The following is a 50630-nucleotide window of genomic DNA, read 5'->3' as shown; positions in this document are numbered from 1 at the left end:
GTGCCACCTGATCGAGGCAATACACCCTCTCCACCAGTAGAAAGAAGGTCACGTTTACCTAGGGACGTGCCAGTCGTGGCCTTGGCCTCCACGACGACAAACCCGCCGTCTTTGCGGCGCCAAACCTGATCAAAGCGAAAGTTACCGTTTGCCGGCCCGTGCAAGGTCTCCTTAGTGGAGTTCGGGTACAGCTCAGGAATTACCTGATGCTCGGCGATCGCCTCGCCGTAGGCCTCGGCAGCTTTCGTTCGCTCGTTCATTGCGACCGAGTATTCGTTGCTAGCGTCCAGCAATTCGAATTCGTCTGAATACTTCATAGACACCATTCAGCGCATGCGTATGCGGGGTCGAAAAATCCCCAGTGAGTCAAAACTTGCTAATGAGTTGATGCGTGCCCTTAAACAAGGGAAGGTGGATTACATACTCGTGAAGGGCAAGGTCGATGGATCCAGGTACGATGGCTACGAGGTACACAAGTTCGACATCGGTTAATGGGGGCATTCAGTGGCAGTGAGGGTGACTCGACACGGCAGCTCCGGGCCCGATGACGAAGGGTACGCACTGGTCCTTGCCGAGGGCCTCGCCGACACCATCTCAACTTTGGAACGCTTGCCCCGCATGTTCGACGGTGCGCTCGGTCAGGCGATGGACCACCTGTGCGCACGCTTGGCATCCAACCCGGACGCGTCAGACCTCCGGACCTGGGAGGCCACCGTGACAGCGATGCAGGTGAGCGCCGCAGCTTTTGGGGCGGCGAACCGCACCGGTGGGACCATTGAGTGCCGCATCGCTGACCAGTTGCGAGCAATTCCGGCGACCGGTCCGCAGTACTACATCAACGCGGGCAACTGGCTCACCGCGTTCTGGCTGTCCATCGTCTGCCGGGAGCAAGCCCGCATGACCCAACTGTGCGAGATCCCGCTCGACTTGCTCCGTCAGTCCGGTAAGGAGTACGACGAGTACGTCTATTACTGGATTGATTCCCTGCAGACGTACTGGCTGGAGCGGCCGGGGCTCGGAGAGAAGCTGATGGCAGCAATTCAGTTTTCCTCTCCGGACGTTGCGCGAATCGCTGACCGGGATCTCTTGGACAAGATCCTCTACCAGCCGATCAACCTGTTCCACATGTTCCTTCGCAAGGACCGCGAGGGTTTCAATCGGGCGCTCGTCGAGGCGCTGGAACTCCACAAGGACTTCTGGACTGCCACAGAGGAACGGGAAGAGAGCGTTGAGGGCTACCTCGCACTTGGCCCGCTCGCTGTAACCTGCCTGGCCTACGACGCGGGATTCCCGATCGAAGTCGAATCCGATTACATCCCCAGTGAGTTGCTCAACCGTGCCTGGCTCGGCGAGTTCCCCACGTGACCGCCCACGACTACGACAACCAACTCCTCGAATCCGTCTCCGTCCGCCGACGCCGTCTCCGTGATGCCCTCCTCTTCGGGGCCCAGCGTCAGCGGAGGTCGCTCGATGAGCGGTTGGGGAAGGTGTTCGCGGGAGTGGTGGTCGCCGCGATCGTGTGTGCCGGATGTGTCGGGTGGTCGTTCGTGGAGAACAGGGTCATCGGGAAGAGCCCGTACGGGGCGTCCGTGCCCTCCTCCGGGCACGGAACCGGTGTCGGTGCCCGGTGATAGGTTCGAACGCGTGAATTCCACGGGGGCCTTGAGTACGCCGACGGCGCGCAGCCGTACCGCGCTCAGCCGGGTCACTCTCGTCGGTGAGCGGCGCCGGGTGGACCTCGTGCTGCCGTCCCAGGAGCCCGTGGGCGTGCTGTTGCCGGAGGTCATGCGGCTGCTCGACGACCGGGTCGGAGCGCGGCCCGAGCTGCGGCACCTCGTCACCGCCGACGGCTCCGCGCTCGCGCACGACAGCACCCTGGAGTCGGCCGGTATATCCGACGGCGCCGTGCTGCGGCTGGTGCGCGCCGAGGACGCCCCCTCCGCGCCCGTCGTACACGACGTCACCGATGAAGTCGCCGACGACCTCGACCTCCGGGCGTGGCGATGGAGCCCCTCGTCTCGGCGGATTGTCGCCGGTGCCGCCACCGTGCTGTGGGCCGTGGCCGCCGCGCTCCTCGCCCGAAGCCACTTTGAACTCGCCACAGTGGGGACTGCGCTTCTCTCCGCAACCCCCCTCTCCGCCCTCGCCGGTGTTCTCCTCGGCCGCGCCCGGCGCCACGCCCTCGCCGCCACCTTCCTCTCCACCGCCGCCGCCCTGTCCGTGCTCGCCGCCTGGACCTGCGCCGACGCCTACGACTGGGGCGCGCCCGCGCGGCTGGCCGGTGTGGCGGGGGCCGCGACCCTCAGCATGCTGCTCGTTGGGTGGTTTACCCCCGTCGGGCGCGGGGCGCTGATCGGGGGCGCGACACTCGGCGGATTCCTTGTCCTCTGGGAAGCCGGGTTCGCCCTGCAAGGCGGGGTCGAGACGAGCGCGCAGCAGGTCAGGGCCGGGTCCCTGCTCGCTGTCGTCGCCGTCGTCGGCCTTGGGCTGCTTCCCCGGCTCGCCCTCATGGCCTCCGGTCTGACAGGGCTCGACGACCGCCGCACCGGGGGCGCTTCGGTCAGCCGGTACCAGGTCGGCACCGCCCTCGCGGCCACCCACCGAGGACTGGCCCTCGCCACCGTCGTCCTGGCGGCCTCCGCCGCGGCCTCGGGCGTACTCGTGCTGCGCGACCCCTCCGCGTGGACCGTCTCACTGGCCGCCGTCATCGCCCTCACCCTCGCCCTGCGCGCCCGCGCCTTCCCGCTCACCGCCGAGGTCGTCGTGCTGCTGCTCGCCGCCTCGGCCGTCGCCGTACGGCTGGTGGTCGTTTGGGCGGAGCGTGCCGTGGACGCCACCGGGCCTGTCGCCGTGCTCGGCCTCCTTGCCGCCCTTCCGGTCGTCGCGCTCACCTTTGAACCGGCCGAGCATGTGCGGGTGCGGCTGCGACGGGCCGGCGACCTGCTGGAGTCGTTGGCCGTGATCGCCCTGTTCCCGCTGGTCATCGGTGTGTTCGGGGTGTACGGGCGGCTGCTGGGCACCTTCGCGTAGAAGGGGAGGGCGGCATGACCGGGGGAGGGAACGACTGGCAGGGCGACGTGCTGCGCCAGCTGACCGGCGGGGCGCCGGCACCCGCCGTTCCAGAGCCCGCCGTCCAGGTGCCCGCGACCCCGGCGCCCGCCGCTCCGGAACCCACCCCGGCGCCCGCCAAGGCACCCGCCGTCCCGGAATCCGCCACCCCGGAGCCCCACACGGCCCCCGCCCAGGCACAGGCCCCGTCCCCAACCCCCACCCCCCGCCCCACCCCCGACCCCCGCATCCCCACCTCGGTCCCGGCCCCGGCGCCAGCCCCAGCCCCCGCCCCCGAATCCACCCCCACCATTGACCCCCGCATAGCCATAGCCCTCGGCCGCCCCCAGCACGGTGACTCCGTCACCCGCCGGGCCGGTGGCTCGCTGCGTCGGCTCACCGCCTCCGCCTCCCAGGAGGTCGCCCAGCAGACGCGCCTCGCCCAGGAGGTGCAGCAGCCCGTCACCACCGGCCGGGTCATCGCCGTCACCTCGATCCGCGGCGGCGTCGGCAAGTCCACGGTCGCCGCGCTGCTCGGCCGTACCTTCAACCACTACCGGCACGACCCGGTGCTCACCCTGGAGGCGGACGCGGCGCTCGGCACGCTGCCGGTGCGGATGGGCGCCGAGAGCGTGCGCTGGTCCTGCGCGGATCTCGCCCGAATGCTCACGCCCTCCATGCAACTCACGGACTTGACCGGTTACTTGGTGCCCGTCGCCGACGGCGGTTGGCTGCTCCCCGCGAGCAACGGCCGGGTCGGCCCGCCCCTGGACGTACGCACCTACCGCACCGTGACCCTCGCCCTGCGCCGCTACTTCGCGGTGACGGTCGTGGACTGCGAGACCCTGCCCGGCGACGTGGCGCGGACCGCGATGGACACCGCGCACGCCCGTGTCGTGGTCGCCCCCATGACCGCCGAGGGCGTGGCGGGTACCCGCCAAGTACTGGACTGGCTCGCTCAGTTGCCGCACTCCGCCCTCGCCGCCACTGTGGTCGCCCTCAGCGCCGCCACCCCGGACACCACCCTCGACCCGAAGGCCGCCGCCGCGTATCTGCGCGAGCCCGGCGTCCCGGTCGTCCCGATCCCCTACGACCGCCATCTCGCCCAAGGAGGGCCCATCCACACCGCGATGCTGGGCCGGAGCACCCGTGAGGCGGCCGTGAGTCTGGCCGCCGAAACGATGCGGCGAGCGGTGAGCGCCCGGTGACGCAGCAGATCGTCCACCGGCCCGCGCGCTCCACCCTGCCCCTCGCCCCCGCCGCTCCCCGCACCGTCGAGGCTCCGCCCAACCTCCCCGAGGGCAAGGTCGGCAACGCCGCCACCGCGCTGCTGCCCATGGCCGGTGTCGTCAGTTCCGTCGTACTGATGACCGTGATCCGCAACAGCCGGTTCGCCGCGATCGGCGCCATGGTGCTGGTCGTCGCGCTGCTCGGCGCCGTGGCCCTGTTCCTCTCCCAGCGCGGCAAGGCTCAGCGCATGCGGCGCGTCCAGCGGGAGCGCTATCTGGAGTACCTGGAGGAGCTGCGCGAAGAGCTCGGCGAGGCCGAGCGGGCGCGGCGCAAGGAGTCCCGGCTGCTCAACCCGCCCCCGGAGGCCCTCTACGACATCCTGCGGGACCCCGCGCGGCTGTGGGAGCGGCGCCGTACCGACGCCGACTTCCTGCGGGTGCGGGCCGGCACCGGAGACGTGCCCGCGCAGGAGCTGACCATCGCCCACAACGGCACGGGCGGCGTCCTCACCCCGCCCGACCCGTTCATGCTCAACGAGGCCCGCGCCCTGCAGAGCCGCTTCGGCACGGCCACCGACTTCCCGCTCACCGTCCCCCTGGACCGGGCCGGGAACGTCAGCATCATCGGCGAACGCCAGGACGTCCTGCGCGTCGCCCGCGCCCTGCTCGTCCAGACCGCCGTCACGCACGCCCCGGACGACGTCGCCCTCGCCCTCGCCACCGGTGACGAGCCGGAGTGGGCCTGGGCGAAGTGGCTGCCCCACGTCCTCGATCCCCGGACCTTCGACGGACCGGTAGCCGCCCGCCGGATCGCCCCGGACCTGTCCGGCCTGGCCCGGCTCTGCTCCGCCGAGCTGCGCCAGCGCGCCGGATACGCCGCCGAGGTGCGCCGGGGACTCACCGGACGCGGCGCGGACGCCCTGCGACTGACCTCCCGCATGCTCGTCGTCAGCGACACCCACGGGGACACCGCGGCCGAACTCCCGCTGCCGGACTCGGCGGTGGCCATGGCCGACATGGGTGTGACCGTGCTGCACCTGCTGGAGCGCCAGGTTCACGAGCCCGACCAGGTGAGCGTGCGCATCACCGTCGACGGCGACCGGATCGTCGTGGACGACCTGCGCGGTCCCGCCGCCACGGGCACGGTCGACCCCGTGAGCACCGCCACGGGCAAGGCCGCCCCAGGGAGCGCCGCCACGGGGACCGTCGACCGGGTGAGCGCCGCGACCGCCGAGGGCCTCGCCCGGATGCTCGCCCCGCTGCGGCTGTCCGCAGAGTCCGCCGCCGAGGGCACACCGGTCTCCGGGCCGGTCGACTTCCCGGCGCTGCTCGGTATCGAGGACCCGGCCGAACTCGATCTCCACAGGCTGTGGGCGCCGCGCGACGAACGCGACTTCCTGCGCGTCCCCATCGGCGTCACCGACCGGCACGAGCCGGTGCTGCTCGACCTGAAGGAGTCCGCACAGCTCGGCATGGGCCCGCACGGGCTGTGCGTCGGCGCCACCGGCTCCGGCAAGAGCGAACTGCTGCGCACCCTCGTGCTCGCGCTCGCCGCCACCCACTCTCCCGAGGACCTGTCCCTCGTCCTGGTCGACTACAAGGGCGGCGCCACCTTCGCCCCCTTCACCGAACTCCCGCACGTGGCCGGGGTGATCACCAACCTGGAGAACCAGGCCGGGCTCGTCGAGCGCGTCCACACCAGCCTGGCCGGCGAGGTCACCCGACGGCAACAGGTGCTCAAGGACGCCGGGAACATCGCCGACATCGGCCACTACGCCGAACTGCGCGCCACGAAACGGCCGGACCTCGAACCGCTCCCGCACCTGTTCGTCGTCATCGACGAGTTCGGTGAACTCATCACCGCCAAGCCGGACTTCATCGACCTCTTCCTGTCCATCGGCCGTATCGGCCGCTCCATCGGCGTGCACCTGCTGCTCTCCAGCCAGCGCATCGAGGGCGGCAAGCTCAAGGGCCTGGACACCTATCTGTCGTACCGCCTGGGCCTGCGCACGTTCAGCGCCGACGAGTCGCGCACCGTCCTCGACACCACCGACGCCTTCCACCTGCCGCCGCTGCCCGGCTTCGGCTACCTCAAGGTCGACACCTCGACCTACGAGCGGTTCAAGGCCGGATATGTCTCCGGCGCCCACCACCGGCCTACCGCCTCACGTCCGGACGAACCGCTCGTCCGCCCCTACCCGGCCTACCACACCCCGAAGCGGGAAGCCGCCCCCGCGCAGGAGCCCGCCCGGCGGGAGACCGGACCCACCGTCCTGTCGGACATGGTCCGCCAGCTCGCCACCGCCGCACCCCCGGTGCGCCGGATCTGGCTGCCCCCGCTGCCCGCCGAGGTCACCCTGGACACGGCCGCCGGTCCGCTCACCGCCGACCAGCGCGGACTCCGCCTCGCGCACCGTGGCGGCCCGCTGCGGATACCCCTCGGCACCCTCGACGACCCCGCCCGCCAGCGCCAGCAGCCCTGGGAGCTTGACCTGACCCTCGCCGGTGGCCATCTGGCGGTGATCGGCGGACCGCAGTCCGGCAAGACCACCTTGCTGCGCACCCTCGCCCTGTCCCTGGCGCTCACCCACACCCCGTACGACGTGGCCGTGTACGGCCTCGACCTGGTCGGCGGCGGCCTCGCCGCACTCGCCGGACTGCCGCACGTCGGCGGTATCGCCGGGCGCGCCGACCACGAGCGGGCGGCCCGCACGGTCGCCGAGGTGCGCGCCATGCTCGCCCAGCGCGAGGAACTGTGCCGCGCGCACGGCATCGACTCCGTCGACCGGCTGCGCCGACTGCGCGCCGAAGGGCGGCTGCCCGAACTGGGCGCCACCGACATCGTGTTGCTCGTGGACGGATTCGGCGCCCTGCGTGACGAGTTCGCCGAACTCGACGACGCCGTGTCCGACCTGCTCAAGCGGGGCGCCGGGTACGGCATCCATGTCGTCGCGGGCATGCTGCGCTGGAACGAGGTGCGGATCGCCGCCCAGTCGATGTTCGGCACCCGGATCGAACTGCGCCTGAACGACCCCGCGGACTCCTCCGTCGACCGCAAGCTCTCCGAGACGCTCACCCCGGACGTGCCCGGCCGGGCGCTGACCGACGGCAAGCTGTTCGCGCAGGTCGCCCTGCCCCGTATCGACAGCCGGCCGGCCAAGGACGACCTCGGCGCGGCCCTCGAAGCCACCGTCCGTACGGTCCGGGCCGCCTGGCACGGGGACGTCGCCCCGCCCGTACGGGTGCTCCCCGCCCGCCTGCCGGTCACCGCGCTCGCCGAGCACGACGACCCGGCCCGTATCCCCCTGGGCGTCGACCAGGACGCCCTCGCGCCGGTGCTCCTCGACCTCACCGGCGCCGACCAGCACCTGCTGGTCCTCGGGGACAACGAGTGCGGCAAGACCAACCTGCTGAAGCTGATCACCCGCCGACTCGTCGCGCGGCACACGGACAAGGAGCTGGTCTTCGGCGTCTACGACCCCCGCCGCGGCCTGCGCGGAGTCGTCCCCGAGCCCTACCGCGGCGGCTACGCGCACAACACCAAGCTTGCCGCCGCGCTGTCCTCCGGCATCGCGGCCGAGCTGGAGAAGCGCCTGCCCGAGACCGCCGACCCGGACGCACCGGGGACGGGTGAACCGTCCTTCACCGGACCGCGGATCGTCATCCTCGTCGACGACTACGAGATCCTCACCTCGGCCGGCCAGCAGCCGCTCGCGCCCTTCCTGCCGTACCTGTCCTCCGCCCAGGACATCGGCCTGCACTTCGTCGTCGCACGGCGTATGTCCGGCGCCGCGCGGGCGCTGTTCGAACCCTTCCTGACCAGCCTGCGGGAGACCGGAGCCACGACCCTCGTGATGACCGGGGAACGCAGCGAGGGCCAGCTCTTCCCCGGCCTGTACGCCTCCCGGCAGCCACCGGGGCGGGGCACCCTGGTCCGCCGGGGCCGCCCCCATCAGCTCATCCAGACCGCCGTAGTGGACGAAGAGAACCCGTGACCAAGGACGTCATCGCCCTCACTCCGAAGATGCCGGACCTGCCCACGCTGCTCGCGGGCCTGTACGCGGGTGGTCCCGACATCGGGGTACGGACCCTCGCCGACGGCGCCGTTGTGCAGTTGTGCGCGCCCGGCGGACGCCCGCTGGTCTCGGTCGAGGCGCCCGTCCTGGTCCAGGTCCCCGGCGAGACGGCACGGCTGCTGGATCATCCCGTGGCGGACGGGCCGGTGTGGTGGACCGAGGCCCGCGCCTCCACGGCGGCGCCCGAGGCGGGACGGCTCGCCGGTTCCTTCGCCGGACGCCTGGCCACCGTCCTGGGCGGCACGGTCTGGCCCCCGGAAGCGGCCACCACCGACGTCGTCCCGATCGCCCCCGACGTCTCCGCGGTGCCCGCCTCCGCCACCCCGGCCGTGGACGTCCTCACCGAGCGTGCGGCCGTGGTGATGCAGGACCGCCCTATCGTCCCGCTGACCAGTTGGCTGTCGGACGCCCTGCGCACCGCCGCCGAGGGCGAACTCGCCCTCCAGATCGTCACCCCGCCCACCACCCGCCTCTCCCTGCCCACCCGCACTGCCCTGCGGGGCCTGCCCAACCGCTGGGTCGTGCAGGACCCCGAGCACGGTTTCTACGACGGCCTGTCGGGCGCCCGGCTCCACTGGAAGGACGGTGCCTTCACGCCCACCGGCGCGGCAGCGCAGTCGGCGCCCTTCATCGATACCGGCGACCGCCAGCTCCTGCTGACCCTGCGCACCCGGCATCCGGCCGAGGCGGACCTCGTGCTCGGGCGGTCCCTGGAGACGGCCTGGCAGCACCTCACCGGGCGCCCGCCCGCCGGATGGAGCACCGCCGAACCGGTCAACCTGCCCTGGTCCACACGCCAGTTGACGGACCTCGCCCGCTCGCGAGCCCCCCGGTCGACCTGGCTGGTCGCCGTCGGGCACCCCGAGCGGCCGGCCGTAGCCACCCTTCGCGTGCTGCGCACCCCGGCCGGGGTCGAGGAGGACATCGCGCTCGCCCTCGGATACGGCGCCGAGGAGGACGTACCCCTCGATGCGATCGAGACCCTGGCCGCGGAACTCGGCTCCGGGTACGGCTTGGTCTCCCTGCTGACCTCGCTGCGTGCGGCCCGCCGTGATCTGACGGTCCCCGCGCGGCTGGAACCGGCGCCGGTCCCCGTGGCGTTCACGGTCGTCGGCGACCCACCGCCGACCGGCCCCACCCCTGTGCGCCTGGGCCGCGCCCTGCACTACCGCCTGGGCGACGGAAGCCGGGCCGAGGAGGCGTGGGGCCGTCTGCGGGAGCTGCTCGAACTCCGCCGCCGCCTCAGGAAGCCGTAGGCACCCCGCCCCCCAACCAGTCCCCGGGTCTCCTGCTCCGCGGCCTGCGCGTCCGTCAGTCTGGGGGCTCGCGGTCGCTCAGGGGTATGGGGGGCGTCCATGCGTCGTCGGCTCCGTTTCGTCCGTCGGTACGGGGGGTTGGGTCGACGTGCAGTCGCCACCGAGCGGCGAAAAGGTTGCCGGGGAGAGTTACGGCACCTCCGGCGGCGGCGTGGGCGCCCCGGGCAGCCGCACCGTCGCCACCGTCCCGCCGCCCTCGGCCGTCCCCAGCGTCACCCTGCCCCCCGCCTGCTGGACCGTCCGGGCCACGATCGACAGACCGAGGCCCGAGCCGGGCAGGGCACGCGCACTCGGGGAGCGCCAGAAACGGTCGAAGACGTACGGGAGTTCATCGGTGGGGATACCCGGACCGTGGTCGCGCACCGTCAGTACGCCCTCGGCCAGCCGCACCTCGATCGTGCCGCCCCCGGGGCTGAACTTCACCGCGTTGTCGAGCAGGTTGACCACGGCGCGCTCCAGGGCCGCCGGTTCCGCGCGGACGTACCAGGGCGTCAGGTCGGCCGTGATGGTCAGTTCCTGTCCGCGCAGGCGGGCGCGGCGCAGGGCGGCCTCGACGGTTTCCTCCAGCGAGACCACCTGGACGCGCTCACCGCGCTGTCCCTCCGAACGGGACAGCTCCTGCAAGTCGCCGATCAGCGCCGCCAGTTCCGTCATCTGCGCCTTCACCGAGGCCAGCAGTGCCTTGCGGTCCGCCTCGGGCAGGGGGCGGCCGGTCTCCTCGCTGCGGGTCAGCAGCTCGATGTTGGTGCGCAGGGAGGTCAGGGGGGTGCGCAGTTCGTGGCCCGCGTCCGCGATCAGCTGCTGTTGCAGTTCGCGGGAGCTGGCCAGGGCCGATGTCATGGAGTTGAAGGAACGGGACAGGCGGGCCACCTCGTCCTCCGACTCCTCCTCCACGGGGATGCGGACGTTCAGGTCCTCGGTCCTGGCCACGTGCTCGACGGCCTCGGTCAGCTTGTCCACGGGACGCAGGCCCGCCCGCGCCACCGCGAGTCCGGCGGCCCCGGCGCCGATGACTCCCACGCCGCCGACCAGGAGGAGGATGAGGGCGAGGTCCTTGAGGGTTTCCTGGGTGCTCTTCAGGGGTGCGGCCACGATCAGGCCGATGTTCGGTCCGGGGTCCCCCGTACTGGTGGGCGTGGTGCCGAGCGGCCTGATCAGGACGCGGACGTCCGCTCCGTCCTCGGTCGTGCCGTTGCGGAAGTAGAGTTCGCCGATCTTCCCGTTCTCGATGGTGTCCGTGTCCGAGTCGGTCACCTTCACCGGGGACACCGCGCCGCCGAGCAGGCAGACGGTCCCGTCCTCCGTAACCACCTGGGAGTAGTTGGCGAAGAAGCGGGGGCCGTACGGGATGTCCGTGCAGCGGCTGAGGGCGTTCTCCACCTGGGCGCGCGTCACGATCGCCGCCTTGGTGAGGTCGTCCTCCACCTGCTCGTACAGCTTCCCCTGCACAATGAACCAGCAGGTCACCGACACCGCCGCCACCGCGAACGCCACCGCCGCCGCCACCAGCAGCGCCAGCCGGGACCGGATCGGCAGCGCACGGAACCCGCGGAAGAACCTGCTCACTCCGCGCCGCCCTGCCGCAGGACATAGCCGACGCCGCGCACGGTGTGCACGAGGCGGGGCTCGCCGCCCGCCTCCGTCTTGCGGCGCAGGTACATCACGTACACGTCGAGGGAGTTCGACGACGGCTCGAAGTCGAAGCCCCACACGGCCTTCAGGATCTGCTCGCGGGTGAGGACCTGGCGCGGGTGCGCCATGAACATCTCCAGCAGGGTGAACTCGGTCCGGGTCAGCTCCACCTGCCGCTCGCCCCGGGTCACCTCCCGCGTCGCCAGGTTCATGCGCAGGTCGGCGAAGGTGAGTACGTCGTCGTCCTCGACCGCCGCTACGGCTGCCGCCGCGTAGGAGCTGCGCCGCAGCAGGGCCCGTACCCGTGCGAACAGCTCGTCCAGCTCGAACGGCTTGACCAGGTAGTCGTCGGCCCCGGCGTCCAGTCCCGTCACCCGGTCGCCCACCGTGTCGCGGGCCGTCAGCATCAGGATCGGGGTCGTGTCGCCCGCCCCGCGGATGCGGCGGGCGGTGGTCAGACCGTCCATGCGGGGCATCTGGATGTCGAGGACCACCAGGTCGGGGCGGTAGACGGCGGCCTTCTCCAGGGCGTCGGCGCCGTCCACGGCCACCTCCGTGGCGTACCCCTCGAAGGCGAGGCTGCGCTGGAGTGCTTCGCGCACCGCCGGCTCGTCGTCGACGATCAGGATGCGCTGGGGGTCACGGTCGCCATCGGCGGGGCTCATGGGCTTCGGGTTCCTCGGGTGCGGAAGGGTCGGTTCGGCAACGACTTCAGCGTCGCACGTCGGCCGCGGGCGCGGTGCGCGCGGTGCGCGTGCTACGGCCACGGCCGCGGCGGTGTGCCGTCGTACGGCCGGTGGCCAGCTCCGGCGCCCGGCCCGCGGTCGGCCGGTGCAGCTCGTACGCCACCTCCAGCGCCGCCGCGAAGCTCGCCGGGTCGGTGTCGCTCGCCGTGCGGGAGACCTGCGTGATCATGTCGTACCCCTCAGTTCTGCTGGCCCGCGCGCAGCTGGGCGAGGTCGGACTTGACGGTGTCGATCGGGATGGCGAACCCGAGGCCCACGCTGCCGGCGTCCGCGGAGGACGAGGCGGAGGAGTACATCGCGGAGTTGATGCCGATGATGTTCCCGTTCATGTCGATCAGCGCGCCGCCGGAGTTGCCCGGGTTCAGGGACGCGTCCGTCTGGATCGCCTTGTACGTCGTCGTGGACGAGCCGGTGTCGCCGTTGAACTCCTGGCCGCCGAACTCGAACGGCCAGCCGCCGTCCGGCTGCTGTTGCTGCTGCCCCTCGCCGGTGGAGACGGTGACATCGCGGTCAAGCGCCGAGACGATGCCGCTGGTCACGGTGCCGGTCAGGCCCTCGGGCGAGCCGATCGCCACGACGGTGTCGCCGACCTGCACCGCGTCGGAGTCGCCGAGGCTCGCCGCCTTCAGCCCGGAGGCGTTCTGCAGCTTGATCAGCGCGAGGTCCTTGCTGCTGTCGGTGCCGACGACCTCGGCGGTGTACTCCTTGCCGTCACTGGTCGTCACCTTGATCGAGGAGGCGCCGGAGATGACGTGGTTGTTGGTGACGATCTCGCCGTCGCTGGTGATGATCACGCCGGAGCCGGTGGACTGACCGGAGTTGGAGGTGGCGCTGATCTCCACGATGCTCGGGCTGACCGCCTCGGCGATGGCCGCGATGTCGCCCTTCTTGCTGGAGGGCACCACGTTGGTCGTGGTGGAGGAGGCGACGGTGTCGCTGCCGGAGAGTTCCTGGACGGCGTAGGCGGTACCGCCGCCGACGGCCGCGGCGACGAGCGCGACGGCGGCCAGCAGGGCGACGGGGCCCCGGGTCCGCTTCCTAGGCATGGCGTGGCCGGTAACACCGACGGTGGGCTCATGGGCCGGCGGCGGAGGCCACTCCGGGTTCACGGGGGCGCTCACCGGGGTGTGCGGGTACGGGTTCTGGGACGGTGAACTCTGCTCGTAGTCGCCCTCACGGCGGAAGCTCTCGGTCATGTCCATGAGCCTGTCGCCCGACCATGAGAGCTTGCTGAGTGCCGCCTGAGAAGCCCGGCAGAACCTCGTATGCCCGATATAAAGACCCGCCCCAGACGGCAACCGGCCGACTGCCGGGCGGCGGCTACGCGCAGCCGCAGGACTGCCGTACGACCAACCGCGACGGGAACACCTTCAGCCGCTCCCGGCGCGAGCCCGCCACGCGCAGGCCGTCGTCCAGGACCAGGTCCACCGCGGCCCGCGCCATCGCGGAGCGGTCGCTGGCGACCGTGGTCAGCGGCGGATCGGCCAGGTCCGCTTCCTTGATGTCGTCGAACCCGGCGACCGCCAGCTCGCCCGGCACGTCGATACGCAGTTCGCGGGCCGCGCGCAGCACGCCCAGCGCCTGGTCGTCGGTGGAGCAGAAGATGGCCGGGGGCTTCTTGGGCCCGGCGAGGAGGTCCAGCGCTATGCGGTAGGCGTCGTACCGGTTGTAGGGCGCCTCGAACAGCCGTCCCTCGGTGTCGACACCGGCCTCCTCCATGGCGCGCTTCCAGCCCTCGACGTGGTCGGAGACCGGGTCGCCGACGGACGGCGTCTCGGCCGTACCGCCCATACAGGCCACGTACTCGTAGCCGTGCTCCAGCAGATGGCGCACGGCGAGCTGGGCGCCGCCGAGGTCGTCGGTGACGACGGCGACGTCGTCGATCGCCTCGGGGCGTTCGTGCAGCAGCACCACGCGGGCGTCCCAGGCGTCGATCTCCGCCGCGGCCAGGTCGTTCAGCGCGTGGCTGACCAGGATCAGACCGGAGACCCGCATGCCGAGGAAGGCGCGCAGGTAGTGGACCTCGCGTTCGCCGACGTAGTCGGTGTTGCCGACCAGGACCATCTTCCCGCGCTCGGAGGCGGCCTGTTCGACCGCGTGCGCCATCTCGCCGAAGAAGGGCTGGCGGGCGTCCGGGATGATCAGGCCTATGAGGTCCGTGCGGCGCGAGGCCATGGCCTGCGCGACACGGTCCGGCCGGTACCCCAGCTCCTTGATCGCGGCGAGGACGCGCTCGCGCGTGGCCGGTGCGACCGGCCGGGGTCCGTTGTTGATGACGTAGCTGACGACGGCAGTGGAGGTCCCTGCCAGCCGCGCCACATCATCCCTGGTTACCTTGGCCACGCGCGGAGTCTACGCGGATATACCCGCTCTGGGCAGGGCGTGCGGGCGCCCGCACACTCCCCGCCCGAGCGCTGTGGGAGCGCGTTACGCATCCGCGCTGACCTCCACGCCGTCCAGGACCGCCGTCTCGTCCGTATCCGCCGCCTTTGACCGGGCGGAGCCGGTGCGGGCCTCCTCGGCGGGACGCTCGGGCTTTTCCGGCGTAACGAATCGATAACCCACGTTCCGGACGGTTCCGATCAAGGACTCGTGCTCGGGGCCGAGCTTGGCGCGCAGCCGCCGTACGTGCACATCGACCGTTCGGGTGCCGCCGAAGTAGTCGTAGCCCCAGACCTCCTGGAGCAACTGGGCGCGGGTGAAGACCCGGCCGGGGTGCTGGGCGAGGTACTTCAGGAGCTCGAACTCCTTGAAGGTCAGGTCCAGGACCCGGCCCTTGAGCTTGGCGCTGTAGGTGGCCTCGTCCACGGAGAGGTCGCCGTTGCGGATCTCCATGGGGGAGTCGTCGTTGACGATCTGCTGCCTGCCCATGGCCAGCCGCAGCCGGGCCTCCACCTCCGCGGGACCGGCGGTGTCGAGCAGGACGTCGTCGATGCCCCAGTCGGCGGTGACGGCGGCGAGGCCGCCCTCGGTGACGACCAGGATGAGCGGACAGCCGGGCCCGGTGGAGCGCAGCAGCTGACACAGGCTGCGCACCTGGGGCAGGTCGCGGCGGCCGTCGATGAGGATGACGTCGGCGCCGGGGGTGTCGACGAGTGCGGGGCCTTCGGCGGGGGCGACCCGCACGTTGTGCAGGAGCAGGCCGAGGGCCGGGAGCACCTCCGTCGACGGCTGGAGGGCATTGGTCAGGAGCAGCAGAGAACTCATACGTCTGGTTCCTCCTCGGTCCCTGCGAGGACGTTTGCAAGCACAGCGGATTTGCTCTGCGATCCCGGGGCCCGTACACCTGCGGTTTCCCGCGTCGTATACAACGCTTCCGAAAGCACAAAAGGACCCGGGGGCTACGCTGCCCGAGTCCTCTGCCCAGCAGAATAGCCCACATGAGCACTGGTCGGGCAGGTCATGTGGCGCGTTCGACGCCCGTTCCGAATTCTGAGACGAGCAGACAGGCCGCTATACGGACGTTTCTGCGCACTAAAGACGGGGTGTCGATCGATTCCGTATACGACCCGAGTGCGGTCGTATACAAAACCGAAAGTGCACCTTCGCGTGACCTTGTGTTCGTGATCGCCCACGGATTCACCGGCGATGTGGACCGGCCGTATGTGCGGCGGGTGGCGAGGGCGTTCGCGCAGTACGGGGGCGTGGTCACGTTCTCCTTCCGCGGCCACGGACGCTCCGGCGGACGGTCCACCGTGGGCGACAAAGAGGTACTCGATCTGGCGGCCGCCGTGGAGTGGGCGCGGGGGCTCGGGCACGCGCGCGTGGTGACCGTCGGTTTCTCCATGGGCGGCTCCGTGGTGCTGCGGCACGCGGCGCTGTACGGGCCGCGGCACGAGGGGCGCACGGAGGCGCGTACGGACGCGGTGGTTTCGGTCAGTGCCCCCGCCCGTTGGTACTACCGGGGCACGGCACCTATGCGCCGCGTCCACTGGCTGGTAACCCGGCGCGGGGGCCGCCTGCTGAGCCGGTACGGCCTCAGGACCCGCATCCACCACCGCGACTGGGACCCGGTCCCGCTCTCCCCGGTGGAGTCGGTGCCGCTCATCGCCCCCACCCCGCTGCTGATCGTCCACGGCGACCGGGACGGCTACTTCCCGCTCGACCACCCCCGGATGCTCGCCGAGGCCGCGGGCGAGCACGGCGAACTCTGGCTGGAGCCGGGCATGGGCCACGCCGAGAACGCGGCCGGTGAGGAGCTCCTGGCCCGTATCGGTAGCTGGGCTGTCCGCCGGGCGGGCTAGCCTGGCCCTGTCGACAGCCCGCAGCGGCTGAGAGTCGAAGGACTGAGGGACGGGATGGCAAAGGTCACGGTGCGCTACTGGGCCGCCGCGAAGGCCGCGGCCGGGGTCGCCGAGGAGGCGTACGACGCGGCCACGCTCGCCGACGCGCTCACCGCGGTGCGCGAGCGACACCCCGGGGAACTGGTGCGCGTCCTGCAGCGATGCTCCTTCCTCATCGACGGTGACCCCGTGGGCACCCGCGGGCATGAGACGGTACGGCTGGCCGACGGCGGCACGGTCGAGGTGCTCCCGCCGTTCGCAGGAGGGTGACGATGACCAACCAGCCGTATCAGGGCGGCTACGACCCCTACGGGCAGCAACCGCAGCAGGGGTGGCAGCAGCAGGGTTACGAGGACCCGCAGTACACCCAGCAGTGGGCGGGGCAGACCTGGGAGACCCAGGTCCAGGCACCGGTGTCGGCGGCGGAGACGGCGTACCTGCCGCAGCAGGGGTACGAGGGGTACGAGCCGCAGGCGGTGCCACCGGTACCCGCCCCGGCTCCGGCCGCGCCCGACGCGTCGGACTACGGACCGCCCACGCTCGGCGGCAACACCCGCGTCACCGACGCACAGCGGGCCCGCGCCGAGGGCCGCTCCCCGATCATCGAGCCCGGTATGCAGCCGGCGGCGCTGACGGCGCTGCTCGGCCTGCTGCTGGCGGGCACGGCGGCGGTCGGCACCTGGGCGCTGCTCGCCCCGCTGGTGATCCTCCAGGGTGTCACCGCGGCCGGCTGGTTCCGGCTGAACGGCATGTGGCCCGCCCGCCAGGGCATCGCGCTCGCCTTCGCGGGCGCGCTCACGGCGGACGTCGCCCTGCTCGCCGCCGACCGGACCCCCGCGGCGATCCTCGGCACCCTCGGCGTCTGGGTCCTCCTCGTCCTGGTCCTCCAGCTCCGCTCCCACGCCGACCCGGACGAGCGTATGTACGGCCTGATGGCGACGGTCGTGTCGGCGGCGCTGGCGATCGTGGCGGCGGGCTATCTGGCGGCCAAGCCGGACGCGGTGACCGTGGGCGCGGTGGCCGTGGCGGTGGCCGTCCTCGCCCGGGCCCTTCCCCTGCCGACCCCGGCGTCGGTGGTGGTCTCCCTGCTCGCCGGGGCGGGCGCGGGCATCGCGGTGGGCGGGATGACGGACGCGGGCACGGAGGGCGCCCTGCTGGGCGCCGCGGCAGCGGCCTGCGCCCTGATCGGCCACCGGGTCGCGAGCTACGACTACCCGTCCAGGTTCGTCCACTTCACAGCGGGCGTGGCCCTGCCCCTGGCAGCGGCGGCACCCCTGGTGTACGTGCTGGGCCGGGGGCTGGGTTAACAGCCCCCGCAGGGTCAGGCGCGGGGCTCTCGGGCGTCGGTCTTGAGACCTGAGATGAACGCGGTGAAGACGTCGGCGGGGAGGGAGAGGGGGGCGCGGGCGCGGTCCTTGGAGTCGCGTATGGCGACCCTTGTCCCGAGGCGCGCCAGCTCTACGCAGGCATCGCCCTGGCCGCCGCCGGAGAAGGACGACTTCGTCCAGGTGTCGGGGGTGAGCACGTCCTCACAGCTCCTTCGTCAGCTGGTGGATGAAGTCACGCGAACGAGCGGGTTCGAGTGACATCGCCTCCACCCTACGGAAGAGCGCTCGATAGCGGGCGAGTTGCGCTGCGGCATCGATGAAGACCGGCCCGTTGGGGCTGTCGCGGACCATGGTGTCCAGCGCGGGGACTGGGCCGCCCGCGTAGACCATGGCACTCCCGGCCCCGCCGAAGCCGTCCAGTTCGAACGGGAGGACCCGGACCGTGACGTGATCGGCCTCGGAGAGTTCGACGATGCGGGCGAGTTGCGCCCGTGCGTCGGCTCGCGTGCCGACCCTGATACGCAGGGCGGCCTCGTGGATCAACGCTTCGTAGGGGACTGGGTCGGGCCGCTCGATGATGATCCTGCGCTTCATCCGGTGTTCCACCCAGCGCTCCACGTCGCTCTCCGGGAACTCCGGGTTGACGAAGGCGAAGAGCGCCCGAGCGTAGTCCTCGGTCTGCAGAAGGCCAGGGACGTGCAGGAAATCGGCGTCCCATCGGTATCGGGCGTGGTGTTCAAGCTCGGGCAGGTCGAGAAACGCCGTTGGCAGATCATCCCGGTACGACTCCCACCAGCCGCGCGCCCGCTCCGTGGCCATCGCGACCAGGGCGTCGACCAACTCCCTGTCCGCGCAGGAATAGTGGGCGGCGAGACGCCGTACACGGGCCTCGCTCACCCCAGCGATGCCGGACTCGATCTGGCTCATCTGGACGGAATCGGCCCCCAGCAGCGCCGCGGCCTCCCGCGCCTTGAGTCCTGCGGCCTCGCGTAGTTTGCGCAGCTCAGCGCCCAGACGGACCTGGCGTGCGGTGGGACGGCGCCGACGCGTCATCTCTTCCTCCTTGCCTCCAACGACCGGGAGGCAGCGACTCGTTCGGGCGCAAGATTACGACAACGGCTTGCGTGAGCCTAAATTTAGGACCTACGGTCGGTGACGCGACGAGCACTCTGCGAGATGCCGGAGTCCGGAAGCGCACCGCTCCGTCCTGCCGTGGCGGCTGCGGCAATGACACCGTCCCGCGCACCTCGCAGCACCAGCCAACTCTCCTACGCCCAACAGGAGTTCACCCATGCCGGAAAACGAGCCCGAACCCTGGGAGTACACCCTCCACATCCCCCACGACCCCCGAGCCGTTCCCGTATGTCGCCGTACCCTGCGCCTGATCCTGACCGTCCATGGCCTGATCCGGCTGGTGGACTCCGCCGAGTTGGTCGGGGCGGAGCTGGTCTCCAACTCCGTACGGCATACGGCGGGACCCGCCGCTCTGCGTGTCCGGTGGTCGGCCGGGGTGCTGCGGATCGGGGCGTGGGACGCCGACCCCGCGCCTCCGGACCCGCCGGAGAAGTGGGAGCGGCTGGGCGGGGTGGAGGAAGAGGGGAGAGGGCTGGCCCTGGTGCGGGCCTGTGCCGATGTGTGGGGGTGGCAGCCACTGTCGCGTGACGGCCGCCCCGGCAAGTACGTGTGGTGTGACCTGATTGCCGTCTGACCTGTGGATCGGGACCGGTGGAAGAGCTGGAAGGGGGCGCGGACAGTCGCCTCTCGACCCGCCCCCCCTGTCACAAGTGATCGACAATCGCGCGGCCCCCGGACACCGCCCGGTTACCCTCCCCGGAGGCGGCCACTCGGTCGTCGTGACCGCCTAGGTGGGGGACTCCGGAACATGCGCGCACTGCGAATAACGCTGATCATCGTCGTCGTCCTCGGTGGCCTGTTCGTACTCGCCGACCGTCTCGCCGTCGGCTTCGCCGAGGACGAGGCCGCGGAGAAGCTGAAGTCCACGGAGAACCTGGCGGCGACCCCGGACGTGTCGATCAACGGCTTCCCGTTCCTCACCCAGGTGGCCAGCGGCGAACTGGACGACGTCGAGGTCGGCATCGACGACTACGAGGCCAGCACGGGCGACGGTGGCAAGACCATCCGTATCGACGGGCTGCGGGCCAACATGAAGGGCGTCCACTTCTCCGGCGACTACAGCTCCGCCACCGCCGCCTCCGCCACCGGCACCGCGACGATCTCCTACGACGAGCTGCTCAAGGCCACCAAGTCGGAGCCCACCGAGGTCGTCCCCGGCGTGCAGGCCAATGTCGTCGGCCTCTCCGACGGCGGCAACGGCAAGATCAAGGTCGCCGTACGGGTCCAGGGGAAGGCCGCCGGCGTCCTGCCCGTCGACCGCACGCTGTCGGTGCTCAGCACGGTGACCGTCGAGAACAACAAGGTGCGGGTCAACGCCGACGCCCTGCCCGCGATCAAGGGCCTGTCGCTCGCCGAGGACCGGGTGCGCAGCATCACCGACTTCCAGCAGGCCATCGACCGCCTTCCCGGGGGCATCGAGCTGGACAAGGTCGAGGCGGCGAAGGACGGCGTGGTCATCACCGTGAAGGGTTCCGACGTCCGGCTCGCGGGGTAGGAAGGCCCAACGGGGCGGCCCAGCGCGGGGCGGCCCAACGGGGGCGGAAACCCCCTGGTGAACACCGGCTGTCCGAAAGGCGAGACGCCCCCGTCCGCACCGTAGCCGCGGCGGCGAAAACACGCCCCCGAAACCCTTGCGGGACGGGCCCGGACGGCGCGCGCATCCCACATCCCGGACGATCGCGTCTCAAAATACGACACACCGGTGACATGCGCGCCCGGACCTCCCTACGATCGCAGCTATGAAGCGACAGGCGGATCTCACGAAGCGGCGGGCAGTAGACCTGTGCCGCGTCGCCGCCATGCTCTGTCGCCCCTTCTGAGCGAAGAGCACCGACTCCTCGCATTTCCCCGCCGCCCTGCCCTGGGCACCCGTGCCGCCGTGCGCCGACGCACCGCGCGCACCCCTCTCACCTGCACGCCCCCGCAACTGCCCCGGAGGAGAAAGCATGAGCCGCAGCGACGTCCTGGTCGACGCCGACTGGCTCCAGGAGCACCTGGACGACGACAACATCGCGATCGTGGAGGTGGACGAGGACACGTCCGCCTACGAGAAGAACCACATCAAGAACGCGATCCGCATCGACTGGACCAAGGACCTGCAGGACCCGGTCCGGCGTGACTTCATCGACCAGGAGGGCTTCGAGAAGCTCCTGTCGAAGAAGGGCATCGCCAACGACACGCTGGTCGTCCTGTACGGCGGCAACAACAACTGGTTCGCGTCCTACGCCTACTGGTACTTCAAGCTCTACGGCCACGAGAACGTCAAGCTCCTCGACGGCGGCCGCAAGAAGTGGGAGCTGGACGCCCGCGAGCTGGTCGACGGCTCCGAGGTGCCCGAGCGCCCCACCACCGAGTACAAGGCCAAGCCGCAGGACACCTCCATCCGCGCCTTCCGCGACGACGTGGTGGCGGCCATCGGCGCGCAGAACCTGGTCGACGTCCGGTCGCCCGACGAGTTCTCCGGCAAGCTGCTCGCCCCGGCCCACCTGCCGCAGGAGCAGTCGCAGCGTCCGGGCCACGTCCCGACCGCCCGCAACATCCCGTGGTCGAAGAACGCCAACGACGACGGCACCTTCAAGTCGGACGAGGAGCTCAAGGCCCTCTACGCCGAGGAGCAGGTGGACCTCGCCAAGGACACCATCGCCTACTGCCGTATCGGTGAGCGCTCCGCGCTGACCTGGTTCGTGCTGCACGAGCTGCTCGGCGTGGAGAACGTCAAGAACTACGACGGCTCCTGGACCGAGTACGGCTCCCTCGTCGGCGTGCCGATCGAGCTCGGCGCCAACAAGTAAGACCGCCCGACCTTTACCCCCCAAGGAGTTCAACATGTGCGGAGCGAAGGCCGGCGGCCCCGACGCCTCGACGATCAAGCCCGGTGAGACCACCATCCAGGGCCAGGTGACCAAGGACGGCGAGCCGGTGCAGGGTTACGTGCGCCTGCTCGACTCGACCGGCGAGTTCACCGCGGAGGTCCCCACCTCCGCCACGGGCCAGTTCCGCTTCTACGCGGCCGAGGGCACCTGGACCGTCCGTGCGCTGATCCCCGGCGGCACGGCCGACCGTACCGTCGTCGCCCAGCAGGGCGGCCTGGCCGAGGTCGCGATCGCGGTCTGAGGCACGCCTGAGAACGGCCGGAGGGCCGCACCCCTGGGTTGGACGCCTGGGTGCGGCCCTTCCGCCTTTGCGGACCTACGCTGGACGTATGTACGCGCGGCGGCGTCGTCGGTACTTCGCCATGATGGGCACCTGCATCGCGCTGTTCGTCCTGGCCTGGGGCGTCGTACGCCTCTGGTCGGTCCCGGTGGCCGTCGGCATGTGCCTGGTGGCCATGGTGATCCCGCCCCTGGCGGCGATGGTCGCCAACCGGCGGGGCCCGGACGACCGCTGGTGGGACGACCCGTCCGGCGACCCCAAGTCCGACGAGTGGTGGGACGAGCTGGACGGCAAGAAGCGCCGCCCGTAGCTCCGCCCGTCAGTACACGAGCGCCTGCGCCCCGTCCCCGAGCGCCTCCTGTACGAACACCTGCGCGCCCGCGATCCGTACGCCCTCGATGACGTCCTGCTCGGTGATGTCCCGGCGCGCGGCGCACTGCGTGCACAGGGTGACCTGCCCGCCCGCGAGGACCGACTCCAGCAGGTCGGGCAGCGGAGCGGCGTGCGGCAGCTCGAACTCGGCCGCCTTCCCCGGGAGCGCGAACCACGCGGACTCCCCGGTCAGCCACAGCGACACCTCGACCCCACTGGCCACGGCCACCGCCGCCACCGTGAACGCCTGAGAACACCGCTCGGGCGCATCGGCCCCGGCAGTCACCTTGATCACGAGCTTCTTCGCCATGCCCGAATCGTAATCAAGGCGCTTGCAACCTAGAGCGTTGGCCATGGGTCTCCTGTGCGCGCGCATACGGAATGCGGGCTACGAGTTCTGTGGGGGGACCCCTTGGAAGTACCCGAAGAGGAGGAGTCGGCAGCGCCGCGCCGCCTCCGTCGCGGGCGTCGTACGGCACTGCTGCTCACCGGCGCGGGCGTGCTGGGTCTGGTGGCGGGCACCTGCGCCGGCTACCTCGTGCAGGCCGAGCGTGAGCCGACGCCGCTGCCGCCGCTGTCCCAGCCGGAGCTGAAGCGGGCCGCGGGTGAGGCGCCGGAACCGCTCCCGGTATCCCGCGACCGCCAGGTCAGGACCGAGGGCGATCTGCGCAAGCTGGTGCTGCGCAAGCCGGCCGGCGCGCAGAAGGCCGGCTGGCTGACCGAGCCCGTGGAATGGCTGGACATGGCCGACTACGCCAACATGTACGACGACCCCAGCAGGGCGTACGCCAACATGGCGCCGGACTTCCGCCGCGCGGTCACCACCGGCTGGGAGACGGACACGTACACGGTGGAGATCAACCTGGTCCAGCACCGGCAGGACGAGACGCTCGCGGCCAAGAAGGCCGTCGAGAACCACCAGTACTGGGCGACCTTCGACGGCTCCGACCCGGAGAGCGACTTCTCCGAGAACAAGGACGTCAAGAGCTGGACCATCCCCGGCACCGAGGAAGGCACGGCCTACGTCGACACCGTGCCGGACACCGAACCGGGCTACGAGCCGCTGTACCGCGCGTCGGCGCACGCCTGGCGCGGGGACATCAACATGGAGATCTGGATCTACGGCTCCGAGCCGATCGCCAGGAAGACGATCCTCGACATTGCCGAACGACAGATGGAGCGGCTGTGAGCGAGGTCAAGAAGCGGTTCGGCGTACGCCGGGTACTGGCTGTCTCGGGGGCCGTTCTGCTCGCCGGGGCGCTGGTCGCCGGGGTCGGTCACACCGTGCTGACCGTGCGGGACGCCGACCGGGACGCGGGTGCGCCGCGGTGGGAGTTCCCGCCCGAGAGGTCCTCAGACGAGACCGGGACGCCGTCGCCCTCCGGGCTCGCGGGCCGGCTCGTGCCCTACGGCACCTACGGCTGGACGACCGGCCCCGACCTCGACGAGTTCGGTTCCGACGTCTCGCTCAGCGGTGCTCAGGCCGCGGCGCTGCGCAAGGAGTCGCTGCGTGATCTGCCGCGGACCCAGCGGCGGGCACTGGAGAAGCAGATCGACAGGTCGGAGATCACCGCCATGGCGATGCGCAGCTATGTGCTCGCGGAGGGCGAGGACTCCGCGGCGGTGAGCATCGTGCTGGCCGAGATGGAGAACCGCACGACGGTCCGGGAGACCTCGACGTTCCAGAGCGAGCTCCTCGGCTCCCTCGACTTCTTCCGCGCGGGCCCGAAGATCGAGGGCTACAAGAACGCCCGCTGCTACCTCTCACCGAAGGAGGCGGACGAGAACCTGGACTACCTGTTCTGCACCGCCCACCAGGGCAACGTCCTGATCACCGCCACGGCGAGCGCCATCCGGCCCCTCGACACCGAAGAGCTGGCCACCCTGTTCCGAGTCCAACTCGACCGCATCGCCGATCCGGGAGAGCGCGTATGACCCCCGAACCCCCCACCCCCCAGCCGTCGCCCCCGACTCCGGCGGGCCCGGCCCCGGAGGGGTCCACAGCCCTGCCCGTGACACCGGCCCCGGACCCGGAGCCCAACCCGATCTCGGTCTCGGGCCCTGACCCGGAGGAGGCCCCGGGCCCGGAGGAGGCCCCGGGCCCGGCTGTGGCCTTGGACCCGAGCCAGACTCCGACCCAGGAGCCCGTACCGGACCCGGCCCTGGAGCCCGTACCGGACCCGGCCCTGGAGCCCGTACCGGACCCGGCCCTGGAGCCCGTACCGGACCCGGCCCTGGCCCGGGAGGCAGCCCCGGCCCCAGCCCCTGGCGCGGCAGCGACGCCGGAAACTGCCTCGGAGCCGACGGCTCCGGCTCCGGCCCTGCCCCCAGCGCCGAGCCCGGCCCTGTCCGGGGGCCCGGCCCCGGAGGAGACTCCGGGCCCGGCTGTGCTCTTGGACCCGAGTCAGAATTCGACCCAGGAGCCCGTCCAGGACCCGGCCCTGGCCCAAGGGCCTGCCCCGGCCCGGGAGGCAGTCTCGGAGGCGACTCAGGAACCGACCTCGGCGGTCCCGGACACCGGCCCGGCTCCGGGGCAGGAGGCGACTCAGGAACCGACCTCGGCGGTCCCGGACACCGGCCCGGCTCCCGTGTCGGCTCCGGCCTTGGCTTCGGCGGTGGCCTCTGAGCCAGTCGCAACGGCTCCCGAACCCGCTGCGGCCCCGAGCCGGGAGACGGCTCCGAGCCTGGTCGAGAACCCGGCCTTGGCCGAGGTACCGGCTTCGGCGGTGTCGCCTGGGCCGGTCCCGGTGGCCCCGGAAGCCGGCCCGGCTCCGGCTCCGGCCGGGGTCCCGGGCCCGAGCGAGGCCCCGGGCGCAGCCGCCGGGGCGGGCCTCGGCCCGGGGGCGGCACCGGGTACAGGTGTCGTCCCGTCCGCAGTAGTACCGGGCGCCGGCGCTGTGCCGTTCGCGGTGGCGCCGGACGCAGGTGTCGACCCGTCCGCTTCGGTGCCCAAGGCGCGGCGCCTGTTGCGGGGGGCTCTGCGGTGGGGGGCTGCCCTGCTTGTGTTCGGTGTTCTTGGCGGGGGCTCGGCGTACGGCATCGCTCAGATGGAGCGGGCCGACGTGCCGGGGCTGGCGACCGAGTCGGACGGGCGGTGGGACTACCCGACGATCACCCTGCCGCCGTTGCCGTCGGGAAGCCCCGGGCCGTTCGACGAGGCGAATCCCGCCGGTACCCATCACGCGGATCTGCGCGCCCTGGTGCTGCCCGCGCCCGAGGGGGCGGTGGAGGACAAGGCGTTGCGCGGCGACGACGGATGGCTGGCGACGAAGGACTTCCTGGCGCAGTACCCCGCCAAGGCGCACCGCGACGAGCTGGGGCAGAAGCTGGTCGACCACGGGCTGCGGCACATCGCGGCCCGCGGCTGGACCACCGCGGACGGCACCCGCACCCGGATCTACCTGCTGCGCTTCGGCACCGCGGAGGTCGTCGAGCAGCTGACGACCGCCGACATCGCCCCGCTGGGCGCTCCCTCCTACACCGTGCGCGGAGGCGGCGACGCCGACTTCGACGAGGAGTTCGCGAAGGTCAAGAGGGTCCCGGAGATCACGCGGATCGCGTACACCGAGGCCAAGCCGTACGGCGCCGAACAGGTCCGCCAGGCGTACCTGATCGCGGGTGACGTCCTGGCGGTCGTCGTGCAGTCCCGCAAGGGGGAGGCCCTGAGCGTCCCCTTCCAGCAGACGGTCGTCCTGCAGAGCCAGCTGCTGGGCTGACCTCGGAACCGGTCCCGGCCCCCGGCCGCGTAAGCTGGGGGCCGGCCCGTGTGCCATCGCCCTCACCGCTCAGCAAGGAGCAACCCGTGATCATCTTCTTCGAGATCCTGCTGGTTCTGGTCGCCGTCGGCGTCCTCGCGTTCGCCGGCCTGACCGTGAAGAAGCTGTACCAGGGCCAGCGCTGACCCACGTCTAGGAATCGCCTCTCATGATCGAGATCCCGTCCGACCTCCACAAGGACCTCGTCCCGCTCGCCTTCCTGCTCGGCAACTGGGCCGGTGCGGGCGTGCACGACTTCCCCGGTGCCGAGAAGTGCAACTTCGGCCAGGAGGTCTCCTTCACCCACGACGGCCGGGACTTCCTGGAGTACCACTCCCTCACCTGGGTGCTGGACAACGACGGGAACAAGGTCAGGCCCCTGGAGTCCGAGCACGGCTTCTGGCGCATCGACGCCGACCGCAAGGTCGAGGTCACCATGACCCGGGACAGCGGCGTCATCGAGATCTGGTACGGCGAGCTGGCCGACAAGAAGCCGCAGATCGACCTGGTCACCGACGCCGTCGCCCGTACCGCGGCCTCCGACGGCTACAGCGGCGGCAAGCGCCTGTACGGCTACGTCAAGAGCGACCTGATGTGGGTCGGCGAGAAGCAGACTCCCGAGGTCGAGCTGCGCCCCTACATGTCCGCGCACCTGAAGAAGGTCGTCACCCCCGAGGACGTCGAGCGCTGGGCCAAGGCCCTCCCGGACGACATGCCCGACGACGGCATCGCCTTCTTCAAGTAGGCCCGCCGTTGGAGAGCCTGCGTCAAGCAGGCCCGCCCACTCTTGGTGGTTCAGCCCTTTCGGCTCGGAGTGTTCGCTGCGCCCCCGTGTGCCTTGTGACACGGGGGCGTCGTTGTGAGCGTTATCGGTTAACCCGCGGAGGGTTAACAGAATCGCAAGCATGGCAATGCACTTGCAGCGGGTGTGTGCTGATACTACAGTGACGTATGTCTTCGCGGTTCCGTGAAACGCGCGGAGCCCCGGTCGCAACATGCCTGCGACCGGGGCTCCGGAGGCTGTGCTCTGGGTGGCTTGCGATGCAGAGGCGGGCCCAGAACATTCGTCAACCACATTAGCACGACGCCCCCAAGCGGCGTCAGAGCGGGGGAATCGATGAGTACGCGCTTACCCGAGTGGATGACCCGGGACCTGTCTCTGCCGCGACTGCGCCGTTACATCCGTGCCGCGCACGGTGACGCGCGGGCGGCCGAGCGGCTGTACTGGTGGAACGTCGAGGTGTCGGCCGCACTGGTCGGCCCCCTTCACTGCCTGGAGCTGGCTCTGCGCAACGCCCTGCACGGCGCGCTCGTACGGCACCACGGCAGACCGGACTGGTGGGAGGCCGCGCCGTTGAACGAACGGGGCCGCCAGCTCGTGGAGAGCGCACGCCGCTCCTGCGGACGGCGCCTGCGACGCACGACGCCGGACGACATGGTGGCCGAACTGACCCTGGGCTTCTGGGTCTCACTGCTCAGCACCGGCTACGACCGGCACTTCTGGGTGCCCGTGCTGAACTCCGCGTTTCCGCACTACCGCGGACCCCGTGCGCGTCTGTACAGCGACCTGACCTCGCTGGTTCTGCTGCGCAACCGTGTCATGCACCACGAGCCCGTCCATCACCGGCATCTCGCGGCCGACCATGCAAGCATCTACCGGGTGCTCGGCTACCTCAGTCCCGAATTCGCCAAGGAGGCGCAGGCCATGGATCGTTTCCCTGACGTGCTCGCCGCCCGGGCGGACGTAGTCCGCGGTGTCAGACCGCCCCGGTTCTGACGAAGGGAAGGGAGTGCCATGACGGGCAACAGCGCTTCAGCGCCCGGCCGGCATGACGGCCCGCCTCTCGCCGGCACGCTTGTCTCCCGGCCCGATATCGCGCGCCTCGCGGGGGTGAAGCGGCCCGCCGTCACCAACTGGGAACGGCGATATCCGGACTATCCCGCTCCGGTCGGCGGGGACCCCGCATTGTTCCGCGCCGACGAGGTACTGGCTTGGCTGGCTCACAGGACCATTCCCGCGAACGCGCTGCTTCCTGACGAACCGGTGGGCACGACCTACGGCGACCGGTTCCGCGCGGGCCTTCCGGGAGGGGTGGCGGGCGGGCTGCTGCGCGCGGTCGAGCGGCTGGCAGGACCGGAGGCGGACCGGTTGCGGGGACCGACGCCGCTGGACCGCTATCTCTTCTGTCTGCTGCGCCTCGTCACGATCCGGGTGCTGGAGGGGACCGACGGCCTGAGCAGGCTCGTGCACGGGGATGCCGGGGCAGGCCAGGAGTACGGCGCCCTGGCGAAGGACGTGCCGCGTTCCCTGGCGAGCGAACTCGCCCACGCACTGGCTGGTGTCCCCGCGGCCTCCGACGACGAAGCCCAAGCTGCCTTCGATCATGTCCTGGCGCTGTGGAGTGCCGCGTACGCACGTGAGGGCGGGGCATTCCTCACTCCGCCCTCCGTGAGCCGGATCATGACCGGGGCGCTGGCTGCCGTATGCCCAGGGGCGGTGTCCGTGCACGACCCGTACGCCCGCACCGGTGAACTGCTCGTGGCCTACCTGGACGCGGTCGCCCCTCACGGCGGCGCCGAAACGGTCTGTTTCGGCGGCCAGGTACCGGAGGACACACAGCGCCAGGTGGCGGAGTGGAACCTGCGGGTGCACCACCGACGCAAGGTGCGGCTGGGCACGGGAACCGTGACCCCCGCACTCGATCCCCACGGTCTTCGGGGCGCGCTCGACGTGCTGCTCACCAACCCCCCCTTCGGCCGCATTCCGGAGTATGTGGCCCCCCCTCCGTACTGGAAGTACGGCACCGCCCGTCGGACGGAGTTCGACTGGCTCCAGTACGCCGTCTCGCTGCTCGCCCCCGACGGCCGGGCCGCCGTCCTGATGCCGGCCGGCGCCTCCTCCAACACCGGGGCCGCGGAGACGGTGCGTGCGGGGCTCGTGGAAGCCGGGGCGGTGGAGTGTGTGATCGCACTGCCCGCTGGGTTGTTCGCGCTCACCGCCGTCAAGACGCAGATCTGGTTCCTGCGCGCCCCCGGCTCCGGCGGCTCGCCCGCCCCTGACGTGCTGTTCGTGGCGGGCGAGCACCTTGGACACCAGGTCACCCGGACCCAGTGGGCCCTGTCCGAGGACGACATCGCCGCGCTGGTGGGGCAATACGTCTCCTGGCATCGGGCATCCGTAGCGGGGCAAGGCTTCGAGGGCGCCCAGGGCCTGAGCCGCGCAGTGCCGGTGAGGGCCGTCGTGGAGCAGGGCAACAGCCTGGATCCCCAGCGGTACGTCCCGTCCTTCGGGGCGGCCTCCGCCGTCCGCACCGGTCCGGACGAGATCCGGGAGCGGCTCGCCCGGCTGAGCGACGAGATCACCGCCCTGCGCACCCAGGCGGCCGAGGCCGACGCCGAGGTTGCCCGTCAGCTCAGGAGGTACGGACTGTGACGGACCGATGGACCGAGGAGGCCGCGCTGCCGACCGGTTGGTCGAGGCCCTTGTTGAAGGAGCTGTGGGCCTCCGCCCAGACCGGGCCGAGCCGCCGTCCGGCGGACAGGGAGCGCACCGTGGCCGACGGCGGCGCCCCCGTCGTACTGCCACGTGACCTGCGGGGGCTGAGGGTCGTCACCGGAGAACCCCGCGACATCCCCGCGATCCCATGGGACCGGGCGCGGATGCTGGCGCGGTACGAACTCGCAGCGGGAGACGTCCTCGTCACTCGCACGGGCACAGTGGGGCGCTGTGCACTGGTCACCGGGGAGCACCAGGGCTGGCTGTTCCACCCCAATCTGGTGCGGCTGAGGCTGCCGAAGGGGGGGCGGGTCACGGCCGCGTACCTGGCCGCGTATCTGGGCACGCCCACGGCACAGGACTGGATCCGGACCCGGACCGCCGTGGCGGTCATTCCCTCACTGAGTATTCGGACCCTGGGCGAGCTGCCCGTAGTGCTGCCGCCCCTCGGCGAACAGGAAGCGATCGGTGCGACGCTCGCGGCCCTCGACGACAAGATCCAGGCGCACTCCGAGATCATCCGCGCGACCCGCGCCTACCGTGACTTGCTGGCCGACGCGTTGATGAACGGTGCTCTGCCGGTCGAGTCCTGACCCCGTCAGCTTCAGATCCAACCTTGACCCTGTCACGCCCGCTCTAGACTGGTTCCGTGGTGAGCACCGACTGGAAGAGCGACCTCAGGCAGCGCGGCTACCGGCTGACGCCGCAGCGGCAACTCGTGCTCGAAGCCGTGGACACCCTTGAGCACGCGACCCCCGACGACATCCTCGTGGAAGTGAGGAAGACGGCGTCGGGGGTCAACATTTCCACCGTCTACCGGACCCTGGAGCTCCTGGAGGAGCTGGGCCTGGTCAGCCACGCCCACCTCGGGCACGGCGCGCCGACGTACCACCTCGCCGACCGGCACCACCACCTGCACCTCGTCTGCCGGGACTGCACCAATGTGATCGAGGCCGATGTGTCCGTGGCCGCCGAGTTCACCGCCAAGCTCCGGGACACCTTCGGCTTCGAGACCGATATGAAGCACTTCGCGATCTTCGGCCGGTGCAAGGACTGCACAGCCAAGAGCTCGCTGAAGTCTTCAACTACCGAGTCGTAGGCTTGCCTCCATGAAGAGCCCTCTGCTGACCCTGCCCGGCGCCGTCCCCGCCGAGGGCGTGGACGAAGGCGTCGCCGCCCACTACGGCGACCTGTTCCGCGAGCAGCGCGCACTCGCCGACGGCGCCGGTTTCGTCGACCTCTCCCACCGCGGGGTCGTCACCGTGACCGGCCCGGACCGGCTGAGCTGGCTGCACCTGCTGCTCACCCAGCACGTCAGCGAGCTGCCGGCGGGCGAGGCCACCGAGGCGCTGATCCTCTCCGCGCACGGCCACATCGAGCACGCCCTGTACCTGGTGGACGACGGCAGCACGGTCTGGGCCCATGTCGAGCCCGGCACCCAGGAGGCGCTGATCGCCTACCTGGAGTCGATGAAGTTCTTCTACCGGGTCGAGGTCGCCGACCGGACCGCCGACTACGCCGTGGTGTACCTGCCGGCCGGCTCCATCGCCGAGGTCCCCGAAGGCGTCGTCGTACGGGAGACCGCGCACGGCCGCGACCTCTTCCTGCCCCGCGCCGACCTGGAGGCCTACGTCGAGAAGGCCGGACCCCCGGCCGGGCTGCTGGCGTACGAGGCGCTGCGCGTGGAGCACCACCGCCCTCGCCTCGGTTTCGAGACCGACCACCGCACCATCCCGCACGAGCTGGGCTGGATCGGTACCGCCGTGCACCTGCAGAAGGGCTGCTACCGCGGCCAGGAGACGGTCGCCCGGGTCCAGAACCTCGGCAAGCCCCCGCGCCGGCTGGTCTTCCTGCACCTCGACGGCAGCGAGGTCCACCTCCCGGCCCCGGGCACGGAGCTGCGGGTCGCGGACGAGGGCCCGGACGGCCGCAAGATCGGCTTCATCACGACCTCGGTACGCCACCACGAACTGGGTCCGGTCGCCCTGGCCCTGGTCAAGCGCAACGTCCCGACGGACGCCCCGCTGGTCGCGGGGGAGACGGCGGCGGCGCAGGAAACCGTCGTCGAGCCCTAGCTAGGCCGCGGGCTCTACATCTCCAACTGCACCGTGAACGGGCCGTCGTTCGTCAGTGACACCCGCATCTTCGCGCCGAAGCGGCCCGTGGCCACCGTCGCGCCGAGCGCGCGGAGCTGGGCGACCACCTCGTCGACCAGGGGCTCGGCGACATCGCCGGGGGCCGCGGCGTTCCAGGTGGGGCGGCGGCCCTTGCGGGCGTCGCCGTAGAGGGTGAACTGGCTGATGACGAGCAGCGGCGCGTCGATGTCGCTGCACGACTTCTCGTCGTTCAGCATCCGGATCGTCCAGAGCTTGCGGGCGAGCTGGGCGGCCTTCTCCTTGGTGTCGTCATGGGTGACGCCCACCAGGACGCACAGCCCCTCCCCGGTGATCTCCCCGACCGTCTCGCCGTCCACGACGACGCTCGCGCCGTCCACTCTCTGCACCACTGCACGCATGCCGACCATCATGCCGTGTGCCCGGCAGCCGCCCGCAGGCCGCCCATGAGCGGATTCCGGACAGACGGGAAGATTCATTATCCTCCTTAACCCCCCATCTGGGGCCGATCGGGGGCACTCGGTCACATAGCGGCCACTTGGGGTGGCACGATGCTTCCACACGCCGGTCGAGGGGACGGTAGAGGTAGATGAGCACACCGAGTACCGGGCGGCAGCCCGGGGCTGTCTCGTTGGCCCACGCGGCAGAACGGGGCCAATTGCGACCGCCCGCACAGCGCACCGCCACGGAGGCGCCCGAGCGGCTGCCGGGCGGCCCGCCCGAGCACGACCTGACCGTGCTGAGCCTGCCCGAACTGCGCACGCTGCGCCGGGACGCGCAGCGCGACGAGGCGGACCTGAGCTATGTGCGGCGGCTGCTGCAGGGGCGGATCGACATCCTGCGGGCCGAGCAGGCCCGGCGCTCGCCGGTCGGCGCGGCGTCGGTGGTGGAGCGGCTCCCGGAGATCCTCCGGGACGCTCCGGCCCGGCACCGCTCCTCGGCCCGCCATGTCACGCTGGGCACCCCGCAGAGCGAGGAGTCCCGGCGGCTGGCCGCGGAGATGCTGGCGGAGGTGGAGCTCTCCGACCTCGGCGCCCGCACGGACGCGGAACTGGCCGAGGCGATGGCCCGCCTGGTCCGCTACGAGCAGCGGGTCTCCGTGCGCCGTCAGAGCCTGCAGCGCACGGCGGACGACTGCAGCGCGGAGATCGCCCGCCGCTACCGGGAGGGCGAGGCCCAGGTGGACGACCTGCTGCTGTGACCGGACGGGGCCGGACGGGCCGGACGGGGCCGACGGGGGCGCGGAAATCGGCGCGACACCCCCGTCGGGCCGCACCTACCGTGAGGTCATGACCAGCGCCACTGACATCGACGTACGCCCCGTCACCGAGCCCGAATTCGCCGACTGGCACCGCGCCATGAACATCGGGTTCCTGCGGGAACCGACGCTCACCGAGGATCAACTGGCCGCCCGGGAACCCTGGTTCGTGCCCGGCAGGGTGCTCGGCGCCTTCGACGGGGGCCGGTGCGTCGCTACCTTCCGCTCCTTCGACCAGCAGGTCACCGCCGTCGGAGGCGCGGCGGTTCAGGCCGACGCCGTCACCAACGTCACCGTCTCACCCACCCACCGCCGCCGCGGCCTGCTCAGCCGCATGATGAGCCAGGACCTGGCGGCCGCGAAGGAGCGCGGCGATGTCGTCGCCACCCTCATCGCCGCCGAGTACCCGATCTACGGCCGCTACGGCTTCGGCCCCGCCACGAGCATGGCCGAGTGGACGATCGACGTGCCCCGCACCGGCCTCGACCCGCGCTGGTCGGGGCCCGAGGACGGCGGCCGGATCGACCTGGTCGACGCCCCGGACGTCCGCAAGTTCGGCCCCGAGCTGCACGAGCGCCTGCGCCGTGCGCAGCCCGGCGCGGTCAGCCGGGACGACCGGTTCTGGCAGGCCACGACCGGCGCGATCCGCTACTTCTCCACCTTCGCCGAACCCCACTACGCCGTGTACCGCTCGCCGTCCGGTGAGGTCGAGGGCCTGGTCGCGTACACGGCCGACGACAACTGGGGCGACACCAGCCAGCCGCAGAACACCGCGACCGTGAAGTGGCTGATCGGGGTGACCCCGGCCGCCGAACGGGCCCTGTGGCAGTACCTGTGCTCCATCGACTGGGTGGTCAAGGTCAAGTCCGGCCCGCGCGCCCCCGACGACCTGCTCCCGCACTTCCTGCCCGACCCGCGCGCCGCCCGGCTCACCTCGCAGGCGGACTGGATGTGGGTGCGGATCCTCGACGTCGTACGGGCCCTGGAGGCGCGGACGTACGAGGGCGCGGGCACCCTGGTGCTCGACGTGGTGGACGGCGGCGGACGCTACCGGCTGGAGGCGGACGCCAGTGGCGCCGGGGCCTGCGCGGCCACCACCGCCGACGCCGATCTGAGCCTCACCCTCTCCGACCTCGCCACCCTGTGGCTCGGCGACGAGTCCGCCGTACGGCTCGCCGCGCTCGGCCGGGTCCGGGAAGAACGAGCGGGCGCCGCCCGTGTGGCCGACGCCCTGCTGCGTACGTCCAGGCGGCCTTGGTGCCCGGACCTGTTCTGAGCTCCCTTCCTGCGATGACGGGCCTTGTCCTCCGTACTCATCCGTAGCGTGCTCTTCAGTTGTGGTTGTGGTTGTTGTGCGGTGGTGCCGGCTGACCGGGCTCCCGGCTCCCCTCCGGAAGGGAGCCCGACCAGTCGATCCTGATCGTTCGATCGCCAACCCTCTGAAAGTTTGACCATGTTGGAGAAGTTGGCGACCAACTCCACTGTACTTATGACCGCGCAGAAGCGGCTCATAACCACCTTCCGGTGAACTGCCCAAAGATGGCGGGAAGTTGTACGGTTTGGATGTGGACCCGAAACACGCCTCCGTCAATGGGCGGAAGAGGTCACCGCGGCCACACACGTCACATCGCGAAGTGGCCGACGAGCTGCGCGCCCGGATCAGGTCCGGTGCCCTCCAGCCCGGCCAGCGCATGCCCACCCAGGCCAAGCTGGCCGACGAGTTCGGCGTGGAGCGGGGAACCGTACGGCAGGCCCTGCGCATCCTGCAGTCCGAGCAGCTGCTCACCAATGTCTCCAAGGGCGCCCCGGCCACCGTCGCCCCCGACCTCGGCAGGGTCCTGACCGGGCCGACCGCCCCGCCGCTGCCCACCACGGTGGCCCTCGCCCCCCGGATCGCCTCCGCCTTCGCCGCTCCGCACGTCGAGATCGACGCCCTGTGCCTCACCGCGGTCTCCCTCACCCTCGCCATCGGGGAGCCGCTGCGTCAGATCCACGCCGGACAGCTGAAACCGGCCAAGGTCGACGTCCGCGTCCTGCTGCCCAGCCGCCGTATCGACCTCGCCTTCCCGACCCCCGTGGACGCCTCGGACGCCGGGCTGCTGCGCCGCCGCTGGCTGGCCCAGCGCAACGCCCAGGGCAGTGTGCTCCGGCACAATCTGCTGGCCCTGCGGGCGACCCACAGCATCGATGTGCGGGTCACCTTCCGCGCCCTGCCCTTCACCCCGCCGGTGAAGCTGTACCTGCTCAACGGGGCGGAGGCGCTCTTCGCCTACTACCGGGTGCAGCGCCGCGCGGAACAGGTCGACCACGAGTCGGTGGAGCTGTACGACGCCGAGGGGACCCAGTCCATGCTCTTCGCCTTCGAGCAGGGCGCGACGCTGCGGGACACGACCTTCGTGGAGCAGTCGCATCTGTGGTTCGACTCGCTGTGGGAGACGATCAGTTCGGACCTGGAGCTGACGAGCTGATCGTCCCCCGCGGCGGGCGATCCGGATGCGGTGCGGTCATAGGGCGGGCCCCGAGACCAGCAGGGCGAGCACCACGGCTCCGGCGGAGCTGACCGCGGGGCTCTTGGCCTTGATGCCGATGGTGAGCAGCAACAGCCCGATGATGCCGGTGGTTCCGTACTTGAGTTCGATAGTCTGTTCGATGCCGACAACGACTACGGCGGCGAGGAGGGCGAGGACAGGCACGGTGTTCCCCCTTCTGGCGTTCCAACCTGAGGTAAAGCTTCCGCCAACTCAGCCAAGTTGGTAACCAACTCTGATTAGGTTGTCCCCGCTTGGTTACTACTCATAAACAAGTCCCGAACAACTCCCTGTAGATGGAGTGGAGTTGTAGCGTTTTGGTCGTGACCCAGGAGAACGTGGCAGTGAACGGCAGCAGCAGACGCTCCCCGCAGGAAATCGCCGACATCCTGCGGGAACGCATCCGCGCCGGCGAACTCAAGGCGGGCGACCGCCTGCCCACCCAGGCCGAACTGGCCGAGGAGTTCGGCGTCGAGCGCGGCACCGTCCGCCAGGCCCTGCGCGCGCTCCAGGAGGACGGCCTGCTCACCAATGTGAGCAAGGGCAGCCCGCCGAGGATCGCCACACCGTCACCGGCGCTGGGCGAGCCCAAGCCGACGATGGTCGGACTGGCCCCGCGCCTGGTGGAGGCGTTCGGCGCCCGGCATGTCCGGGTGGACGTGGTCTGCCACACCTCCGAGACCCTGATGGTGGCCCTCGGCGAGCCGCTGCGCCGTATCTACGAGGGCTCCGTGCAGCCGGAGTCCATCGACGTGCGCATCCTGATGCCGTCCCGGGAGATCACGCTGGCCTTCCCGGTCCTCGTGGAGGGGGAGGCCGACGACGACGCCGTGCACCGCCGGTGGCTGTCCATGCGCAACGCCCAGGCCCAGGTCCTGCGCCACAACCTCCAGTCGGTCCGCAACAACCAGGGCATCGACGTCCGCGTCAGCTTCCGCGCCCTGCCCTTCACACCCCCGATGAAGCTGTATCTCCTCAACGGCCAGGAGGCGTTGGTCGGGTACTACGTGGTCACGCAGCGGGAGGAGGAGTACGAGAGCCGGACCCTGGACATGTACGACGTGCTCGGCTCGGAGTCACTGCTGTTCCACTTCGACCGGCAGACCGAACGGGACGGAGCCTTCGTGGAGGAATCCCAGAAGTGGTTCGACGCCCTCTGGGAAACAATCAGCACGGAGTTGACACTCTCCTAGTGACCTCTGAGACGCAGGCTGAAGCAGTGACCGAGCGGACCGAGAAGCAGATCCGGAACCTGATCAAGCCCGCCCGCGTGGTGCTCTGGGACTTCGACGGCCCGGTCTGCCGCCTGTTCGCCGGGCACCGGGCCGAGGACATCGCGACGGAGCTGGTGCAGTGGCTGGAAGGACGCGGTCTGCACGGGCTGCTCACGCCGGACGAACGCAAGTCCCTCGACCCACAGGTGGTGCTGCGGGCCGTGGACCGACGGCATCCGGGCAGTGATCTGGTGGCCGAGCTGGAGGAACGTTTGACCAAGGAGGAGCTGCGGGCCAGCGCCTCCGCCATGCCCACCCCGTACGCCGACCCGCTGATCCGCACCTGGACGGCGGTCGGCTCCCGGCTGGCCGTCGCCACCAACAACTCCCCGAAAGTGGTCCGCACTTACCTCGCGAGCCGCGGCCTGACCACCTGCTTCGCCCCGCACATCTACGGCCGCACCCAGCAGTTGAACCACCTCAAACCCCATCCGCACTGTCTGGTCCGGGCCCTGAACGCGATGGGCTCGGCCCCCGAGGCGGCGCTGATGATCGGCGACACCCCCTCGGACTACCTCGCCGCGCGGGCCGCCGGGGTGCCGTTCCTCGGGTACGCGCGCAACGAACGCAAGGAGCGGCTGCTGAGGGACGCGGGGGCGACCCATCTGGTTTCCTCATTGCAACCTGTGTTGCACGCGGTACGGGGCATCGGCTGACCCCGCTTGCGCTACGCTTCGCGCACCGCGTGAGCGAACCGTCTGTTTCGCTCGTATAGAGGGCCATGGGGCCAGGCGAAAACAAGCCAGTCTCCAGCGGCCCGGCCGGCCGGTGAGCGTCGAGCAGCCATGGGGGACACCCGAGGTGGCCGCTCAAGCCCGTCTCCGGTCGCGCCCGGTACAACCCGCACTTACCGTTTGCCATACCTTCCGAGTCCTGCGTGAACTTCCGGAGCGGCCCGTGGGCGCAGATCGACCCCTTCCCGGTCCCTTCCCCGGGGAGCGCGCAGTGCCCGCCGCCGTCCGGGCCTTCCTGGCGCAGGCCGCCCGACGGGGCCGCCCCAGCAACGGCCATCACCACCGCAACCACGTCCTGCCGCTGACCGAGGACATGGCCCGAAGACTCGGCACGGAGCCCGGCACCCTGGTGACCGTGCGGTTGCCGCGGTCCCGGGCTCTTCCCGTGGTCATCCGGACCTGGCAGGACGAGTCGGCGATCCTCGCGGCCGTGGGGCGGCAGTTGCCTCATGTGCCGCGGTGCCTCGAACAGGGCGCGGACTTCGCCGTCCACAGCTATGTGGAGGGTGTCCCGCTCGGCAGCGTCTGCGAGAACGGCAAGCCCCTGGACACCCTGCTGGTGCGGGAGCTGGCCCGGCTGTTCGCCGGGATGGCGCTGGTACGGCGGGACGCGCTGCCCCCGCTGCCCGCCTGCTGGCCCCGCAACGACAAGGACAGCCAGGGCTTCCTGCGGACGCTGGCGCACCTGGCGGACCGGCAGATCCGGCAGCCCAACCGGCCCGAGTTCGGCGGTATGTTCGCCGCCCTCGGCATCCCCGAGACCGCCCTGGCCGACTTCGCCGACCGGGTCCCGGCGATGGCGAGACGGCCGTACGGGCTGCTCCACACCGATCTGCACCGCGAGAACCTGGTCCTGCCGTACACCGCCGAGCCCCCGCTGTACTGCGTGGACTGGGAACTGGCCTCCTACGGCGATCCCCTGCACGACCTCGCCACGCACCTGGAGCGCATGCGCTACCCCGAGTACCAGGAGAGGGAACTCGTCGCGGCCTGGGCCGAGGAGGTGGGCCGGGTCCGGCCGGGCGCCACCAACGGTCACCTCAAGGACCTCGGCCACTACCGCGACTTCGAGCGGGCCCAGTCGGTGTTCCCGGACGTCATGCGCACGGTGGACGCGCTGCGCGAGGCCGCCGACGAGGAGAGCCTGCACACGGCCGCGCAGGAGGTGCGCCGGGCGCTGGAGCGGGCGGCACGGCCGCTGGGGCTGCACCGGCTGCCCGGCGAGACGGAGATCGAGGGGATTCTGTTCCGCTGGCGGGAGGCCAGGACCGGCGGCCCCGGACCGCACGCACGGACCCGGTACTGGGACCCGGTGCGCCGGATCCCGGAGCACCCGCGGTTCACCGACGCGGCGGTGCACGAGGCCCTGCGCCTGGAGGGCGCCGCCCCGGCCGGGCGGGTCCTCAAGGGCACCGCGCACCTGAACACGGTGGTCCGGGTGCCCGGCGTGGACTTCCCGGTGGTGGTCCGGCGCAAGCTGCCCGACGCCTGCCGCCGCGAGCGCGGCTTCCTCAGCGAACACACCGTGCTCCAGGCCATCGAGCGCTCGGGCCTGCCCATCGCCGCCCCCAAGTTCCTCGCCCTGGGCACGAGTTATCGGGATGAACCTTTCGCCATCCACACCTACGAGGGCCCGCAGGACGGCGCCCGGCCCCCCGGCCACCCCGTGCACGGGCTGCTGCCGCACGAGGCGGACCGGCTCGTCGACCAGCTGTGCGCGCTGACCGCGGTGAACTTCCGGGAGGTCGACCCGGCCGCCGGCGAGGGCCGCTTCTACGCCTGGCTGAGCGAGCAGCTCGTGCAGTTGGTGGCGGAGCTGCCGGAGGTGTCCCGGCGGCGCGCCCGGCAGCTCGGTCTGCCCGACGCCCCGTGGCTGCGCCAGATCCTCGCCAGGCACCGGGTCAGCGAGCGCCGCCCCGCGCTGCTGCACGGCGACCTCAACCCGTGGAACTTGGTCCGCCGCTCCGACGGGCTGGCGCTGACCCTCATCGACTGGGAGATGGCGGTCGTCGGCGACCCGCTCTACGACCTGGTCCGGCACATGCATCTGACCCCGACCCGGCCGGAGATCCGCGACCGGATGTTCGCCCGCTGGTCGAAGAAGCTGGACCCGCGGTACACGGTCGGCTGGGAGCGGGACTGGCGGGTGTACCGCTGGATCGAGATCGTACGCTCGGCCTACATCGACCTGGACCGCCTGGTCACCGGGGCCAGTCTGGACGCCCCCAACGTGCGGCGCGCGGTGGACTCGTACGCCATGACCCTGGCGCAGGCGACCGCCTCCCTGGGCCTGCCGACGCGCCGGGCCGGGAGTCCGCGGTCGGTCCGGGCCCTGGCCTGAGGTTTGCGTACGCTCGATCCCATGAGCGAGATCGGCCTGCGGGAGCGCAAGAAGCGGCGGATGTACGAGGCCGTGTCGGAGGTGGCGATCCGGCTCTTCCTGGAGAAGGGGTTCGACGAGGTGTCGGTCGCCGAGGTGGCGGCGGCCGCGGAGATCTCCAAGCCGACGCTCTTCCGGTACTTCCCGGCCAAGGAGGATCTGGTGCTGCACCGGATCTCCGACCACGAGGACGAGGCGGCGCGGGTGGTCCGGGAGGCCCCGGGCGCGCCCGTGGAGGCGCTGCGGCGGCACTTCCTGGACGGACTCGACCGGTGCGACCCCGTCACCGGGCTCAACGACCGTCCCCAGGTGCTCGCCTTCCACTCCCTGCTGTACGGCACGCCGTCCCTGGTCGCCCGCGCGTACACGCATCAGCAGCGGTCCGAGGCCGCGCTCGCCGACGCGCTCGGCGGTGACCTGGACGCGCGGCTCGCGGCCGGGCAGATCATCGCCGTCCAGCGGATCCTCGCGCTGGAGAACTGGCGGCGGATCTCGGGCGGGGAGCGGGTGGAGGACGTGCGCGGGGACGCCGTCGCGGCGGCGGAACAGGCGTTCGGGCGGCTGGCGCAGGGGTTGTCCTACCTAACCTGAGTCAGGGTTAAGAATTTAACTCGGTTACGTTTTTCGCGTACGCTGCGTGGAATGACGGCCGACGACCCTTCCCCGCGCGACCTCCTGCGCGCCGAACGCGCCCACCACGACCACTGCCGCACCGCCCTCGACGCCATGGTCGCGGGCGCCGACGAACAGGTGGTCGTCGGTGAGGACGTCTCCGCCTCCGGTGCCGACGCCGAAGTGCTCGGATACCAACTGCGCAGCCGGGCCAAGGAGATGCGCGACCTGCCCGAGGGACCGCTCTTCTTCGGGCGGCTGGACTTCGACACGGGGGAGCACGCCGGGGAGCACGCGGGGCAGAGCTACCACGTGGGGCGGCTGCGGATCACCGAGCACCCGGCCGCCCCGCCGCTCGTCGTCGACTGGCGGGCCCCCGTCTCCCGGGCCTTCTACCAGGCGAGCGCCCGTGATCCGCAGGGCGTGGCGGTGCGGCGGCGGTTCGGCTGGGCGCCGGGCAGCCGGGGCGCCTCCGCCGACCTCACCGGACTGGAGGACGAGCATCTGGCCCGGGGCGAGACCCGGACCGGCGAGACCCGGACCGGCGAGACCCGGACCGGCGAGACCCGGACCGGCGCGACCCGGACCGGCGAGACCCGGACCGGCGAGACCCGGACCGGCGAGACCCGGACCGGCGAGACCCGGACCGGCGCGACCCGGACCGGCGAGACCCGGACCGGCGAGATCGTCACCAGCGAGATCGTCACCCGCGAGATAGAGCGCCCGCGCGTCGGGCCCATGCGGGACATCGCCGCGACCATCCAGCCCGAGCAGGACGACCTGGTACGCGCCGGTCTCGACGTCTCGGTCTGTGTGCAGGGCGCCCCCGGCACCGGCAAGACCGCGGTGGGCCTGCACCGGGCCGCGTACCTCCTCTACACCCACCCCCGGCGCATCCAGCACTCCGGCCTGCTGATCCTCGGCCCCAACCGGACCTTCCTCGACTACATCGCGGAGGTGCTGCCCGCCCTCGGCGAGACCGGCGTACGGCAGTCCACCCTGCTGGAGGAGATCGCCCGGCACCCCGTGACCGGCGCCGACGAGGAGCGCACGGCCCTCGTCAAGCACGACGCCCGGATGGCGGGGGTGCTGCGGCGGGCGCTGTACGCGCGCGTGGCGGCGGACGGCGCGGGTGATCTGGTGGTGCCGGACGGCTCGTACCGCTGGCGGGTCGGCGCGGACGAACTCGCGCGGATCGTGCGGGAGGTGCGGGCCGAGGACCTGCCGTACGGCGTCGGCCGGGAGCGGGTGCGCACCCGGATCGTGGCCGCGCTGCGGCAGCGGGCCGAGCGGCGGGCGGGGCCGCGCCCGAACGCCTGGGTGCGCGGGATGGCGGGGACGCGGGGCGCCGGGCCGTACGTGGACGCCGTATGGCCCAGGGTCCGGCCCGAGGAGGTGCTCGCCGAACTCCTCACCCGGCCCGAGGCGCTGGCGGAGGCGGCCGACGGGGTGCTGGACGCCGAGGAGCGGAAGGCGCTGCTGTGGGCCCGGCCGCCCCGGACCTGGAAGTCGGCGCGCTGGTCGGCGGCGGACCTGGTCCTCCTCGACGAACTTGCCGGACTGGTCGAACACCCCGAGGGCTACGGCCATGTCGTGGTCGACGAGGCGCAGGACCTGTCCGCCATGGAGTGCCGGGCGATCGCGCGCCGGGTGCCGTTCGGGTCGCTGACCGTGCTGGGGGATCTGGCGCAGGCGACGACGCCGTGGGCGGCGCGCGCGTGGGCGCCGCTGCTGGGCCACCTGGGCAGGCCGGACGCGCATCTCGTCCCGCTGACCACCGGTTTCCGCATGCCTGCCGCCGTCGCCGACCTGGCGAACCGGCTCCTGGCCCGCCTCGACGTCGACGTACCGCCCGCCCGTTCCCTGCGCGGCGACGGCGAACTGACCCTGCGCCCCGCAGGACCGTCCGAGGTGCCGCAGGCGGTCGCGCAAGCCGTACGACAGGCCCTCGCCCACGAGGGCGCGGTCGGCGTCATCGCGGCGGACACGGACCTCGCCCGCCTGCGCCCGGCCCTGCCCGCCGACCCCCGCGTCTCCCTCACCCCCGCGAGCCTCGCCAAGGGCCTGGAGTACGACCACGCGATCGTCGTGGAACCGGCCGCCGTCGCGGAGACCGGGCCACGCGGCCCGCACCTGCTGTACGTGGCGCTGACCCGGGCGGTGTCCCGGCTGGAGATCGTGCACAGCCGGGAATTGCCGTTCTGAGGCGGAGCGGGGCGCGGGAAGTGGGGGATGCTGGAGGCGATGCTTCTCTTCCTCGACGTGGACGGGACCTTGCTGCCCTTCGGCGGACCGGGGCCGTACCCGGAGTACGACGGCCCGCTGGCGGACGCCTCGGCCCTGCACCCCCTGCTGACCCGCGTGGACCCGGCGCTCGGCCCGCGCCTCGCCGGGCTGGGCTGCGAGCTGGTGTGGGCCACGACCTGGATGGACGAGGCCAACACCAGCCTGGCGCCCTGGCTCGGCCTGCCCCCGCTGCCGTCGGTGGACTGGCCGGACGACGACGAGCTCCGCGCGGAGCGACTGCACTGGAAGACGGCGCCGCTGACCGCCTGGGCGGCCGGCCGCCCCTTCGTCTGGGTCGACGACGAGATGGGCGACACCGACCGCGCCTGGGTCGCCGCCCACCACCCCGGCCGCGCCCTCCTCCACCACGTCGACCACCGAACCGGCCTGACCGACACGGACTTCGGGGTGCTGCGGCGGTGGATCAGCGGGGCCGGGTGACGCGGACGAGGGCGCCGGAGCCGTGGATCAGCGGGCGGCCGGGCGGGACAGCGGGTCGGAGCCACGGCCTTTGGCGACGACCCGGCGGGTGGGGTCTGTGTGCCGGGTCGTCGCACCGGGCCTGGGCCGGCGCGGACTTCGGCGAACCGGAGCCGTGGATCAGTGGGCCCGGCGGGACAGGAGGTCGGTGACGCGGCTGAAGCCGTCCGAGCCGTGGCCCTCGGCGACGACCCGGCGGGCGAGGCCCTCGATGACGCGCATCAGGCTCGCGTCGATGCCGTGGGACTCCGAGGCGTGGACGATGTGGGACAGGCTGGAGACCGCCGAGGTGATCGGGTTCAGCTCGCCGGAGTAGGTGCCGGTGTCGATGTCCGTCGCGAACTCCGTGAACAGCGCGGGCAGGATCTGCGCGATACCGCCCGCGAAGGGGGCCAGCTCCACCGCGGTGACGCCTTCGGCGCGGGCCACGGCGAGGGCGTGCGTGTAGCCGGCCATCGCGGTCCAGAAGATGTCGAGCAGGGCGATGTCGTACGCGGCGGCCCGCCCGATGTCCGCACCGAGGTGGGTACGGCTGCCGCCGAGCGCCGCCAGCACCGGTTCGTACCGTTCGTACAGCTCTTCCGGGCCGCTCAGCAGGAACACCGCGTCCGGCGTCCCGATGCTCGGCGTCGGCGTCATGATCGCGCCGTCCAGGTAGCCGACCCCGTGTGCCCGCGCCCACTCGTCGGTGGACCGGGCGCGGTCCGGGGTGTCGGCGGTGAGGTTGACGACCGTACGGCCCTTCAGGGCGTCGGCGACCTCCTCCTGACGCAGTACGGCGTCGGCGGCGTCGTAGTTCACGACGCAGACCACGGTCAGCGGGCTCGCCGCGACCGCCTCCGCCGCCGTGGCCGCACCGGTCGCGCCGCGGTCGACCAGGTCACGGTCGCGGCCCGGCGTGCGGTTCCACACCGTGGTCCGCACCCCCGCCGCGACGAAGGCCCCGGCCAGCGCGCGGCCCATCGGCCCGAGACCGAGGACGGTGACGGCAGACTGGTCGTACGTGGACATGCTTCTTCAACTTCCATGAGTATTTGTAAGTACATATACGTAACAAAAGGGGCGATCATGACGCGCAGCCGTGCCCAGGACCCGAACGTCTGTGGGGTGACCGCCGCCATCGCGGTGATCGACGGCAAGTGGAAGACGAGCCTGCTGTGGCTGCTGGAATCAGGCCCGCAGCGCCCCGGTGAACTGCGGCGCAGGCTGCCCGGGCTCAGCGAGAAGGTGCTGACGCAGGCATTGCGCGAGATGGTGGAGGACGGTCTGGTGCACCGGGAGGTGCATGACGTGCTCCCGCTGAAGACGGTCTACTCGCTGACCGCCTTCGGCCGTGAACTCTCCGAACTCCTCGGCCCCCTCTCGGACTGGGGTCACCGCCGGCTGGAGCGGCTGGCGGCGTCCTGATGCCCCCAGCCTGGCCGGTGATCGCGCCCGCCGCCAAGTACCCACTTTTTTGTGGGTACTTCCGCCGGTTGTCACACCCGCCCGCCCTCCGGTGTCCCATGAGCGGCAGACCCCGGGACGAGAGGCAGCGATCATGAGCGGACAGACAACCGAAGCGGCGACCGAGGTGTTCGTCGCGCACCGCAATCTGCTCTTCACGGTCGCCTACGAGATGCTCGGCTCCGCGGCCGACGCGGAGGACGTGCTCCAGGAGGTGTGGCTGCGCTGGGTGGCCGTCGACCTGGAGCGGGTCCGCGACCGGCGCGCCTACCTGGTCCGCATCACCACGCGCCAGGCCCTGAACCGGCTGCGCACCCTCCAGCGCCGCAAGGAGGCGTACGTCGGCCCGTGGCTGCCCGAGCCCCTGCTGACCTCGCCGGACGTGGCCGAGGACGTGGAACTCGCCGAGAGCGTCTCGATGGCGCTGATGCTCGTCCTGGAGACCCTCGCGCCGACCGAACGCGCGGTGTTCGTCCTGCGCGAGGTCTTCGACGTCGGCTACGACGAGATCGCCGCCGCCCTCGACAAGACCCCCGCGGCGGTACGGCAGATCGCCCACCGCGCCCGGCAGCACGTCGAGTCCCGCCGCCCCCGCGCCACGGTCTCCGCCGAGCGGACCCGCGCGGCGCTGGACTCCTTCCGCCGCACCCTGGAGACCGGCGACATCCAGGGCCTGCTCGACGTCCTCGCCCCCGACGTGGTCCTCGTGACCGACGCCGGCGGCCTGAAGGGGGCGGTACGCCCGATCCTCGGCGCCGACCGCGTCAGCCGGTACGTCGTCGGCGGCATCCGGAAGGCGCGGGTCGACGTCGACTACGTGCCCACCGTGATGAACGGCCACCCCGCCCTGATCCTGCGCGTCAACGGCGTCACCGACGGCGTCATGGCGCTCCGCATCGAGGACGACCGCATCTGCGGCCTGTACTACGTCCGCAACCCCGCGAAGCTGACGCACATCGAGGAGGAGACACGGTTGACCCTGCGGTGAGGGTCAGCCCGCGAGGGAGACCGCGATGCGTTCGGCGGCGTCGGTGGGTGTGAGGCGCGTGGTGTCCACGACCTCGGCCTCGGCGTGCAGCCAGGTCCGGGCGGCGTGGTCGTAGGCGTCCAGGTGCGCCAGCCGGAAGTCGGACGGCCCCATGACCGTGTCGCCCTCGATCCGCCGGCGCAGGGTGTCCCGGTCGGCGTGCAGGACGAAGTGCCGTACGGGGATGCCGTGCTGCCGCAGGCCGTCGCCGATCTCCCGCCAGTACTCCTCGACCAGCACCGTCATGGGCATCACCAGCGTGCCGCCGGTGTAGTCGAGCACCTGGTGGGCGGTCTCGACGACGAGGGGCCGCCAGGGCGGCCAGTGCTGGAAGTTGCCGGTCCAGGGCAGGCCGGGGGAGATGTCCATGAGGGTCTCCCCGACCTTCTCGGCGTCGAGCACACGGGAGTCGGGAACGAGCCGCTGCACGAGCGCAGCGGTGGTGGTCTTTCCGACTCCGTGCGTGCCGTTGATCCAGACGATCACAGATGCGCCAACTCGCCCGGAAACCCGGTCCAGCGCAGCTCGTCCGGCAGGTGCCGCATGTCGTTGCAGCACAGCACGGTGGTGGGTCTGCCGGGCGCGTACCGCAGGACGGTCAGCGCCGCGTTGCAGTGGTTGAGCCCGAGCCAGCGCCACTCGGGGGCGTCGAGGGCGTCGCGCACGAGCCAGGAGACGAGGAAGTTGTGGGTGACGACGAGTTCGTGCCGGTCCTGTTCCCCGTCGACGGTCCCGGTGAACTCCGCGAGCGCCTCCGCGGCGAGCGCGGCCCCCCGCTCGCACTCCTCCTCCGGGAACTGCGCCAGAAACCCGAGCAGGGTGTCCGCCGCGTCGACGGGCAGCTCCTCCTCGGCGGGCCAGTACGGCACGTAGTCCCCGGCGACATCGGACTCCCGCAACGGCACACCGTCCAGCTCGGCGGCGATCAGCTCGGCGGTCTCCCGAGCCCGGGGCAGCGGCCCGTGATGAACAACGGCCAGCGGCACCCCGCGAAGCCGCTCCCCGAGCAACCCCGCCTGCCGCCGCCCCCGCTCCGACAACCCCGCCTCGTCCTCCGTGGCTTCCCCGTGCCGGGCGAGATAGAGATAACGCGTGCCTGCAACTCCCATGCACTGAAGGGACGCCGGAGCCGGGGGAACGGTTCTGGGGCCGGGGCCTGGTGTCCGTTCCCAAAGATCTGGAGCAAGGAGGTGCCTCTGACCTGGGCCTTGTCAGTTCTGCTGGGACGGGTTGGATGCCGGGCGGCCCAGTGGATCTGGACGTTGCTGCGCCTGCTTGAGCGCGAGCTGAGACTGTCCCATTTGTTCTGTCGGACGGTACGGCCGTGGCCTGGTGTCCTTCAGTTCTGGTGGGACTCATCCCGTAGGGCGTCGTAGTCGTCCGGCGTCGTCACCAGCATCAGTGATCGTCCCGCCCGACCAGCCGCACCAGCGTCCCTGACAACCCGACCACGGTGTGCAGCCGCTCGTCGAGCCGGACCTGGTCGCCGACGCGCAGCGCCGCCCGTCCGCTCACCACGCCTCCGCCCACGACACCAGCGTCGTGTCCGTCAGCGGCTTGGCCAGGTCCGCCCGGAGCCGCCCCGCCCAGAGCAGGTGGAACACCGCTGGTAGCACCGCAATCGGGTCACCCAACAGTGACGCCTGGCCCACCAGCGGTGAGGGCGCCGAGAACACCGCCATCAGCCGCTCGGCCATCCCCGCGGTGGTCGCATGCCGAGGGTGTCGATACCCCGCCAGCCAGCGGACATTGGCCATCCGGACCGGGTCCACCATCCCGACCACCCGGTAGCCCCAGCCCACCGCTTCACATGCCAGCCGCGTCACCGCGAACTTGGTGGCCGACCGCTCGTCGACCCGGTCCAGAGGCCGGCAGTCCACCAGCAATCCCGGCCGTCTTCGAACCGTGCGAAGTAGTCCGGCGCGTGCGAGACCACCCGGCCCTTGCCGTTCTGCCAGAACAGCCACAGCGGCTGCGACAGCAGACCAGTCACCTCGGGTGTGAAGTCCAGCAGCATCGCGTGATCCCGCTCCAGCCACGACTCGAACCCCACATGCCGACCAGTACAGGCCCGGGAAGTTCCGCTGGCCGCGGTATGAAGGGAAGCCACGTACTGGCAGTCCCGTCTCGAACTCGACCTCTTCCGCCTCACTCAGCGGTCGGCGGTGTTCACCTTTGGCATCCCGCCAACCGACCTCGAATCCGCCCACGTCCAGCGGTGCCGTAATCACTCGTCCCACCCAACCCCATGGACTTCACTGTCCAGAATCAATGGGAATCCACCAGAAGCTTTGGGCCGAAACCCCTCATGTGACTGATGCTGCGAGCCAGCTCAGTCAGAGTCTTCATGATCACTGGCGAGACCGTCTGAGGCGGGTCGAAGCCTGCGACGCGCCGCGTCCAGGCGTTCGCCATAGTCCGCTGCGAAGATCCCAGGCAGGGACTTGTCGAGCGTTCCGGCCAGTCTATGAATGGGCGCCCAGACCGCCTCGTCGTCGACGAGACGGCTGAGGTCCGTCATCTGCACTCGCTCCAGCCAGTCCGACAGGACCAGCGCTTCATCAGAGGTGAGCTTGATGATGATCTCAGTGTTCTCCACTGCTCGAACATAGTTCGCCGACCCTGCGGTGTCAGAGGTGCCTGGCACAGTGCCGCCGTGGACATCGATTCCTTCTGGAAGCTCATCGAAGAGTGCCGACGGCAGACGCGGGGCCGGGACGAACGGCTGACGTGGTTGCGTGACGAGTTGTCTGGGAGGCCGCTGACAGAGATCGTGCAGTTCCAGGTTCGCCTGGACGAAGTGACGGACGAAGCCCTCACCTGGGATCTCTGGGCTGCTGCGGAGCGGATCTTCGGCGGCTGGTGTTCGGACGACGGATTCTGCTACTTCGGCCTGTGGATGGTGGGGATCGGTCGGGAAGCCTTCGTGCGGGCAGTGATCGATCCCGACTCTCTGGCCGACACCCCAGAGGTTCAGTGCCTGGTAGGTCGCCCTCGGGAGCTCTGGAACGACGACTGGCCGGAGTGGGAGTCTCTCGACTACGTCGCCAGGGACGCATATGGACTACTCACCCGCGCGGATGACGACTGCGGCGACGCATTCTATGAAGCCGTCGAAGCCGAGGAGGACGCTGTAGGCGGCAACCGAGGGCCGCGCAGCGAGCAGTGGGACGTGCGATGCGAAGACGAGGCCATGCGCAAACTGCCGAGACTGAGCGCGATGTTTCCCCTCCGGCCACTGGTCCGGTAGGCGCGAAAGCACGAGGAAATCAGGCCGAGGTTTTGGGGGTGTCGACAGACAGGCGATGCCACGCGTGGCCGCAACCGTCGGAGCAGAAGCGCCTTCGTCGGCGTTCGTCGGCGACGGCCAGCACAGCGATCAGTAGCCGGAATGACTTGAGGCGCTCGTTGTGCGGGGTGAGACCGGCGATCTCTCCGAGTTGCTGGTCGATCCGCCCTCGTGTGATCAGAACTGCCGGTGTGTGCGTGGCGCGAAGTCCGGCGCGTCGGATACTTTCCGGGCCGTCCTCGGCGGTGGCGCGGGCCTGAACGCAGAAATGTGACAGGAGGCGCAGGGTGTTGGTCTGCTCTTCAGTCGAGAGGCCCTCGAACCACTCGATTCCCTGTGGCATCGGCCGAAGCTCTTGGGCGAGTTCGTTGAGAATGATGCACGGATCAGCCATCCTCACGCCCCCGTTGTGCTCGATTCACAGACTCTCCCGGTCATCCAAGCAGACCCTCGGATGGCTAGAAGGGCAGTTCGTCGGCTTCCAGCGGCTCTGAGTACCCACGTACCCAGTGACCGGGGAGGGCCGCGCAGAGCGACTCCAGGTTGGCGAACGTACTTCCTCGAACGTGCAGCCAGCTGTGGTCACTCAGTCCGTCGAGCCGCAAGAGCTTCCCCGGCGCGGAAAACCAGCACACGGGTGACTCTTCCTTCCCCGTCCACATCGGGTACTCGGGAAACTCCACCGGCGCGAACCGACTCGGCAGCTCTCGAATCAGGCTGGCGGGAAGTTCGCAGGCGTTGTAGAGCCGTCCTTCGCTGCCAAGCAGCGTCTCGCTGAGTACGAGCTCGACACAGGCCAGGGAGACCCGCTCCAGGTAGTGGACCCAACCATCACGTGACTCGACGAACACCGGCGGATCGTCCTGACCGAGGTCCCGCAGCCGCACTCCCCAGAAAGCGCATCCCTGGTTCTCGCTGCGGAAGACGAGCACTCCACCGAACTCGTCGTGCACGAACAGCTCGGAAGGGCGCAGCAGCGGGTCCTGGTTGCCCGTGAGGTCGTGACGCGTACCGAGAAGCGAGTACGCCTCGCGCAACGCCGTCGGCAGCGTGAGCCCCAGCATCTCCTCGGCTCGCTCCAGCTCCTCCGCTCGCGTACCCGCGCCGTCGGCGAGCGGCTCCGCCCACGCTGCGGCAAAGTCCCGAACGAAGGCCCAGGCTCGCGCCCTGTCGGGTATCCCACCGCGCAGAGCTTGAGCCACATCGAACTCGTCAACCATGCGGTGGACCGTACAGGCCGGCCAACTTCGCCGGGGGTCCGCCAGGTCGTTTGCCAGAACCACTGGGACTCGCCACATCTACTGGGAACGGACATGACCCGTCTCGTTGAAGGTGAACCAAGTCGGGGCTGTGACCAGCGGTGGTTCAGATTGGCCCGGTCACCCGGCCGCCATGAGAGCCGGAACGGCTGTGACGTGACGGCCACCACGTCCGGCTCGGAGTCCAGTCGCATCAGATGACCGAGCTCCCCCCACGACTCGAAGCCCACCAACTCGCCACTGGTAGCAGCCCAGTACCAGCCGGGAAAGTTGCGCTGCCCCCGGTACGACGGGAACGCCCGCACCTGCCCGGCAGCCTCGAAACACGTCGACCACATCACCCCAAGCGGCCCCTCGTGGAGCTCACCGCGCGCG

General features: G+C 70.9%; 54 protein-coding genes and 1 pseudogene. 36 read left to right on the top strand and 19 right to left on the bottom strand.

The features are described 5' to 3' along the window. Positions 1 to 317, bottom strand: a pseudogene (locus tag GA0115233_RS40700) (hypothetical protein); the annotation flags it as partial. A gap of 301 nt (positions 318 to 618) precedes the next feature. On the opposite strand from GA0115233_RS40700, the gene GA0115233_RS27430 reads away from it, so the two are divergent. From GA0115233_RS27430 to GA0115233_RS27405, 6 genes are read left to right on the top strand one after another with little or no spacing between them, the layout of a single operon-like run. After that, positions 619 to 1365 carry an immunity 49 family protein gene (locus GA0115233_RS27430; protein ID WP_250742374.1) on the top strand — a complete coding sequence of 249 codons (747 nt, stop codon included), beginning with the start codon at positions 619 to 621 and terminating at the stop codon, positions 1363 to 1365. Next, positions 1362 to 1631, top strand: a complete 270-nt coding sequence (locus tag GA0115233_RS41920; protein ID WP_093722985.1) for a hypothetical protein — start codon at positions 1362 to 1364, stop codon at positions 1629 to 1631. The genes GA0115233_RS27430 and GA0115233_RS41920 overlap by 4 nt, the downstream gene beginning before the upstream one ends. Positions 1632 to 1662: 31 nt before the next feature. Then, complete coding sequence (gene eccD / locus GA0115233_RS27420; protein WP_093722984.1) at positions 1663 to 3030, top strand: type VII secretion integral membrane protein EccD; 1368 nt, start codon at positions 1663 to 1665, stop codon at positions 3028 to 3030. Positions 3031 to 3044: 14 nt separating this feature from the next. Next, positions 3045 to 4256, top strand: a complete 1212-nt coding sequence (locus GA0115233_RS27415) for a hypothetical protein (protein ID WP_093722983.1) — start codon at positions 3045 to 3047, stop codon at positions 4254 to 4256. Further along, positions 4253 to 8272, top strand: coding sequence for a type VII secretion protein EccCa (gene eccCa / locus GA0115233_RS27410; RefSeq protein WP_093722982.1), 4020 nt, complete (start codon positions 4253 to 4255; stop codon positions 8270 to 8272). The genes GA0115233_RS27415 and eccCa overlap by 4 nt, the downstream gene beginning before the upstream one ends. Continuing rightward, a complete protein-coding gene (locus tag GA0115233_RS27405; RefSeq protein ID WP_093722981.1) occupies positions 8269 to 9609 on the top strand; it encodes a DUF6177 family protein in 1341 nt (446 codons plus the stop codon). Before eccCa ends, GA0115233_RS27405 begins: the two co-directional genes overlap by 4 nt. A 189-nt stretch (positions 9610 to 9798) precedes the next feature. Here the strand turns inward: GA0115233_RS27405 and GA0115233_RS27400 are convergent, their stop codons facing one another. From GA0115233_RS27400 to GA0115233_RS27375, 6 genes are all read right to left on the bottom strand, one after another. Next, complete coding sequence (locus GA0115233_RS27400) at positions 9799 to 11235, bottom strand: HAMP domain-containing sensor histidine kinase (RefSeq protein ID WP_093722980.1); 1437 nt, start codon at positions 11233 to 11235, stop codon at positions 9799 to 9801. After that, positions 11232 to 11966, bottom strand: a complete 735-nt coding sequence (locus GA0115233_RS27395; RefSeq protein ID WP_093722979.1) for a response regulator transcription factor — start codon at positions 11964 to 11966, stop codon at positions 11232 to 11234. The genes GA0115233_RS27400 and GA0115233_RS27395 overlap by 4 nt, the downstream gene beginning before the upstream one ends. Before the next feature lie 46 nt (positions 11967 to 12012). Further along, positions 12013 to 12216 (bottom strand): hypothetical protein, encoded by a 204-nt coding sequence (locus GA0115233_RS27390; RefSeq protein WP_093722978.1) that lies wholly within the window; start codon positions 12214 to 12216, stop codon positions 12013 to 12015. A gap of 10 nt (positions 12217 to 12226) precedes the next feature. Further along, the gene (locus GA0115233_RS27385) at positions 12227 to 13249 is read right to left on the bottom strand and encodes a S1C family serine protease (protein ID WP_093722977.1); all 1023 of its coding nucleotides are present in this window, start codon (positions 13247 to 13249) and stop codon (positions 12227 to 12229) included. Positions 13250 to 13367: 118 nt separating this feature from the next. Then, positions 13368 to 14390: a LacI family DNA-binding transcriptional regulator gene (locus GA0115233_RS27380; RefSeq protein ID WP_093722976.1), complete on the bottom strand. Its 1023-nt coding sequence runs from the start codon at positions 14388 to 14390 to the stop codon at positions 13368 to 13370. 84 nt (positions 14391 to 14474) lie between these two features. Further along, positions 14475 to 15254, bottom strand: a complete 780-nt coding sequence (locus GA0115233_RS27375) for a response regulator transcription factor (protein ID WP_093722975.1) — start codon at positions 15252 to 15254, stop codon at positions 14475 to 14477. A gap of 173 nt (positions 15255 to 15427) precedes the next feature. On the opposite strand from GA0115233_RS27375, the gene GA0115233_RS27370 reads away from it, so the two are divergent. From GA0115233_RS27370 to GA0115233_RS27360, 3 genes are read left to right on the top strand one after another with little or no spacing between them, the layout of a single operon-like run. Next, positions 15428 to 16291, top strand: coding sequence for an alpha/beta hydrolase (locus GA0115233_RS27370; RefSeq protein WP_176711954.1), 864 nt, complete (start codon positions 15428 to 15430; stop codon positions 16289 to 16291). 54 nt (positions 16292 to 16345) lie between these two features. Then, positions 16346 to 16600 carry a MoaD/ThiS family protein gene (locus GA0115233_RS27365; RefSeq protein WP_093722973.1) on the top strand — a complete coding sequence of 85 codons (255 nt, stop codon included), beginning with the start codon at positions 16346 to 16348 and terminating at the stop codon, positions 16598 to 16600. A gap of 2 nt (positions 16601 to 16602) precedes the next feature. After that, positions 16603 to 17637 carry a hypothetical protein gene (locus GA0115233_RS27360; RefSeq protein WP_093722972.1) on the top strand — a complete coding sequence of 345 codons (1035 nt, stop codon included), beginning with the start codon at positions 16603 to 16605 and terminating at the stop codon, positions 17635 to 17637. Between the two features lie 14 nt (positions 17638 to 17651). Here GA0115233_RS27360 and GA0115233_RS27355 read toward each other — a convergent pair whose 3' ends face one another. Together GA0115233_RS27355 and GA0115233_RS27350 are read right to left on the bottom strand one after the other, a co-directional pair. Further along, on the bottom strand, positions 17652 to 17855 hold the full coding sequence (locus tag GA0115233_RS27355; RefSeq protein ID WP_093722971.1) for a DUF397 domain-containing protein: 204 nt from the start codon (positions 17853 to 17855) through the stop codon (positions 17652 to 17654). Between the two features lie 4 nt (positions 17856 to 17859). Beyond that, entirely contained in the window at positions 17860 to 18711 is an 852-nt protein-coding gene (locus GA0115233_RS27350) for a helix-turn-helix domain-containing protein (RefSeq protein ID WP_093722970.1), read from the bottom strand. 238 nt (positions 18712 to 18949) lie between these two features. Here GA0115233_RS27350 and GA0115233_RS27345 point away from each other — a divergent pair, with 238 nt between their 5' ends. The 6 genes from GA0115233_RS27345 (at position 18950) to GA0115233_RS27320 (ending at position 22255) form a co-directional block, all read left to right on the top strand. Continuing rightward, positions 18950 to 19366, top strand: coding sequence for an ATP-binding protein (locus tag GA0115233_RS27345; RefSeq protein ID WP_093722969.1), 417 nt, complete (start codon positions 18950 to 18952; stop codon positions 19364 to 19366). Between the two features lie 174 nt (positions 19367 to 19540). Further along, on the top strand, positions 19541 to 20287 hold the full coding sequence (locus tag GA0115233_RS27340; protein ID WP_093722968.1) for an LmeA family phospholipid-binding protein: 747 nt from the start codon (positions 19541 to 19543) through the stop codon (positions 20285 to 20287). 244 nt (positions 20288 to 20531) lie between these two features. Beyond that, complete coding sequence (locus GA0115233_RS42430) at positions 20532 to 20612, top strand: Ms5788A family Cys-rich leader peptide (protein WP_350751515.1); 81 nt, start codon at positions 20532 to 20534, stop codon at positions 20610 to 20612. 126 nt (positions 20613 to 20738) lie between these two features. After that, a complete protein-coding gene (locus tag GA0115233_RS27330; RefSeq protein ID WP_093722967.1) occupies positions 20739 to 21584 on the top strand; it encodes a sulfurtransferase in 846 nt (281 codons plus the stop codon). Positions 21585 to 21618: 34 nt separating this feature from the next. Continuing rightward, positions 21619 to 21906 carry a DUF1416 domain-containing protein gene (locus GA0115233_RS27325; RefSeq protein ID WP_093722966.1) on the top strand — a complete coding sequence of 96 codons (288 nt, stop codon included), beginning with the start codon at positions 21619 to 21621 and terminating at the stop codon, positions 21904 to 21906. An 88-nt stretch (positions 21907 to 21994) separates the two neighbouring features. Further along, complete coding sequence (locus GA0115233_RS27320) at positions 21995 to 22255, top strand: DUF3099 domain-containing protein (protein ID WP_093722965.1); 261 nt, start codon at positions 21995 to 21997, stop codon at positions 22253 to 22255. Between the two features lie 9 nt (positions 22256 to 22264). Here GA0115233_RS27320 and GA0115233_RS27315 read toward each other — a convergent pair whose 3' ends face one another. Beyond that, a complete protein-coding gene (locus tag GA0115233_RS27315) occupies positions 22265 to 22627 on the bottom strand; it encodes a DsrE family protein (protein WP_093722990.1) in 363 nt (120 codons plus the stop codon). A 102-nt stretch (positions 22628 to 22729) separates the two neighbouring features. Here GA0115233_RS27315 and GA0115233_RS27310 point away from each other — a divergent pair, with 102 nt between their 5' ends. The 9 genes from GA0115233_RS27310 to GA0115233_RS27265 all read left to right on the top strand — a co-directional run bounded on the left by GA0115233_RS27310 (position 22730) and on the right by GA0115233_RS27265 (position 31643). Then, positions 22730 to 23506, top strand: a complete 777-nt coding sequence (locus tag GA0115233_RS27310) for a hypothetical protein (protein WP_093722964.1) — start codon at positions 22730 to 22732, stop codon at positions 23504 to 23506. Continuing rightward, the gene (locus GA0115233_RS27305; RefSeq protein ID WP_093722963.1) at positions 23503 to 24252 is read left to right on the top strand and encodes a hypothetical protein; all 750 of its coding nucleotides are present in this window, start codon (positions 23503 to 23505) and stop codon (positions 24250 to 24252) included. The genes GA0115233_RS27310 and GA0115233_RS27305 overlap by 4 nt, the downstream gene beginning before the upstream one ends. A gap of 1067 nt (positions 24253 to 25319) precedes the next feature. Then, on the top strand, positions 25320 to 26033 hold the full coding sequence (locus tag GA0115233_RS27300; protein ID WP_369691382.1) for a hypothetical protein: 714 nt from the start codon (positions 25320 to 25322) through the stop codon (positions 26031 to 26033). 208 nt (positions 26034 to 26241) lie between these two features. Beyond that, positions 26242 to 26817 (top strand): FABP family protein, encoded by a 576-nt coding sequence (locus tag GA0115233_RS27290; protein WP_093722961.1) that lies wholly within the window; start codon positions 26242 to 26244, stop codon positions 26815 to 26817. A 372-nt stretch (positions 26818 to 27189) separates the two neighbouring features. Next, positions 27190 to 27849: a hypothetical protein gene (locus GA0115233_RS27285; RefSeq protein ID WP_093722960.1), complete on the top strand. Its 660-nt coding sequence runs from the start codon at positions 27190 to 27192 to the stop codon at positions 27847 to 27849. Positions 27850 to 27867: 18 nt separating this feature from the next. Beyond that, positions 27868 to 29505, top strand: coding sequence for an N-6 DNA methylase (locus tag GA0115233_RS27280; RefSeq protein ID WP_093722959.1), 1638 nt, complete (start codon positions 27868 to 27870; stop codon positions 29503 to 29505). After that, a complete protein-coding gene (locus tag GA0115233_RS27275) occupies positions 29502 to 30161 on the top strand; it encodes a restriction endonuclease subunit S (RefSeq protein ID WP_093722958.1) in 660 nt (219 codons plus the stop codon). The genes GA0115233_RS27280 and GA0115233_RS27275 overlap by 4 nt, the downstream gene beginning before the upstream one ends. A gap of 56 nt (positions 30162 to 30217) precedes the next feature. Beyond that, on the top strand, positions 30218 to 30667 hold the full coding sequence (locus tag GA0115233_RS27270) for a Fur family transcriptional regulator (RefSeq protein WP_093722957.1): 450 nt from the start codon (positions 30218 to 30220) through the stop codon (positions 30665 to 30667). Between the two features lie 10 nt (positions 30668 to 30677). After that, the gene (locus GA0115233_RS27265; RefSeq protein WP_093722956.1) at positions 30678 to 31643 is read left to right on the top strand and encodes a CAF17-like 4Fe-4S cluster assembly/insertion protein YgfZ; all 966 of its coding nucleotides are present in this window, start codon (positions 30678 to 30680) and stop codon (positions 31641 to 31643) included. A 14-nt stretch (positions 31644 to 31657) separates the two neighbouring features. On the opposite strand, the gene dtd is transcribed toward GA0115233_RS27265, so the two are convergent. Further along, positions 31658 to 32083 (bottom strand): D-aminoacyl-tRNA deacylase, encoded by a 426-nt coding sequence (gene dtd, locus GA0115233_RS27260; RefSeq protein WP_093722955.1) that lies wholly within the window; start codon positions 32081 to 32083, stop codon positions 31658 to 31660. 188 nt (positions 32084 to 32271) lie between these two features. Between dtd and GA0115233_RS27255 the strand changes: the two genes are divergently transcribed. From GA0115233_RS27255 to GA0115233_RS27245, 3 genes are all read left to right on the top strand, one after another. Next, complete coding sequence (locus GA0115233_RS27255) at positions 32272 to 32883, top strand: RsiG family protein (RefSeq protein WP_093722954.1); 612 nt, start codon at positions 32272 to 32274, stop codon at positions 32881 to 32883. Positions 32884 to 32971: 88 nt separating this feature from the next. Then, entirely contained in the window at positions 32972 to 34216 is a 1245-nt protein-coding gene (locus GA0115233_RS27250) for a GNAT family N-acetyltransferase (RefSeq protein ID WP_093722953.1), read from the top strand. 283 nt (positions 34217 to 34499) lie between these two features. Next, positions 34500 to 35408, top strand: a complete 909-nt coding sequence (locus tag GA0115233_RS27245) for a winged helix-turn-helix domain-containing protein (RefSeq protein WP_093722952.1) — start codon at positions 34500 to 34502, stop codon at positions 35406 to 35408. A gap of 36 nt (positions 35409 to 35444) precedes the next feature. Here the strand turns inward: GA0115233_RS27245 and GA0115233_RS27240 are convergent, their stop codons facing one another. Continuing rightward, positions 35445 to 35633: a hypothetical protein gene (locus GA0115233_RS27240; RefSeq protein ID WP_093722951.1), complete on the bottom strand. Its 189-nt coding sequence runs from the start codon at positions 35631 to 35633 to the stop codon at positions 35445 to 35447. A 152-nt stretch (positions 35634 to 35785) separates the two neighbouring features. Between GA0115233_RS27240 and GA0115233_RS42250 the strand changes: the two genes are divergently transcribed. The 6 genes from GA0115233_RS42250 to GA0115233_RS27205 all read left to right on the top strand — a co-directional run bounded on the left by GA0115233_RS42250 (position 35786) and on the right by GA0115233_RS27205 (position 43195). Further along, positions 35786 to 36661: a FadR/GntR family transcriptional regulator gene (locus GA0115233_RS42250; protein ID WP_093722950.1), complete on the top strand. Its 876-nt coding sequence runs from the start codon at positions 35786 to 35788 to the stop codon at positions 36659 to 36661. Continuing rightward, entirely contained in the window at positions 36661 to 37398 is a 738-nt protein-coding gene (locus GA0115233_RS42245) for an HAD family hydrolase (protein WP_250742391.1), read from the top strand. Before GA0115233_RS42250 ends, GA0115233_RS42245 begins: the two co-directional genes overlap by 1 nt. 289 nt (positions 37399 to 37687) lie before the next feature. Beyond that, positions 37688 to 39817: an aminoglycoside phosphotransferase family protein gene (locus GA0115233_RS27225; protein WP_255310374.1), complete on the top strand. Its 2130-nt coding sequence runs from the start codon at positions 37688 to 37690 to the stop codon at positions 39815 to 39817. A gap of 21 nt (positions 39818 to 39838) precedes the next feature. Then, positions 39839 to 40447, top strand: a complete 609-nt coding sequence (locus tag GA0115233_RS27220) for a TetR family transcriptional regulator (RefSeq protein ID WP_176711953.1) — start codon at positions 39839 to 39841, stop codon at positions 40445 to 40447. 51 nt (positions 40448 to 40498) lie between these two features. After that, entirely contained in the window at positions 40499 to 42673 is a 2175-nt protein-coding gene (locus GA0115233_RS27210) for a HelD family protein (RefSeq protein WP_255310373.1), read from the top strand. A gap of 39 nt (positions 42674 to 42712) precedes the next feature. Next, positions 42713 to 43195 carry an HAD domain-containing protein gene (locus tag GA0115233_RS27205; protein WP_093722988.1) on the top strand — a complete coding sequence of 161 codons (483 nt, stop codon included), beginning with the start codon at positions 42713 to 42715 and terminating at the stop codon, positions 43193 to 43195. 159 nt (positions 43196 to 43354) lie between these two features. On the opposite strand, the gene GA0115233_RS27200 is transcribed toward GA0115233_RS27205, so the two are convergent. Then, positions 43355 to 44245, bottom strand: coding sequence for an NAD(P)-dependent oxidoreductase (locus tag GA0115233_RS27200; protein WP_093722946.1), 891 nt, complete (start codon positions 44243 to 44245; stop codon positions 43355 to 43357). Positions 44246 to 44302: 57 nt separating this feature from the next. Here GA0115233_RS27200 and GA0115233_RS27195 point away from each other — a divergent pair, with 57 nt between their 5' ends. Both GA0115233_RS27195 and GA0115233_RS27190 read left to right on the top strand, forming a co-directional pair. Continuing rightward, the gene (locus GA0115233_RS27195; RefSeq protein ID WP_093722945.1) at positions 44303 to 44641 is read left to right on the top strand and encodes a winged helix-turn-helix transcriptional regulator; all 339 of its coding nucleotides are present in this window, start codon (positions 44303 to 44305) and stop codon (positions 44639 to 44641) included. A 133-nt stretch (positions 44642 to 44774) separates the two neighbouring features. Continuing rightward, entirely contained in the window at positions 44775 to 45668 is an 894-nt protein-coding gene (locus GA0115233_RS27190; protein ID WP_093722944.1) for an RNA polymerase sigma-70 factor, read from the top strand. Positions 45669 to 45671: 3 nt separating this feature from the next. Here GA0115233_RS27190 and GA0115233_RS27185 read toward each other — a convergent pair whose 3' ends face one another. The 4 genes from GA0115233_RS27185 to GA0115233_RS27170 form a co-directional block, all read right to left on the bottom strand. Further along, positions 45672 to 46193, bottom strand: coding sequence for an AAA family ATPase (locus GA0115233_RS27185; protein ID WP_093722943.1), 522 nt, complete (start codon positions 46191 to 46193; stop codon positions 45672 to 45674). Then, positions 46190 to 46816: a histidine phosphatase family protein gene (locus tag GA0115233_RS27180; RefSeq protein WP_093722942.1), complete on the bottom strand. Its 627-nt coding sequence runs from the start codon at positions 46814 to 46816 to the stop codon at positions 46190 to 46192. The genes GA0115233_RS27185 and GA0115233_RS27180 overlap by 4 nt, the downstream gene beginning before the upstream one ends. 402 nt (positions 46817 to 47218) lie before the next feature. Next, complete coding sequence (locus GA0115233_RS42425; RefSeq protein WP_255310372.1) at positions 47219 to 47587, bottom strand: TnsA-like heteromeric transposase endonuclease subunit; 369 nt, start codon at positions 47585 to 47587, stop codon at positions 47219 to 47221. Between the two features lie 452 nt (positions 47588 to 48039). Next, positions 48040 to 48306 carry a hypothetical protein gene (locus tag GA0115233_RS27170; RefSeq protein ID WP_093722941.1) on the bottom strand — a complete coding sequence of 89 codons (267 nt, stop codon included), beginning with the start codon at positions 48304 to 48306 and terminating at the stop codon, positions 48040 to 48042. A gap of 57 nt (positions 48307 to 48363) precedes the next feature. Here GA0115233_RS27170 and GA0115233_RS27165 point away from each other — a divergent pair, with 57 nt between their 5' ends. Then, entirely contained in the window at positions 48364 to 48957 is a 594-nt protein-coding gene (locus GA0115233_RS27165; RefSeq protein WP_093722940.1) for a DUF4240 domain-containing protein, read from the top strand. A 19-nt stretch (positions 48958 to 48976) separates the two neighbouring features. Here GA0115233_RS27165 and GA0115233_RS27160 read toward each other — a convergent pair whose 3' ends face one another. Together GA0115233_RS27160 and GA0115233_RS27155 are read right to left on the bottom strand one after the other, a co-directional pair. Further along, complete coding sequence (locus GA0115233_RS27160; protein WP_093722987.1) at positions 48977 to 49390, bottom strand: DUF5958 family protein; 414 nt, start codon at positions 49388 to 49390, stop codon at positions 48977 to 48979. A 64-nt stretch (positions 49391 to 49454) separates the two neighbouring features. After that, on the bottom strand, positions 49455 to 50216 hold the full coding sequence (locus GA0115233_RS27155; RefSeq protein ID WP_093722939.1) for a hypothetical protein: 762 nt from the start codon (positions 50214 to 50216) through the stop codon (positions 49455 to 49457). Positions 50217 to 50630: the final 414 nt, after the last annotated feature.

It is taken from the genome of Streptomyces sp. DI166, assembly GCF_900091315.1.
In the GTDB taxonomy this organism is placed as follows: domain Bacteria; phylum Actinomycetota; class Actinomycetes; order Streptomycetales; family Streptomycetaceae; genus Streptomyces; species Streptomyces fuscus.
This window is presented reverse-complemented; position numbering and strand designations above follow the sequence as displayed.

Coding starts and splice junctions, on each gene's coding strand:
- GA0115233_RS27385 (WP_093722977.1), bottom strand. CDS start 13,249: ATGGACATGACCGAGAGCTTCCGCCGTGAGGGCGACTACGAGCAGAGT.
- GA0115233_RS27200 (WP_093722946.1), bottom strand. CDS start 44,245: ATGTCCACGTACGACCAGTCTGCCGTCACCGTCCTCGGTCTCGGGCCG.
- GA0115233_RS27390 (WP_093722978.1), bottom strand. CDS start 12,216: ATGATCACGCAGGTCTCCCGCACGGCGAGCGACACCGACCCGGCGAGC.
- GA0115233_RS27320 (WP_093722965.1), top strand. CDS start 21,995: ATGTACGCGCGGCGGCGTCGTCGGTACTTCGCCATGATGGGCACCTGC.
- GA0115233_RS27190 (WP_093722944.1), top strand. CDS start 44,775: ATGAGCGGACAGACAACCGAAGCGGCGACCGAGGTGTTCGTCGCGCAC.
- GA0115233_RS27255 (WP_093722954.1), top strand. CDS start 32,272: ATGAGCACACCGAGTACCGGGCGGCAGCCCGGGGCTGTCTCGTTGGCC.
- GA0115233_RS27395 (WP_093722979.1), bottom strand. CDS start 11,966: ATGAGCCCCGCCGATGGCGACCGTGACCCCCAGCGCATCCTGATCGTC.
- GA0115233_RS27180 (WP_093722942.1), bottom strand. CDS start 46,816: ATGGGAGTTGCAGGCACGCGTTATCTCTATCTCGCCCGGCACGGGGAA.
- GA0115233_RS27360 (WP_093722972.1), top strand. CDS start 16,603: ATGACCAACCAGCCGTATCAGGGCGGCTACGACCCCTACGGGCAGCAA.
- GA0115233_RS27160 (WP_093722987.1), bottom strand. CDS start 49,390: ATGGCTGATCCGTGCATCATTCTCAACGAACTCGCCCAAGAGCTTCGG.
- GA0115233_RS27205 (WP_093722988.1), top strand. CDS start 42,713: ATGCTTCTCTTCCTCGACGTGGACGGGACCTTGCTGCCCTTCGGCGGA.
- GA0115233_RS27365 (WP_093722973.1), top strand. CDS start 16,346: ATGGCAAAGGTCACGGTGCGCTACTGGGCCGCCGCGAAGGCCGCGGCC.
- GA0115233_RS27290 (WP_093722961.1), top strand. CDS start 26,242: ATGATCGAGATCCCGTCCGACCTCCACAAGGACCTCGTCCCGCTCGCC.
- dtd (WP_093722955.1), bottom strand. CDS start 32,083: ATGCGTGCAGTGGTGCAGAGAGTGGACGGCGCGAGCGTCGTCGTGGAC.
- GA0115233_RS27315 (WP_093722990.1), bottom strand. CDS start 22,627: ATGGCGAAGAAGCTCGTGATCAAGGTGACTGCCGGGGCCGATGCGCCC.
- GA0115233_RS27210 (WP_255310373.1), top strand. CDS start 40,499: ATGACGGCCGACGACCCTTCCCCGCGCGACCTCCTGCGCGCCGAACGC.
- GA0115233_RS42430 (WP_350751515.1), top strand. CDS start 20,532: ATGAAGCGACAGGCGGATCTCACGAAGCGGCGGGCAGTAGACCTGTGC.
- GA0115233_RS27415 (WP_093722983.1), top strand. CDS start 3,045: ATGACCGGGGGAGGGAACGACTGGCAGGGCGACGTGCTGCGCCAGCTG.
- GA0115233_RS27285 (WP_093722960.1), top strand. CDS start 27,190: ATGAGTACGCGCTTACCCGAGTGGATGACCCGGGACCTGTCTCTGCCG.
- GA0115233_RS27340 (WP_093722968.1), top strand. CDS start 19,541: ATGCGCGCACTGCGAATAACGCTGATCATCGTCGTCGTCCTCGGTGGC.
- GA0115233_RS27280 (WP_093722959.1), top strand. CDS start 27,868: ATGACGGGCAACAGCGCTTCAGCGCCCGGCCGGCATGACGGCCCGCCT.
- GA0115233_RS27370 (WP_176711954.1), top strand. CDS start 15,428: ATGAGCACTGGTCGGGCAGGTCATGTGGCGCGTTCGACGCCCGTTCCG.
- GA0115233_RS27430 (WP_250742374.1), top strand. CDS start 619: ATGTTCGACGGTGCGCTCGGTCAGGCGATGGACCACCTGTGCGCACGC.
- GA0115233_RS27330 (WP_093722967.1), top strand. CDS start 20,739: ATGAGCCGCAGCGACGTCCTGGTCGACGCCGACTGGCTCCAGGAGCAC.
- GA0115233_RS27220 (WP_176711953.1), top strand. CDS start 39,839: ATGAGCGAGATCGGCCTGCGGGAGCGCAAGAAGCGGCGGATGTACGAG.
- GA0115233_RS27155 (WP_093722939.1), bottom strand. CDS start 50,216: ATGGTTGACGAGTTCGATGTGGCTCAAGCTCTGCGCGGTGGGATACCC.
- GA0115233_RS27350 (WP_093722970.1), bottom strand. CDS start 18,711: ATGACGCGTCGGCGCCGTCCCACCGCACGCCAGGTCCGTCTGGGCGCT.
- GA0115233_RS27345 (WP_093722969.1), top strand. CDS start 18,950: ATGCCGGAAAACGAGCCCGAACCCTGGGAGTACACCCTCCACATCCCC.
- GA0115233_RS27325 (WP_093722966.1), top strand. CDS start 21,619: ATGTGCGGAGCGAAGGCCGGCGGCCCCGACGCCTCGACGATCAAGCCC.
- GA0115233_RS27375 (WP_093722975.1), bottom strand. CDS start 15,254: ATGAGTTCTCTGCTGCTCCTGACCAATGCCCTCCAGCCGTCGACGGAG.
- GA0115233_RS27250 (WP_093722953.1), top strand. CDS start 32,972: ATGACCAGCGCCACTGACATCGACGTACGCCCCGTCACCGAGCCCGAA.
- GA0115233_RS27265 (WP_093722956.1), top strand. CDS start 30,678: ATGAAGAGCCCTCTGCTGACCCTGCCCGGCGCCGTCCCCGCCGAGGGC.
- GA0115233_RS27195 (WP_093722945.1), top strand. CDS start 44,303: ATGACGCGCAGCCGTGCCCAGGACCCGAACGTCTGTGGGGTGACCGCC.